Genomic DNA, 55,058 nt, shown 5'->3' on the forward strand with positions numbered 1-55,058 from the left:
AAACTGCCCCTGTTCGACGAGGCCGTGGTGCATGTGGATTTTGAGTGCGATGCCGAAGGCTGGCGCGCTGTTGAAGGGGACGTGGCGATTTTCCCCGACGATCTTGAGCAGGATTACCGCGTCATGGTCGAGGGCCTGCGCGATTATATGCGCAAGACCGGGTTCCAAAAGGTGTTGCTGGGCCTTTCGGGCGGGATCGACAGCGCGATTGTCGCAACCATCGCTGCGGATGCGCTGGGGTCGGAAAATGTGCGCTGTGTGATGCTGCCGTCGGAATATACCTCGCAATCCTCGCTGGATGATGCGGCCAAGGTCGCGGATGCGCTGGGCTGCAAATACGATACCGTGCCGATTGGACCGACCCGCGCGGCGGTGACAGAAACCCTCGCGCCGCTGTTTGCCGGGCTGGACGAAGGCCTGACCGAGGAGAATATCCAAAGCCGGATCAGGGGGTTGCTGCTCATGGCTCAGTCCAACAAGTTTGGTGAAATGCTGCTGACCACGGGCAATAAATCCGAGGTGGCCGTGGGCTATGCCACGATCTATGGCGATATGGCGGGCGGGTATAATCCGATCAAGGATATGTATAAAACACGCGTCTTTGATGCCTGTCGGTGGCGCAATGCCAACCACCGCCCGTGGATGAAAGCCCCGGCGGGCGAAATGATCCCCGCCAGCATCATCGACAAGCCCCCGTCAGCCGAATTGCGCGCCGATCAAAAGGACGAAGACAGCCTGCCGCCCTATGATGTGCTGGACGGGATCCTGACGATGCTGGTGGACGAGGAAGCATCAGTGTCCGATTGCGTGGCCGAAGGGTATGATCATGACACGGTGAAACGGGTCGAGCACCTGCTTTATATCAGCGAATACAAGCGGTTCCAGTCGGCCCCCGGCCCGCGCTTGTCAATGCGGGCGTTCTGGCTGGATCGCCGTTATCCGATCGTGAACCGCTGGCGCGACGAAGCGTAAGACCATCTTCAAACGAATGTCCAAATGACAGGCAATTTTTGCCATATTTGCCGCCTATTCAGGTCAAAACCCTGAAAGGCAAGCCCATGACATCGATCACCTTTTACGCCAGTGAAGCCAACCGCAACGCCGCCTTTACCAAGGCGAAATTGTGGATGTTTTTCAGCGTTGTGGTGTTTCTTTTCGCGCCCTATGGCCCTGTGCTTGCGATCCCGTTGTTTGCGATAGGGTTCTGGTTTGGTGGCCCCGAACTGGGTGCCCGTGCCGCGCAATGCCCGAGTTTCACAGCAGATACAGAAGGGTTTGTGACCGGACAGCGGTTTACCGTCACAGACCGGCACCGGTTGGGCTGGGACGAATTTCGCGGCGTTGAACTGCGCACCGAAGGATTTGAACCATTCTTTGCGCAGCGTGTTCTTGTGATCAAAACCGCCAATCACGGCGAGCAAAAGATCAGACAACAAATGATGAGCGGGACGCCTGAAGGCATGGCGCGAGAGATCAGTGATTACGCCCGCGCAGCCCAGATGGCCAAAGGGATGCGGGTGATCGTCGCTGAAATCGAACAAAGCGAACGGCGCGCAACGCAATCATCTGCTCCACTTGCGCAGGTTGCGCAGGCTTCTGCCCCTGTTGCAAAACCCGTTGCAGCCAGAACCGGCCCACGCCCCCAGCAACCTGTGAGGCAAGCACAAATCGGTGGTGACGCCAGCCCGATTACGTCAACGCCGCGCCTGAGCGAACGTTTGTTTGGTCGTCGCAAGGTAATCTGATAGTCTTACCCCGAAGGGGGAGGGCATCATGGCCAAAGCAGAGAACAAGACCCAAGTCACCGAAGTCAGCGTTGATGATTTCATTGCCGCGGTGGATCATCCGGTGCGGCGTGCCGATGCGATTGCGCTGAACGAGATGTTCATGCGCGTCACCGGCTGGCAACCGCGCATGTGGGGGCCGACGATGATTGGCTATGGGCAATACCACTACATCTATGACAGCGGGCGCGAGGGCGATTGTCTGGCGACCGGGTTCAGCCCGCGCAAGGCCAACCTCAGCGTCTATATCTTGCCCGGATATGGTGATTTCGGTGATCATCTTGCACGGTTGGGCAAGCACAAGATCGGCAAATCCTGCCTTTATATCAACAAATTGGCCGATGTGGACATGGGTGTGCTTGAAGAACTGGTGCGCGCAGGGCTGGATGATCTGGCCACCCGCTGGCCCGTCATCCCGACCTAAAGCGGGCTGACGATGCAGGCGTCAAGCAAGCGCAGATAATCGTCCTTGTGGCACAGCTGCGTGCCTTCGGTCATGACGGCGGCGCTGGCGGCTGCCGATCCGTGCTGCAATGCCGTTTCAATGTCTGCGTCACGCGCCAATGCCATTGTGAACCCACCGACAAAACTGTCGCCAGCGCCAACCTTGCTGCGGATGTCAACCTTGGGGGCGGCCACATGCAGGTGTTGCGTGCCATCGGCCAGCACCGACCCGTCCGCGCCGCGTGCCACGATCACCATCTGCCCCGCGCCGCGCCGCACAAGGCTGGCCGCGAAGGCGGCGCTGTCACGGCGCGATGCCAGCGGGCGGCGCGCCAGCCCTTCGGCCTCGTGCTGGTCCATACGCAAAACGAGCGGCGGGCGGATCTGACCAGCGGCAAGGTGGGACAGGATCGGGCCTGATGTATCAAGTATGACCCGCACATCGGTGTCGCTGAAATCCTGACAGATACGGGCATAAAGATCGGGTGCGGCCCCGTTTGGCCCGCTGCCTGACAGCACAAGGATACTGTCGGCCCGGGCCGCGTCACGAATGGCGGCGCGGGCGGCGTCAATGTCGGCGGCCTCCCAATCGGGGCCGGGCAGCATGAACCGATACTGATCCATGCTGTTCAGATCCGTCACCGCAAGACTTTGGCGCGTTTCACTGGGCGCGGGATGGACAACAGGGGTCAAACCTGCGGCCGTCAGCAAGTGCAGCAAGGCCTGTCCCGTATCGCCCCCCAGCGCCACAAAGCACCGCGCCTGTCCGCCTAGCTGATGGATCGCGCGCGCCACGTTCAGCCCGCCCCCACCCGGATCGGTGTCAGGGGGCGAACAGCGCAATTTCACATTTGCATGCACCTCGGACACCGAGGTCGCAAGATCAAGCGCGGGATTCAGTGTAACTGTTAGAATATCATGCATGGCAGCACCTTTCGGCCGTTATGGTGCCAAAGGGGTCGGGGCGCTGCAAGCGGAAATGATAGCGCTATCAGTGCACCTTTATTCCCACCATGGATCAATGCGTGCAATATCGGCGTCGGACCAGCCGAAATGATGGGCAAATTCGTGCACCGTGACATGGGCCACCAGCGCTTCGAGCGTTTCGCCCGCGCGATCGGCCAATTCATCCAAAATCGGCATGCGGAACAGCCAGACCGTATCGGGGCCATCGGGAATATCATCATCGCGTTTCAGGGTCAGGGGCACGCCGGTATAAAGGCCGGTGATGTCCCATTCGTCCTCGTCGTCTTCCAGCATTTCGGCAGGAATGAAATCCTCGACCCGGATCAGGACGGATTGCGCAGGCGTGCGAAATGCGGCGGGAAAACTGTCGACCGTTTGTGCGGCGATCGCGAACAGGTCTTCGGGGCTGGGGAATGCTTTGCTCATCCCCCTCATATGGACAATTGCGCGCCACTATGAAAGAGCCTCGCGACATATAGGAGACCATCATGACCACCACCCGTTTTGCCCCGTCGCCCACTGGTTATCTGCATATCGGCAACCTGCGTGCCGCGCTGTTCAACTATGCGATTGCGCGCCAGCAAGGTGGCGAATTCATCCTGCGGATTGATGACACCGACGGTGAGCGCTCGAAAGAGGAATATGTCGACGGGATCAAGGCCGATCTGGAATGGCTGGGCCTGACCTGGGACCGCATTGAGCGCCAGTCTGCGCGGATGGATCAATACGCGGCCGCCAAAGCCCGCCTGATCGAGATGGGGCGACTTTATGAGTGTTTCGAGACCCCGACCGAGTTGGACCTCAAGCGCAAGAAGCAGCTGAACATGGGCAAGCCGCCGGTCTATGACCGCGCAGCGCTGGCGCTAGGCGAGGCCGAGAAGGACGCCCTGCGTGCGGATCGCGGATCGCACTGGCGTTTCAAGCTGGACCTTGAGCGGATCAACTGGACGGACGGCATTTTAGGCGATCTGTCGATTGATGCGGCCTCGGTTTCCGACCCTGTGTTGTTCAAGAATGACGGGCAGATTTTATATACGCTGGCGTCCGTTGTAGATGATACGGAATTTGGCATCACCGATGTGGTGCGCGGATCGGATCATGTGACCAATACCGCGACGCAAATCCAGATGATCACCGCGCTGGGCGGCACTGTGCCCCGCTTTGCGCACCATTCCTTACTGACGGGGCCGCAGGGCGAGGCTTTGTCCAAACGTCTGGGCACGCTGGCCTTGCGCGATTTGCGCGCCAAGGGTGTTGCGCCGATGGCGATCCTGTCGCTGATGGCGCGGCTGGGCTCGTCTGATCCGGTAGAGTTGCGCGAAACCGTGGCCGAGGTGGTTGACGGGTTCGACATTGCCAAGTTCGGGTCCGCACCGACCAAGTTTGACGCGGATGATCTGGGACCGCTTAGCGCACGCTGGCTGGCCGCGCGCCCCTATGCGGACGTGGCGGATGATATTGCCGCGCTTGGCGTGCCTGCCGATCACGCCGAGGCGTTTTGGGCCGTGGTGCATGATAACATCGACACCGTCGATGATATGGCGCCGTGGTGGGACCTGTTCCAGAACGGCACGCCCGCCAAAGTGGCCGACGAGGACGCCGAATTTGTTGCGCAGGCGTTGGAATTGCTGGGTGAACCGCCCTACACTGCGACCACCTGGGCCGAGTGGACAGGCGCGGTGAAAGATGCCACGGGCCGCAAGGGCAAGGGGCTGTTCATGCCGCTGCGCCGCGCGGTGACGGGCCGTGATCGCGGGCCGGAAATGGCCGAAGTGATGCCGCTGTTGCAGGTCAAACCACGGATCTGAGGGGGGAACACGATGGGCGCTGACAAGACACCGGAAACTGCCGCGCCCTCGCTTGATCCTGTTGATTGGGATGGTTTTCGCGCCCGTGCCCATGCGATGCTGGACGCCGCCGTGGACAAGATGCAGGGCGCGCGCGATGGCCGCGTCTGGACGCCTGTTCCTGATGCCATGAAAGCGGCACTGCGCGCCGATTTGCCACCCCGAGGGCGCGGTCCGGACGCCACTGATGCACAGATCACCGCCCTGCTGCCCCACGGCGTTGGCAACACGCATCCGCGCTTTTTCGGCTGGGTGCACGGGGCGGGGACGCCATCCAACATGATCGCTGATATTGCCGCCGCCGCGATGAATGCCAATCTTGGCGGGCGTGACCACGGGGCGATGTATATCGAAAAGCAGGTTGTGGACTGGGTGCGTGACATCTTTGGGTTTCCGCCCGATTCCAGCGGTTTGGTCGTGTCGGGCACGTCCATCGCGACGATTATCGCGCTGAAATCCGCGCGCGACCGTGCGCTGGGATTTGACGTGCGCAAGACGGGTGTGCAGGCGGGGCAGCTGGTTGGCTATACTTCGGATCAATCGCATTCCTGTGTGGCACGGGCGTTCGATATGTTGGGGCTGGGATCGGATGCCTTGCGCCGGATTCCGGTAAGCGATGCCTTTGAGATGGACCTGGATGCTCTGCGATCTGCGATTGCGGCGGACCGCGCGGCGGGGCTGCATCCGTTTGCCGTGGTTGGCACGGCGGGCGCGGTGAACGTGGGCGCGATTGACGATCTGGACGCCATTGCAGATATCGCTGCGGCTGAAAAGCTGTGGTTCCATATCGACGGGGCGTTTGGCGCGCTGGGTGTGCTGAGTGACCGTTTGCGGGATCGTTTAAGCGGGATCAAACGGGCGGATTCGCTGGCGTTTGATTTCCACAAATGGGCGCATGTGAATTATGACGCCGGTTTCGTGTTGATCCGTGACGAAGACGCGCATCGGCGTGCCTTTTCCGACCGGCCCGATTACCTGTTGCCCGCGACCGAAGGGCTGGCGGCGGGCAATCCCTGGCCGGTGGATTATGGCCCCGAATTGTCACGCGGGTTTCGGGCGTTGAAAATCTGGGCGCACCTGAATGAACACGGCCCCGACAGGATTGGCGCGCTGATCACGCAGAATTGCGATCAGGCGGCCCATCTGGGGCGGATAGTTGACGGCGATCCGGGGTTTGAGCGCCTTGCCCCGGTGGCGATGAATATCTGCTGTTTTCGCGCGGTGCCCGCGGGGCTGGACGCGGCCGAACTGGATGCCCTTAACGACCGGATTGTCGTAGCCTTGCAGGTCAGCGGGATCGCCGCGCCCTCAACCACGCGGCTGGCTGGAAAAACCGCGATCCGCGTCAGCATCACCAACCACCGCACTGCATTTGCCGACATGGACCTGCTGCTGGATGCGATCCGCGATCTGGTCGCCAAAGGCGTCTGACGCGCCCAAGCTATCGCGCCGGACGCGGTTGTCAGCGGTGCTGCATGCGCACCGGCAGCTGTTCAAGGGTCCGGTCAACGATGCGGATTTCCTGCGCGCTTAGGGTCTGTGCACGGGGATAGATCGGCGCGGTGCGGTCGTTGAGGATTGGCCCCCAGTCATGGGTTGTGGCGATAAAATCATCGACGCCATCCTGCCCGTAAAGCTGCAGGAATCCCTGAATGACCACATCCAGATAGGACAGCAGGATCGGGTGGCCGACGGATGGATGCTGGGTCAGTTCGGGGCGCGCCTCGTAGACGGCGGTGGCGATTGGTGTGCTGATATGCGTGACCTGATGGGTCACGTCGCGGCGCGTATAAGCGTGTTCGCGTGCATCCAGCGCGGCCCAATCGCCGCCCGGAAGGTGGGCGATGACACCGGAAATGCTGCTGTTCGGGTCGGGTTCGACGGACAGAAAGGCAACCTGGCGTTGCGTTGAATGCCGCCAGATGCGCCGCCAGCCGGTTAGCCGTGCAGCGCGCGGTGCGGCAAAATCATGCGTCGCCAGATTGACGAGCGAGCCATAGCCGAAGACTGCTGGATCATCCGTCATTCGCGCGCGCGCAGCACACGCGCAGGGCGCGCCGCAAGGGGTCGCCAAGCAAAGGCAAGGTTGGCGGCCAGCACGGCGATGACCCCGCCGATGATGATCGCCCCTGCCGAAGCCCAGATCACGGAGTAATCCGTTTCCATGATGAAAGTGCTGACGGCCCAACCGCCAGCAATGCCGGCGGCCAGCGCAACGCAACCTGCCGCCGCGCCAAGGATCAGCGCGCGCAGGGCAAAGCTGCGCAGGATCAGCCCGCGCGTGGCCCCAAGGGTGCGCAGGATCGCGGCCTCTTGGGTGCGCGCACGCTCGCCTGCCGCTGCCGCGCCGATCAACACAAGAAAGCCGGTGATCAAGGTGGCCAAAGCGCCGTAACGGGTGGCGGTGGCGATGCCGCCCAGCAACTGGACGACCTGATCAATCGCGTCGCGGATGCGGATCGCGGTGATGTTGGGATAGGCGTTGCCAAACTCGCGCAGGATCGCCGCTTCGGCGGTTTCTTCGGCATAGACGGTGGAAATCCAGCTGTGCGGCGCGCCTGCCAATGCGGCGGGATTCATCGACATAACGAAACCGATACCGGCGGTGCCGAAATCAACCTCGCGGAAACTGGTGATCGTCGCGGTGATGTCGCGGCCAAGGATATTGACGGTAATCGTGTCGCCCAGCGACAGGCCCATTTCGGCAGCTTCCTCGGCGGAAAAGGACACAAGCGGTGGGCCGCTGTAATCAGCCGCCCACCATTCACCGGCGGTGATGGTTGTGCCGGTCCTGGCTTCGGCTGCATATGTCACGCCGCGGTCGCCCTGGGTCACCCAGTGATCGGTAAATTCGCGCGCCGGGGCGCCGTTGATCCGGGTGATCACGCCGCGCAACATTGGTGCGCTGTCGACGCGGCTGACTTGTGGGTCATCAGCAAGGCGGGCGCGGAACCCGTCGATCTGGCCGGGCTGGATGTCGACAAAGAAATACGAGGGCGCGACTTCGGGCAGTTCATTACTGATGGAATTGCGCAGGGTGCCGTCGATCTGGCCGACGGCGGCCAGCACCGCAAGACCAAGGCCAAGCGAGAGGACCACCGAAGTTGCTTCGCCCCGCTGCCCGCCGATGGCCGCCAGTGCCATGCGGGTCGCGGGAAAGCCGCGTGCGGCACGGCGCGTAGCGCGGGCGACCAGTTGCACGATAACTGCACTGACGGCCAGAAGGGCCAGCGCAAAGACGATCCCGCCTGCGGTCCAGAGGGTGAGGAAAGCCGTGCCGGACAGAGTGATGGCCGCGGCCAAAAGGGCAGCGATCAGGAACAGCGTGGCGATAACATAGCGTGCGGCGGGCAGGGCACGCCCGCCGGAAAACGCATCGCGGAACAGGGCGGCGGCGCGGGTTTCTTCGGCCCGCGCAAGGGGCCAGAGGGTAAAGATCAGGGCCGAAAGGACGCCGTAGAGAGCGGCTTCAAGAAGCGGTGCAGGGTAGATGGTGAAGGCGGCGGGGAAGGGCAGGCTTGCCTCGATCAGGGGCGCAAGCAGCAGCGGGACGCCGCCACCAAGGATCACGCCCAAGGTGACTCCAAGCAGGGTCAGCGCCCCGATTTGCAGGAAATAGGTCTGGAAAATCGTCGTGCGGGTCGCGCCGAGGGTCTTGAGAATCGCGATCACCTCGGATTTGCCGGACAGATAGGCGCGCACGGCGGCTGACACGCCCACACCGCCCACGGCAAGGCCCGACAAGCCGATCAGCACCAGAAATGCGCCGATCCGGTCGACGAAACGCGCAACACCGGGCGCGCCCGCGCGGGCGTCGCGCCAGCGTAGGCCGCTGTCGCGAAAACGGTCCTCGGCCTCGGTTTCAAGCGCAGCAAGGTCTGCATCGGCTGGTAGGGTCATGCGATATTGTGTGTCAAACAGCGTGCCCTCGGTGATGAGGCCGGAATTTGCCAGATCAACGGTGCGCACGATGGTGCGCGGCCCAAGGCCGAAACCCGCCGCGCCATTGTCGGGATAGCGGGTCAGGATTGCGCGCAGGGTGAAATCCTGGGTGCCAAGGCGGATGGTGTCGCCGACTTGCAGCGCAAGGCGATCGGCCAGCAGCCGTTCGATGACGGCACCATGATCGGCGAGCGCTTGCGATAAGGGAATGGGCGGATCAAGGGTGACAGCGCCGACCAGAGGATAGGCGTCATCCACCGCTTTGATCTGGGTCAGCCCCCGTTCAACGGGATCACGATCCACGACCAGCATCGAGCGGAAATCGACGGTTTCAGACACTTGTGTGGCGATGGTGTTCAGCCATTCCAGTTCGTCGTCGCGGGCAAACCGATAGGTAAACTGCGCTTCGGCGTCACCACCCAAAAGGGCAGCACCTTCGCGTTCCAACCCGGCCTCGATGGCGGCACGCACGGTGCCGACGGCCGCAATGGCCGCCACGCCAAGGGCAAGGCAGGCCAGAAAGATGCGAAAACCGCGCAATCCCCCGCGCAATTCACGGCGCGCAAAGCGGGAGGCGAGCGCGAGGCTCATGCAATGCGCCCGTCGCGCAGAGAAATCACGCGGTCACAGCGCGCGGCAAGATTGGGCGCATGGGTCACAAGGATCAGGGTTGCGCCGTGCCGGTCGCGCAGATCAAACAGCAGGTCGATGATCGCGGCCCCGTTGGTTTCATCCAGATTGCCGGTGGGTTCATCGGCCAGCAGCAGTTTCGGGCGGGGCGCGGCGGCGCGCGCCAGCGCCACGCGCTGTTGTTCGCCGCCTGACAATTGGTTGGGATAGTGGCCCGTGCGCCCGCCAAGACCGACTGCCAGCAGTTCAGCCTCGGCCCGCGCGAACGCATCGCGGTGGCCGGCCAGTTCCAGCGGGGTTGCGACATTTTCCAGCGCGGTCATTGTGGGAATAAGGTGGAAGGATTGGAACACCACCCCCATATTATCCCGACGCAGGCGCGCAAGGTCGTCTTCGCCCATGTGGGTCATATCGCGGCCCATCGCCTGAACCGAACCGCCGGTGGCCTGTTCCAGACCGCCCATGATCATGAGGAGTGACGATTTGCCAGACCCGCTTGGCCCGACCAGCCCCAAGGTTTCCCCCGCCTGCACGTCCAGCGAAATGCCGTGCAAGATGTCGACCATCCCCGCATTGCCGCGCAGGGACAGGGACACATCGGTCAGCGACAGGATCGGATCGGACATCAGCAAGGGCTTTCAATGGCTTCGCACCTTTGGATATGGGGCAGTGCGGGGGATGCGCAACCTTGGAATTGCTGCGATTTTTACATGTGGCGCTGTGGCGCAGGCTGAACCGGTGACGATCGCCGCCCTGGGCGACAGCCTGACGGCGGGATACGGGCTTGAGGCTGATGACGGTTTGGTGCCGCAACTTGAGGCATGGCTGAACGACAATGGTGCCGATGTTGTGCTGATCAACGCGGGCGTGTCGGGGGATACAACGGCGGGCGGGCTATCGCGCGTTGGCTGGACGCTGACGCCGGACGTGGACGGGATGATCGTGACACTGGGCGGCAACGATTTTTTGCGCGGGATTGATCCGGCGGTGAGCCGCGAAAACCTGCGCGGGATATTGCAGGCGGCAAAGAACGCGGATGTTGACGTTTTGTTGATCGGGATTGAAGCGTCCAACAACTATGGCCCCGACTACAAGGCAGCATTTGACAGTATGTATCCTGACCTTGCGGCGGAATTCGGTGTGCAACTGGTGCCACGCTTTTTTCAGGGCGTGCTGGATGCGGCAGGTGTGCAGGACAACGTGCGTAACTACATGCAGCGCGATCGCATCCATCCCAACCCGGCGGGGGTCAAGGTGATTGTCGAAACCCTAGGCCCCGAGGTGCTGGCGTTTGTCACGCGTGTTTCCGCGCAATGACGTGGACGTGGCGTGCAGCCCTGTTAAGCTGGGCGTCCAACGTATCATTTTAAGGAGAGTTCCATGTCTGTCGCAAAGGTAATCGAAATCATCGCCTCCTCCGGCAAGTCGTTTGACGATGCTGTCGAGGAAGGCATCAAAGAGGCCTGCAAGACGCTGAACAACGTGACCGGTGCCTGGGTCGCTGACCAGAAGGTCACGGTCAAGGATGGCAAGGTTGATGAATACCGCGTTGTTCTGCGCGTGACATTCGTTCTGAAAGACTAGGGCACGGACGCGCCGCGCCTAACGCATCGCGGCGCGTTTCTGCAAGCCGCGATAGGAATAGCTGGTGCGCACGGATCCATCCGCGGCGGCCAGAAATTCTGGGTCTTGGGGCAGGCAACCGATCCCGCAGATCTGGCTGACTGTCATCGTGTCGGTATCCACATACCACAGACGCCCACCGGGTGTGGCCACATAGCCGTCGATCCCTGCCGCTTCATCGGATTCAATATCTGTCACCGACGGCACCTCGGAATCATATTCGGGGCTGTAGGTGCTGTGGGTGTGAAATGACGCAACCACTGTCAGTTTGATTGGCCAGTTGGGCAGTTGGCAGGTTGCCTCGTCGCCTTCCATAATCCGTGTGGCGCGCAACTCGCCCAGACGGTTGTAGCCGATAAAGCCGCACAGCTCGCGGTTTTCGGTGATGGAACGGGGCTGAATCTGGGCAAAAATATCCATGATAAAGGCCAGCTCTTCGCCGTCACCGGTGGATTCGGCGGTGTTGTCTTGGGCGAATGCAGGGGCCGCGAGAAGCGCGAGTGGCAGCAGAAATCTGAACATGCGCAAGTATTCCCGCGGTTATGGCCAAAGGCAATGGTCCCTTGCCAAAAGGGCACGCACGACATATTTGATTTTTGGAATATATTTTAGGAGGCCAATCATGGCTGGCAAGAAAATCACCTGTCTGTCTTGCGGGCAAACCAACGCCGTGCCGTTTGACAAACTGGCAGCGGGGCCGAAATGCGGGAAATGCAAGGCGGCGCTGATGCCCGATGCGCCGGTGGATGTGGATCTGGCGACCCTGGTCAAGGCGGCGCAGACCGACGATGTGCCGCTGGTCGTGGATTTCTGGGCGCCGTGGTGCGGCCCTTGCAAGATGATGGGACCGGAATTTGCCAAGGCTGCTGGCGCGCTGAAAGGTCAGGCGCGACTGATCAAGGTTGATACGCAGAAACACCAGTCCGCAGGCCAGCGCTATGGCATTCGCGGCATCCCGACGATGGTGGCGTTTAAGGGCGGGCGCGAGGTCAAGCGCCAGTCAGGGGCTGTCAGTGCGGGCGCAATCACCGATTGGGCCAAAGGGCTTTGAATGCAAAAAGGGGCAGCGCGATGCTGCCCCTTTTCGTATCTTAGCGATCCCCGAGGGGGCGCGTGATTTAGGCCAGAGCCAGGTTCACGGCGCTTTCGCGGCCATCGCGGCCAGCTTCGATGTCGAAAGTAACTTTCGCGCCATCAGCCAGACCGGTCATGCCGGAACGCTCGACTGCGGAGATGTGGACGAATACGTCCTTGGATCCGCCTTCGGGCTCGATAAAGCCGAAACCTTTGGTAGAGTTGAACCATTTCACGGTGCCATTAGCCATCGTGTATTTCCTTACATAGACGCTGCCCGCGATAGTGCGGCAGCCTTGGCTTAGTCAGTGCTAGATCGAAGAACTGTAGCCTATGAAGGAAGACAGGGGTCGAGATAGAATAACGTTCGCGAGGCTCATATGGGGTGGTTTGGCGAAAAAAGCAAGGGTTTTTGAGTCTGATGCTGCACTTGCGCGGATTTGCGCCTTGCCCTTCGGCGCAGTGCAATGCGACATGCGCACAAGGGATTTTGGAAGGATTTGCAATGCGCTGGGATGAATTGATGGATCGCGCGGGCGGCGTTTGCGAGTTTTGCGGCGCGGCTGACGGGTTGGCGAGTGTCGATGTTACGGTCGAGGATCAGGTCCTGCTCTGCCCCGCCTGCCGTGGCGAGCGTGACGTGCCCGATGCACACTGGCGCTGTCTGGAGGGGGCCGCGTGGTCTGGCGAGGCGTCCGTGCAGGTGGCCGTTTGGCGCAAACTGGCCGAGATTGACGAGGTCTGGGCGACCGAAGCGCGTGAAGGCATGATGATGGAACCCGACGTGGCCGCGCGTGCGGCGGATACGGGTTCGGGCGACGTGGTGCATCTGGACAGCAACGGGATGCGGCTTGACCACGGCGACACGGTTGTTTTAATTAAGGATTTGCCCGTGAAGGGCGCGGGGTTTACCGCCAAACGCGGCACGGCTGTGCGCGGGATTTCATTGGTGCCGGATAACGCGGGACATATCGAAGGGCGCGTTGAAGGGCAGCGGATTGTGATCTTGACGGAATTTGTGAAGCGGAAGTAGCCATGGCGGGACAAGTCCCGCCCTATGGTTTATTAACCAATTTGATGTTGGGTAGGATCGTGCCCAATTATCGACGCCCCGATCAGCTGAATGTGCCTGTGTTTTTCACGGTTTGCCTTGCGGATCGAAAATCGAACGCACTGATTGATTACATTGATATTTTGCGCAACGCGGTGCGTGTTACTCGGCGCGACCGACCCTTTGATATTCTTGCCTGGGTGGTCCTGCCGGATCATATGCACGCGATTTGGTCGCTTCCGGCGATTGATCGCAACTATTCCCAACGCTGGGGGCGTATCAAAGCTCGATTTTCCCGTGACGCCTGTAGGGCGGGACTTGTCCCGCCGCCCCAATCAGAACGCGGAAATCTCGGCCCGCCACAGCGCGGCGAAAGCGGCATTTGGCAACGCCGTTTTTGGGAGCATCACATCCGTGACACGGCGGACTTGAACGCGCATATCCGGTATTGCCATGTGAATCCGGTAAAGCACGGGTTGGTGGCGCGGCCCGAGGATTGGGCGTTTTCGTCGGTGCATCGTGAGATTGCAGCGGGAAGGTGGGCGGCGTGAGGTGGTCAAGGGTAAGGCGGGACAAGTCCCGCCCTACGTTTTCTTACCGCACAAACTTCTTATGCTTCATCCGTTTCGGCTCCATCGCGTCGGCCCCTAACCGCCGCTTTTTGTCTTCTTCGTAGTCTTCGAAGTTGCCTTGGAACCATTCGACGTGGCCTTCGCCCTCGAATGCAAGGATGTGGGTGCAGATCCGGTCGAGGAAGAAGCGGTCGTGGGAGATGACGACTGCGCAGCCGGCGAAATCGACGAGTGCGTCTTCGAGGGCGCGCAGGGTTTCGACGTCGAGGTCGTTGGTCGGTTCGTCAAGCAGCAGCACGTTGCCGCCGGATTTCAGCAGTTTCGCCATGTGGACGCGGTTGCGTTCACCGCCCGACAGGATGCCAACTTTTTTCTGTTGGTCGCCGCCCTTGAAGTTGAAGGCGGAACAATAGGCGCGCGAGTTCATCTGCGCATCGCCCAGTTGGATAATCTCGCCACCGCTTGAGATTTCTTCCCAGACGGTCGCATTTGCATCCAAGGCATCGCGCGACTGATCAACGTAGGACAGCTGCACCGTATCGCCCAGTTCAATCGTGCCGGAATCCGGTTCGGACTGGCCAGTCAGCATCGAAAACAGCGTCGATTTACCCGCGCCGTTGGGGCCGATCACGCCGACGATCCCGCCGGGGGGCAGGTCAAACGACAGGTCCTCGATCAACAGCTTGTCACCCATGTGTTTGGAAATGCCGTTGACCTCGATCACCTTGTTGCCAAGGCGCTGGCCGTTGGGAATGATGATCTGGGCACGGCCCATTTTTTCCCGCTCGGACTGGTTGGCAAGGTCGTTATAGGCGGTGATCCGCGCCTTGGATTTCGCCTGACGGGCCTTGGCGCCCTGACGCATCCATTCCAGTTCGCGTTCCAGCGTTTTTTGTTTGGATTTGTCTTCTTTGGCTTCTTTCGCAAGGCGTTTTGCTTTGGCCTCGAGCCAGCTGGAATAGTTGCCCTCGTGCGGGATACCCGAGCCGCGATCAAGTTCCAGAATCCAGCCGGTGATGGCATCAAGGAAATAGCGATCGTGGGTGACGATCAGGATTGTGCCTTTGTAATCAATAAGGTGCTGTTGCAGCCACGCGATTGTTTCCGCGTCCAGGTGGTTGGTCGGTTCGTCAAGCAGCAGCATATCAGGCGCATCAAGCAGCAGTTTGCACAGCGCGACGCGGCGCTTCTCCCCGCCCGAAAGGGTGGTCACATCTGCATCATCAGGGGGGCAGCGCAGGGCCTCCATGCTGACATCAATCTGCGCGTCCAGATCCCAAAGGTTTTGCGCGTCGATTTCATCTTGCAGCTTGGCCATTTCATCGGCGGTTTCGTCGGAATAGTTCATCGCCAGTTCGTTATAGCGATCCAGAATAGCCTTTTTCGCGGCGACACCCAGCATCACGTTTTCGCGCACGGTCAGGGATGCATCAAGTTCCGGTTCCTGGGGCAGATAACCAACGGTTGCGCCCTCGGCCGCCCACGCCTCGCCCTGAAACTCCTTGTCCTGACCGGCCATAATCCGCATCAGCGTCGACTTACCCGTGCCGTTCACCCCGACCACGCCGATTTTCACGCCGGGCAGGAAGTTGAGGCGGATGTTTTCAAACACCTTCTTGCCGCCGGGGTAGGTCTTGGACACGCCGTCCATGAAATAGACGTATTGATAGCTGGCCATGGGATTCTCCGTCATTTCGGTTGGGTTGGCATCTAGCGATTCCAGCGGTGAGTAGCAATGAGCGCAAGCGATTTCACGTGCAAAATGCGGCAATGCCGCGATGGGAAAAAGAACTGAAAATTGGGCAATACTGGTCGTAATGCATCGGGAACGAAACCATTTGCAAACCGTTTGCGCTGCATTTGGGTGCAAAGACAACTTTATCGCGCATGGAGCCGGATTCGCGGTATGATGAAGGGGCCACAAGGCCACAGAAGCCTTGGGCATCTGATCGGAACCAACAGTGACAGGGAACAAAATGTCCAAAAACAAATTGGTGGTCGGCCTTGACGGGTCACCTTCCGGAGAAAAGGCGCTTGCCCATGCAAAGGCGCAGGCGAAACTGATCGGCGACTGTGAGATCATGATTTGCTTTGTGATCGAATGGTCGCCTTTCTCGTTCCAGACGCCGGAAGAAAACGAGATGCGCCACAAGCGGCGTGAGGAGGAAATCGCGACGGCGAAGGAACGGGTCATTGATCCTGCCGTGGCAGCGACGCAAAAGGATGGCCTTGCGGCGACGGGTCTTGTCCGTCACGGCGACGCGGCCGAAATTCTTGACGATCTGGCCGAGTCCAACGGCGCCTTGCAGATCATCGTTGGCCGCACCGGTGCGCGCGGTCTGAAGGAACGCATCTTTGGTGGCGTGTCGGGGCGGCTTGTTGCGACGTCGCGTGTGCCCGTCACAATCATCCCATAAACAGGAGCCGATCATGAAAAAGACCTCAATCGCTTTGGCGGCAACTGCTGCCATGCTTTCTCCGGTCGCCGCACTGGCACAAGAGACAGCTGTAAGTTTTGATCAACGCGTCAACGATGTTTTTGCATCGTCCACGGGTTGGTTTGTGAACCTTATCTTTGCGCCCCTGCCCTTTGACGTGGCGGGCGCATCATTTCCGTGGATCGTGATGTGGCTGGTTGTCGCGGCGTCGATCTTTACCGTTTATTTCGGTGCAATCCAGTTTCGCGCGTTCGGGCATGCGATCAGCCTGGTGAAGGGTGATTATGCCGATCCCGATGACGCGGGCGAAGTCAGCCACTTTCAGGCGCTGACAACGGCTCTGTCGGGCACGGTAGGCTTGGGGAACATCGCGGGCGTGGCCGTTGCCGTTGGCATCGGCGGGCCGGGCGCCACGTTCTGGATGATCCTGGCGGGTCTCTTGGGGATGGCGTCCAAGTTCACCGAGTGCACCTTGGGTGTGAAATACCGGAACGAATATGCCGATGGCAGCGTTTCGGGTGGTCCGATGTATTACATGACAAAGGGCTTCAAGGAGCGCGGCCTGCCCGGTGGCGCCGTTTTGGCGGTGATCTTTGCGATCTTTACGATCGGTGGCGCGCTGGGTGGCGGGAACATGTTCCAGGCCAATCAGGCGCACGCACAGATTTCCGGTATTGTCGGGGATTATCCCGGCTGGATCACAGGCGTCGTGTTTGCGGCCGTTGTGTTCATGGTGATCGTTGGTGGTATCAAATCCATCGCGCAGGTGACAGAAAAAGTCGTTCCCTTCATGGGGATCATGTATGTCGTTGCGGCGCTGGTCATCCTGTTGGTCAACTTCAATCAGATCGGTTGGGCGTTCGGGCAGATCTGGGCAGGTGCATTTACCGGTCTTGGCGTTGCGGGCGGCTTTGTCGGCGCGTTGATCCAGGGTTTCAAGCGGGCGGCGTTTTCAAACGAAGCCGGTGTTGGTTCTGCAGCCATCGCCCACTCGGCGGTGCGCACGAAAGAACCCGTGACCGAAGGTGTTGTGTCACTGCTTGAGCCGTTTATCGACACGGTTGTGATCTGCACCATGACGGCGCTTGTCATCACGATCTCGGTGTTCTGGTCGTTGACCCGGCCACGGGTCTTTATGTCTTGAACGAGGCTGGAAACTCGATCCAGACGGCTGACGGGTCTTCGGGCGTGCAACTGACATCGGCGGCGTTTGCGGCAGGCTTTGCATGGTTCCCCTATGTGCTGGCGATTGCCGTGGTGCTGTTTGCATTCTCGACGATGATCAGCTGGTCCTACTACGGCCTCAAGGCCTGGACCTATCTGGTGGGTGAAGGCAAGGCCAAAGAGAACGTGTTCAAGGTGATCTTCTGCATCTTTATCGTGATCGGTGCCGCCGCCCAACTTGGCGCTGTCATCGACTTCTCGGATGCGATGATCTTTGCGATGGCCGTGGTGAACATCACTGCGCTCTACTTCCTGATGCCTATCGTGAAGCGCGAGATGAACAGCTATTTCGACCGGCTCAAGTCGGGCGAGATCAAGAAGTTTGAACACTAAGTTCGCACCTGTTGCGTAACGAGTGAACGGGGCGTGTCAGGAAACTGGCGCGCCCCTTTTCATAGGTGTTTGACAATGTCCTGTCCGCGTGGCCCATTCATCGCAACTCATGAAAGGATGCCCGATGACCTATGTTGCCGCCGCCGACCGCTATGAAAAGATGCCCTACCGCCGTTGCGGCAATTCGGGGCTGAAACTGCCTGCTGTGTCGCTGGGGCTGTGGCACAACTTTGGCCACGATTTCCCCCATCAAACCAAGCGCGAGATTTGCCACGCCGCCTTTGATCACGGGATCACACATTTCGATCTGGCCAATAACTATGGCCCGCCTGCGGGGTCGGCGGAATACGCCTTTGGGTCGATCATGGCCGAGGATTTCAAGCCCTATCGTGACGAGTTGATCATCAGTTCCAAGGCTGGTTACGAAATGTGGGATGGCCCCTACGGCGAATGGGGCAGCCGCAAGTATCTGATCGCGTCCTGTGACCAGTCGCTGAAACGGATGGGGCTGGATTATGTCGATATTTTCTATTCACACCGCTTTGACCCCGATACGCCATTGGAAGAAACCATGGGTGCGCTGGATCATATCGTGCGGTCGGGCCGCGCGCTTTATGTGGGCATTTCGTCTTATAACTCGGAACGCACCCGCGAGGCTGTGGCAATTTTGCGTGACCTTGGCACGCCCTGCGTCATTCACCAGCCGTCTTACAACATGCTGAACCGTTGGGTTGAGCGAGACGGGCTGAAAGACACGCTGGCGGAACTGGGTGTCGGATCGATTGCGTTCACGCCCCTGGCCCAAGGGATGCTGACCAAGAAATACCTGGGTGGTGTGCCCGAAGATAGCCGTGCGGCGCAGGGAAAGTCACTGGATCAGGGGCTGCTGTCGGATCGTGCGATTGAAAACATTCGCAAGCTGAACGACATTGCAAAGGGGCGCGGCCAGACCCTTGCGCAGATGGCGATTGCCTGGGTGCTGCGGGGCGGCGGGATCACCAGCGCGCTGATTGGCGCAAGCAAGCCATCGCAGGTGATTGACTGCGCGGGCGCTGTCGCCAACCTTGATTTCAGCGCGCAAGAACTGGCGTTGATTGATGAATATGCCGATGAGGAAAAGATCAACCTTTGGGCCAGTTCTGCCGAGCTGGACGGATGATTTCAGAGCTGTGCACCTGTGATCTGGACGGCAATGTCACCGTTGTTCTGACCCATGACGGGCATATTGAAGCGCCCAACTGGCACCCTGACGGATATCTGATCGTCAACGGGGGCGGGCGGCTGTTTCGCGTTGATCTGGCCGCACCCGAGCTGGTGCAGATCGACACAGGTGCGGCGACGGATTGCAACAACGATCACGGGATTTCGCCCTGTGGCAAGATGCTGGTCGTTTCGGATGGGGCGCAAACGGACGGGTCGTGCCTTTATACGCTACCCGTGGGTGGTGGAGAACCAAAGCGCGTCGCGCAAGAAGTGCCGTGTTACTGGCATGGCTGGTCGCCCGACGGTGCGCGGCTGGCCTATGTCGGCACCCGCGGTGGCCCGTTCGGGGTTTACACGATCGGCGTTGATGGCGGTGCCGAGACCTTGCTGACCGAAGATTTCGACCATGTGGACGGGCCGGATTACACGCCGGACGGAAAATGGATCTGGTTCAATGGCGAACGGGACGGTGCGGTCGATTTGTGGCGGATTCCGGCTGATGGTGGAACGGCGGAACAGATGACCGATGACGGGCCGGTGAACTGGTTTCCGCATCCGTCACCGGACGGTGCACATATCGTCTATCTGGCTTATCCGACGGGCACGCGCGGGCATCCGGCGGGGCTGGATGTGGCATTGCGGATCATGCCGGCCAGTGGTGGGCCATCGCGAAAGCTGGTCGATCTGCACGGCGGGCAGGGTACGATCAACGTGCCAAGCTGGGCACCTGACAGTGGTGCCTTTGCCTTTGTGCGCTATCTGACCTAAGACGGATCAACCGAAACTGGGGGCCTTTGGTGGGTGATTTTCCGTATGCGCGTGCCGGTCAGGTGATTGGCCTGTTGGGGGGGTCTTTTGACCCTGCTCATCGCGGCCATGTGCACATCACCAAGGCGGCGCTGCACCGCTTTGGGCTGGATCGGGTGTGGTGGCTGGTCAGCCCTGGCAACCCGTTGAAACAGCGCGGACCCGCGCCGTTGCAGGACCGCCTGCAAGCGGCACGCGCAATGATGCAGCACCCGCGCGTGACAGTCACGGGAATCGAGGAAAGCCTTGGCACACGCTACACGGCGCAGACGATTGCAGCACTGCGCGCACGCTATCCCGGCGTGCGGTTCGTGTGGCTGATGGGCGCGGATAATCTGGCGCAGTTTCATCTGTGGCAGGACTGGGAAAGCATCATGGCGCAGGTGCCGGTCGGCGTTCTTGCCCGCCCCGGCGAGAGGATTTCGGCGCGCATGTCCAAGACAGCGCAAATTTACCGCGCGCGCCGGTTGCCGGGACGCGCGTCGCAATTGCTGGCTGACGCGGAGCCGCCAAAGTGGTGTTTTGTGAACCTTCCGATGAATGCGGCCTCGTCGAGTGCGATCCGTGCGCGGGGGGAATGGGGCGGATGATGAAACAAGTTTCAAGACGGGCGTTTTTGGGCGGGGCAATGTCTGCCGTGGCAGGTGTTGCGCTGGCTGACGCGCCGCTACGGTCCCTGCGCCCCGTCGCGCGCGACAATGTCGCGATCGAGGCCGCGAGCCGTGTATCGCCCCTTGCGCGCACCACCGCTGCTGAAATGATCGCCGAGGCGGACTTGGGTGGCACGGTCGGGTTTGTGGTGGCGGATGCGCGCACCGGTTCAATTCTAGAGAATACGGATGGCACAGTGCCGCTGCCCCCGGCCAGCGTCGCGAAGGCGGTTACAGCGCTTTACGCGCTGGACCGGTTGGGGCCGCAGCATCGGTTTGAAACACGCATAATTGCGGAAGGCGTAATTTCTGACGGAATCCTGGATGGTAATTTGATATTGGCCGGAGGGGGCGACCCGATCCTGACCACGGATCATCTAGCCGATATCGCCGCAAAACTGAAGGACACCGGCCTGCGCGAGGTGCGCGGCAAGTTTCAGGTCTGGGGTGGTGCGCTGCCCTATATCAATGAAATCGAACCGGGGCAGTTGGACCATCTGGGCTATAATCCCGCACTTTCGGGCCTGAACCTGAACTTTAACCGCGTGCATTTTGAATGGGCGCGGTCGGGTGGTGATTACCGCGTGACGATGGATGCCCGCAGCGAATTGCACCGCCCTGATGTGCGCATGGCGCGGATGCGTGTTGTCGGGCGCAACGTGCCGGTGTTCGCCTATGCGGATGGTGGCAGTTTTGACGATTGGAGCGTGGCGCGCGGCGCCTTGGCCAATGGCGGGTCGCGCTGGTTGCCGGTGCGCAAACCCGCGCTTTATGCTGGTGATGTGTTTACGACGATGGCGCGCGCGCAGGGGATTGTGCTGGGCACGACCGAATTGATTGACGATGTGCCTGACGGCGACGTTTTGGTCACGCACGGATCTGCCGATCTGCGCGAGGTGCTGCGCGATATGTTGAAGTATTCCACGAACCTCACGGCTGAAGTTGCGGGCCTTTCGGCCACGCGGGCGGCGGATGCTGACGTGGCAACCCATGTGGGATCGGCGCAGGCGATGGCGCGCTGGCTGGCGGAAAAACACGGGGTGCGGGCAGATTTCGCGGATCATTCCGGCCTGAGTGACGCGTCGCGGATCAGCGCGCTTGAGATGGTGCAGGTTCTTATGTCAGGCGCAGGCGGGCCATTGCGCCCGATGCTCAAGGATATTCCCATGGTTGACGACGAACGCAATGCGCTGCCAGACCATCCAGCGACTGTGGTGGCCAAGACCGGCACGCTGAATTTTGTCAGTTGCCTTGCGGGCTATGTGCGCACGGCGGGCGGGGTTGATCTGGCGTTCGCGATTTTTGCGGCCAATCTGGACAGGCGCGATGCAGCAAAGGCGCGCGGTGACGAAGTTCCCGAAGGGTCAATCGCTTGGAACGGGCGGGCCAAACGGTTGCAACAGCGGCTGTTGCAGCGCTGGGGGCTGGTTTACGCCGGATAAAGCGTCATGTGCCGTGCCCGCGAGCCGCGTTCGATTGCAGCGGCATGCAGCCGGTCGATGTTCAGCTCGTAGCGGATTTCTTCCAGCATGCGGCCTTCGGGTTCGGCAATCGCCCCGTCAGCGGCGGCCACATCACAGGCCAATGCATATGCGGTTTCATTCAGCCGTTCGGGGAGGGCATCGCGGATCAGGCCGAACAAGGCATCCAATCCGTCCTCTTGTTCAAACAGTTCAAACACCATTTGCGACATGCGCTTGACGTTATCCGCATCGTAATCGGCAAACACCGGCAAGTTGTTGATGATATTGGCGATTTTCACCAGTTCCGATGTGCGGATGTTCTCGTCCGAGGCGGACACGGCGATCATCAGTGCGGCAAGCGCGTCTTGCGGGGTCAGGGCGGCCGTGTCTGTCATGGGTTTGCTCCGTTTGTTACCCCTGACATTTATTGACGCTTGGCCGTTGCCGCAATAGGGAGTGCGCAATGTCGCACCATGGCGGGCGATATATGGAGAGTGAGAGAAATAATGTCCGATCTGCGCGACGCTGGAATGAAATCCAAGGCATGGCCCTTTGAAGAAGCGCGCAAGCTGTTGAAACGCTATGAAAAAGCGCCGCCGGAAAAGGGATATGTGTTGTTTGAAACGGGCTATGGCCCGTCCGGCCTGCCCCATATCGGCACCTTTGGCGAGGTCAGCCGCACGACGATGATCCGCCGCGCGTTTGAAGTGATTTCGGATATTCCCACCCGTCTGATCTGTTTTTCGGACGATGTGGACGGGATGCGCAAGGTGCCGGGCAATGTGCCCAATCCCGAAAAGCTGAAGGACTACCTGCAACTGCCGCTGACCAAAGTGCCTGATCCCTTTGGCGAATTCGAAAGCTTTGGCCATCATAATAACGCCATGTTGCGCCGGTTCCTTGATACTTTCGGGTTCGAATACGAATTTATCAGCGCGACCGAATACTACGCTTCGGGCCAGTTTGACGAGGTGCTGTTGCGCGCGGCGGAACGCTATGACGATGTCATGGCCGTGATGCTGAAATCGCTGCGCGAGGAACGCCGCGAGACCTATTCGATCTTTCTGCCGATCCATCCCGAAACCGGCCGTGTTCTGTATGTCCCGATGAAACATGTGGATGCGCAAAACGGCACGATCACCTTTGATGATGAAGACGGCCGCGAGTGGACCTTGCCTGTCACGGGTGGCCACGTGAAATTGCAGTGGAAGCCGGATTTTGGCGCGCGCTGGGCCGCGCTTGACGTTGACTTCGAGATGTATGGCAAGGACCACAGCACCAACACGCCGATCTATGACCGCATTTGCGAAATTCTGGGGGGTCGCAAGCCCGAGCATTTCACCTACGAGTTGTTTCTGGATGAAAACGGCCAGAAAATCTCCAAATCATCGGGCAATGGCGTGTCGATTGACGAGTGGCTGACCTATGCCAGCACCGAAAGCTTGTCGTATTTCATGTATCTCAAGCCCAAGACGGCCAAGCGGATGCATTTTGATGTGATCCCCAAGGCTGTGGATGAATATCACCAGCAGTTGCGTGCCTACGCCGATCAGGACACGGATGCGCGAGTGAACAACCCTGTGTTCCACATTCACGGACACAATGTTCCGGCCTCGACGATGGTTGTGCCGTTTTCGATGTTGTTGAACCTGGCGAGTGTGTCAGGGGCCGAAGACAAGGAAACCCTGTGGGGTTTCATTGCACGTTACGCGCCTGATGCGTCGCCCGACAAGAACCCCGATATGGACGCCGCGGCGGGTTTCGCCGTGCGCTATTACAACGACTTTGTGAAGCCCCATAAGGTGTTCCGCTTGGCCGAGGAACACGAGCGCGTGGCACTGCAAGACTTGCTGGCGCGCCTGAAGGCCTGGGATGGCGGGTTGGACGCCGAGGAACTGCAAAGCATGGTGTTTGCGGTTGGCAAGGAACACGGGTTTGACCCGCTGCGCGCATGGTTCGCTACCCTTTACGAAGTGCTGTTGGGGGCCACGCAAGGCCCGCGCTTTGGCGGTTTCATCGCGCTTTACGGGGTCGCTGAAACCATCGCGCTGATCGAGGATGCGCTGGCGGGAAAACTGGCCGCCTAAGGCTTTTTGAAACTAATCGGCCGCGTGATCCGTATCTTTTGGGTAACCAGAGGGAGGAATGGATCATGCGACGATTTCTTTTTGGGCTTGTGGTGGCCTTGGGCCTGCCATTCATGGCGCAGGCGCAGGGTGCCGAGATCGAGGATGTCATTGGCAGCCAGCTTGAGGCGTTCAATGACCGCAATGTCGAGGAAGCATGGCAATACGCCAGCCCGATGATCCAAGGCATGTTTGGCGATGCGGGCAATTTCGGGATGATGGTCCAGCAGGGCTATCCGATGGTCTGGGACAACCGCGATGTCCGGTTTCTGGAACTGCGCGAAATCGCCGGAGTCATGTATCAGAAAGTGATGCTGCGCGATGCCAGCGGCGGTTTGCACATTCTGGACTATGAGATGATCCAAACGCCGCAAGGCTGGCAAATTGATGGTGTTCAGATCCTGCCGGCACCTGACGTGGGCGCCTGAGCCATTGGCGAAGCCGCCTGCCTGAGCGTGGGGGTGTTGCCACCCTTCCCACCCCTGCGCGCGGTGGTCCAAGCGCGCGTTTACCCCTGATTGATACCTCTGCCAGCGGTTGATCTGCGTGATTTTGCGCGGGTTGCGGTCTGGATTTGAAGGCGTCTGGCGAAGTGAACCTTTGTCTGATTGGCCTGCGGAAAGGGGTTTTGATGAACAAGGCGATTACGGACGGGCTGGTGTTGATGCCGCCCGCGTTTGCGGATGGATTGGGCGTTTGGTCAAGCGGGGATGGCACCCCGGGGTCGGATACCTATGCGGGGTCTGGCACGGGTGTGTTGGTGCCGGCGGATCAGAATTTTGGCGGCTGTATCGAGATCCTGAAAAGCCAGTCAGTGACAAAACTGCGCTACATGGGTGAAACGACGATCCTGCCCGGTTGCTATTTGCGTATTTCAGCCAGGGTCAAGGCCGTTGGCGGGGCGTTGCCTTCGGTGCGGATTGCCGGTTGGGCAGGCGCGGGCGGTGGTGCGCATGTGAACGGTTTGGTTGAACATGGTCCGTCCGTGCAACTGACCACCTATGGCGAAGTTGTCGAGGTCAGCGCGATCCTTGGCACGGGGCAGCGCACCGGCGTGGACATGATCTGGGCCGATGCGATCTATGGCCATCTTGGCCTTGATCTGACGGGTCCGAATGGCGGCATCGTGCGCGTGGACGACATTGTCATCGAGGACATCACCAACGTCTTTATCCGCGATATGATGGGCGTGGTCGATGTGCGTGATTATGGCGCGATCGGCGATGGCATCGCCAATGACGCGGCCGCATTCGAGGCGGCTGATGCGGATGCGCAGGGCCGCGAGGTCTTGATTTCCGCCGGCACGTATTTCCTTAACAACAACGTCACGTTCCAGAACCAGGTGCACTTTGAAGGCAAGGTCACGATGCCTGCCGACAAGCGTCTGATTTTCCAAAAGAACTTTGACTATGCAACCTACCTTGATGCCTTTGGCAACGAGGAAGAAGCGTTCAAAAAGGCCTATCAGGCGCTGCTGAACTATACCGATCACGAAAGCCTTGATCTGGGCGGGCGTCGGATTGCGCTCTCGGAACCGGTGGACATGTTCGCAGCCGAAGGCACAAAGAACACCTTTGCGACCCGCCGCGTGATCCGCAATGGCCAGTTCCAGCCGATCACCGGCCCAAACTGGGACGACGATGTGGTGACATCGCAGGCGACCTATGCCGCATCATCGCCAAAGACCCTGACAGGTGTGTCCAACGTGGCCAATATCCAAAAGGGATCGCTGGTGACGGGCAATGGTGTTGGACGCGAGATTTACGTCAAGGACGTGAACGTGGGCGCGCAGACCGTGACCCTGTCCAACGCTTTGTTTGATGCCGAAGGGACGCAGAATTTCACGTTCACCCGCTTCAAATACCTGCTGGATTTCAGCGGCTATGATGATCTGAGCCAGTTTGTTCTGGATGACATCGAGTTTCAGTGCAACGGCAAGGCAAGCGCGATCATGCTGGCACCGCAGGGGCTGACATTCCATCTGCGTGACTGCTTTATCACCAAACCCAAGGATCGCGGGATCAGTTCGATCGGGGGTGGCTGTCAGGGGATGATGATTGACCGTTGCCAGTTCCTGTCAAATGAGCAAAGCCTGCTGGTCAGTCAGCGCACGTCCATCGCGTTCAACGTCAATGCCAATGACGTCAAGGTGCGCGACAACCGGATGATGATGTTTGAACACTTCTGCGTGCTGGGCGGCACCGGTGCCTTGATCACGGGCAACCACCTGTTTTCCGGCGACACCCAGGCCGAAGGCGTGCGCAAGGGCGGAATCATCTTTACGACGCCGAACGTGGCCTCGACGATTTCGGGCAACTACATCGACAACAACTTTGTCGAATGGACAAACGAACACGATGCGTCACCGGCACTGGGCGCGCAGTTTTCCTTTGGCGGACTGTCATTGACGGGCAACATTTTCCTGAGCATTGACGTGGCAGATTGGTTTAAATGGATCGTCATCAAACCGTATGGTGAAAACCACTTTATTCACGGTCTTTCGGTGGTCGGGAACGTGTTCCGTGCGATCAACGGGTATATTGATCGGGTTGAAGGCGTTGATACGACCTACGCCGACCTTGATTTCAACCGGATGCGCAATGTCGTGTTCAGCGCAAATACCTTCCACGGAATCCGGGATGAAACGCTGAACCCGCTAAGCATCGTGCACAATCAGGCCACGGCTGACCGTATCTGGATCGTCGACACGCAGCCATATCTTCCCTTTGGTGGCTGGGCGCGCACGGTCGAATCCTGTGTCACCGAGGGACGCGTTGCCGATGAAAGTGACGATGCCGTTTATGATGCACCGTGGATGTCACCGGCCTATGCGCCTGACAAGACCCAGTTCCGTGTGATCTGGAAGGTGCCTGTCACCGGCAAGGTGCGGTGTTCGGTGCGGATGGACAACCCGATCTAGGACCTGAAGGGGGCGTTGCAAGACGCCCCCTTATTTAATGCGCATTGCATAGGCGACATATGCGGGAACTTCACGCAGCATTGCCCGAATTTGCACTGCTGCCTTGGCCCCTCTCAGCGAAGGCGCAACTGATTTCGCGCGCAGCCCGTTCCGGCGCGCAACCAGCCGCGCGCGCGGCCCGTGATACCAATCCGTAACGATCACCACATCGCGTGTTTTCAGCAAGGGCACAGCCATCGCGATGTTTTCGCCCGTGGTTGTCGATTGATCCTCAAGCGTGATCGCACCGGCCGGAACGCCCGCGCTGACCAGCAGATCATACATTGCCGCGGCTTCGCTTGGGGGATGTTTGCCAAGCCCGCCACAGGCGATCAGCTGGTCCACTTCCCCGTCATGATATAGCTGCGCCGCACGCAGGGTGCGCCGCCGCAAGGTGGGCGAGGGGCCATCGGCCCAGACAGCCGCCCCAAGGATCAGTACCGTTTTCATCGGCCAAGCTTGGGCCAGTTCCCGCTTGCTTGAAAGGCCTATGACGCAGATCAATCCCAACCTGCGAATTTGCCGTTAAACTGGCGGCAACCAAAGGAGGATTCCCATGTATCGCAACGTCCTTGTTCCCATTGCCTATGACGCCGACCACGATCCCAAGGCCGCGATTGCGCTGGCCCAGGTTCTGGCCGCCAAGGATGGCAAGATAACCTTGCTGCACGTCATGGACGAGGTGCCATCTTATGCCTTGTCCTATATGCCTGCCGGATTCCGCGATGAAACCCGTGTGGCGCTGTCGCGCGATCTGGCCGAAAAAGCGTCCCTGTTGAAAAATGCCACCGGCCTTGTGATTGAGGGGCATTCAGGGCGCACAATCCTTGAGTGGGCCGAGGAACACGACGTGGATTGCATCGTCATGGCCTCGCACCGGCCCGGCATTTCCGACTATTTCCTTGGCTCGACAGCGGCACGTGTTGTGCGTCACGCGCCTTGTGCTGTGCATGTGATGCGCTAGGCTGGCCCGAAAGGAGGACGCCATGCTAACGATTGAAAAAGGGGCCGCGGGCCAGACCGTGCTCACCACATTCGAGGTGACGCCGGGCACCTGCGAGGACCTTCTTGAGGCGCTCACTGATGCCTATGAGGCGTGCATTTCCAAACAACCCGGCTTTATCGCCGCCGGTCTCCATGTGAACGACGCCCAGACCCGCATCGCCAACTATTCCAAGTGGGAAAGGCGCGAGGATTTTCAGGCCATGCTGCGCACACCGGAAATGCGCAAACGCAACCGCGCGATCAGCGAGTTGTGCAAAGGGTTCGAGCCGGTGATGTACGAAGTCGCGGCGGTGTTTTAGGTTTCGGGCGGCAGGTCACGCTGGCAAAACCGGCACACAACCGCCGCCTGTTTGATGGTTTCGGCGCAAAACGGGCATTCCTTGGTCGCGACGGGCAGCGCAGGTGGCGCGGCAGGGGGTTGCGGGATGGCGGGCGGCGCGGGCTGTTGGATGTAGTGCACGGTTTGCTGTGGCACCACGTCATCGGTAAAAATCTCGATGAAGGCCCAGATGACCCAAACGGGAAACAAGAAGATCAGCAGCAAGAGGGCGGCCACCCAAGACCGTTGAAAGGTCTTAATCGCGCCGCCAAACATCGCGATGATGATCGCGATGACAATGATCGCGCCGATAATTTCGCCCATTGTCACGTTTCCCCCAGCTTTGCCGCAAGATCATGCGAAGAAAAGGCAAGGGGGTCAATGTCTTGCGGGTGTTTTTGTCGGGTGTCCTAGGATGTGGCAGGGGTATCTGAAGGGCAGTCCCGAAACGCGCGCACGGCCGGGGCGGCGTCCGTCAGGATCATCGGCACTGTTGTTGGGCCGCTGGCGGCCAAGGCGCCTGCATTAAACTCCAACCCGTCGAGCACATTGCCAAAGCCGCGATCACGCACCGTCAGCGTGGCACCGTCTGTCACATGCCTGTCGGTGCCGATGGCCAAGGGGCGCGGGCCGATGAACTCCATGCCAAAGACCGGTGCGTCGGGCCATGTGCCGTCTTTCAACGTGATCGACAGCGCGTATTCCGGCAGGGTCGCATCATAGGTGATCACGATTGCGGCGGTGTCGGTGTCGTGGGCCAGTGTGCAAATCGGGTCGGGCGAGAACTCCCACGCGAAGGCAGGGAACGGGAGGGCAGCGAGGATGACGGCGAGGCGCATGAAGGGAAGATAGCGCAGTTTACGGCGGCGGGTAGGGCGGGATTTATCCCGCCGAGTGTGGCGGGTTTAACCCCGCCCTACGAGGTGCAAAGTGACCATGTAGAGCAATTGTACTTTGGCACGAAGCGTTTGTATCACGGTGAGGTGGGTCTCTCCCCACACCACGAATTGCTTAGAACCGACCTTGGTTACAATCGCCAAGGGCCTGCAAAGCTGCTGACGATCCTGAAAGTGAAAAATCTCCCATTGGCGCTCCGTTGGCATTCAATACTCGAAGCCTGTTTGCTTCCATGATTACACCAATAAGCAACAATGTGTTTCGCTCATCAACAAAGTCGTGCGTCACACTGTTTGACCATGACTGACCGCGCAAATCTAGACGATAATCGTCGGCCAACAAACTGAAACGGGCCGCGCCGCTTCGCAATCGCCAGCTTGGGTTAAACACTTCGAGAAATGCATCGCCATCACGGTAGAAGTTTAATCTGAAAATTGTGCCGTCACGGTTTGTTGTTTCAGCAGCGCAGAAAAGTCTGCCGCCATTCCTGTTGCGCAAGAGAGCGGTGTTCCAATCTCGGTAGTCGACGCTTCGCACTTGTTCAAAGGTTTGTGCAAAGCCAACACTTGGTAAGTACGTTAGCAAGATCAGCGCGAGTACAAAGCTTTTCATGTTCCGTTCCAATAATTAACAAGTTTAACCGTCCAGCAGGCCTGCGGAAGACTACCGCTTCCCCCCATACCGCGACTTCCCACCCCTTTGCCCCGGCCGTCCCGCCGTGCTGCGCCCAGCCATCTTGGTTGCGTCATCCACGGCCTTGTCCACGGCCTGTTGCCGCGCGAGCGGATCGTCTGCGATCGTCAGTTCTACGGTCTCTAGCCGCTTTACCTCGTCGCGCAGGCGTGCAGCCTCTTCAAACTCTAGGTTCTCGGCGGCCTTGCGCATGTCCGTCCGCAACCCGTCCAGCACCGCTTGCAGGTTCGCACCAGCCAGCGGCTTGTCGACCTTGGCGGTGACGCGGTTCATGTCCACATCACCTTTGTAGAGGCCCGCCAGAATATCCTCGACGTTCTTTTTCACAGTCGCGGGGGTAATCCCGTGTTCCGTGTTATAGGCGATCTGTTTGGCGCGGCGGCGGTCGGTTTCGCCCAGTGCGCGTTCCATTGAACCTGTCACCCGATCCGCATACATGATCACGCGACCATCGGCGTTACGCGCGGCCCGCCCGATGGTCTGGATCAGCGAGGTTTCCGAGCGCAGGAAGCCTTCCTTGTCGGCGTCCAGAATGGCGACCAGCCCGCATTCGGGGATGTCCAACCCCTCGCGCAACAGGTTGATCCCGATCAGCACATCGAACGCCCCAAGCCGCAGATCACGCAGGATTTCGATCCGTTCAATCGTGTCGATATCGCTGTGCATATAGCGCACCTTGATGCCGTTTTCGTGCAGGTATTCTGTCAGGTCTTCGGCCATCCGTTTCGTCAGGGTCGTGACCAGCGTGCGATAGCCCGCCGCCGTGACACGCCGGATTTCGTCCATGACATCATCGACTTGCGTATCAACAGGGCGGATCTCAACAAGCGGGTCCAACAGGCCCGTGGGGCGGATCACCTGTTCGGCAAACACGCCGCCCGATTGTTCCAGCTCCCATTTGGACGGGGTGGCCGAGACGAACACCGATTGCGGGCGCATGGCGTCCCATTCCTCGAATTTCAACGGCCGGTTATCCATGCAGGAGGGCAGGCGGAACCCGTGTTCGGACAGCGTCATCTTGCGGCGGAAATCGCCCTTATACATCCCGCCGATCTGCGGCACCGACACGTGGGATTCATCAGCAAAAACGATGGCATTGTCGGGGATGAATTCGAACAGGGTGGGGGGCGGTTCACCGGGTGCGCGCCCCGTCAGATAGCGCGAGTAGTTCTCGATGCCATTGCACACACCTGTGGCTTCCAGCATTTCCAGATCGAAATTCGTGCGCTGTTCAAGGCGCTGCGCTTCAAGGAGCTTGCCCTCGGCCACCAGTTGATCAAGGCGCGTGCGCAGTTCCTTTTTGATCTGGATAATCGCCTGCTGCATCGTCGGTTTGGGCGTGACGTAGTGCGAGTTGGCGTAGATGCGCACCTTGTCAAAGGTGTCGGTCTTTTCGCCGGTCAGCGGGTCAAATTCGGTGATGTTTTCCAGTTCTTCGCCAAAGAAAGACAGCTTCCATGCGCGATCATCAAGGTGGGCGGGCCAGACTTCCAAACTGTCACCACGCACGCGGAAGGTGCCGCGCTGGAACGCCGCATCGTTGCGTTTATAGGCCTGCGCGATCAGATCAGCCATGATTTGTCGCTGGTCGTAGTCCTGCCCCGCGTGCAAATCCTGCGTCATTGCGCCGTAGGTTTCCACCGACCCGATCCCGTAAATGCACGACACCGAGGCGATGATGATCACATCATCCCGTTCCAGCAAAGCGCGGGTGGCCGAGTGGCGCATCCGGTCGATCTGTTCGTTGATCTGGCTTTCTTTCTCGATATAGGTGTCGCTGCGCGCCACATAGGCTTCGGGCTGGTAGTAGTCGTAAAAGCTGACGAAATATTCCACGGCGTTGTCGGGAAAGAACCCTTTGAATTCACCATATAGCTGGGCCGCCAGCGTCTTGTTCGGGGCAAGGATGATGGCGGGGCGCTGGGTCGCTTCAATCACCTTGGCCATGGTGAATGTCTTGCCCGTGCCGGTTGCGCCCAGCAGCACCTGATTGCGTTCACCATCATTGATGGCGCCGGTCAGTTCGGCAATCGCCGTGGGTTGGTCGCCCGCGGGTTCAAATTCGGTGTGCAGCACAAGGCGCCTGCCACCCTCAAGCTTGTCACGTGCGCGCACATCGGGTGCAGGGTTGGACAGCACGGCGCTGGTTTCATCGGAATGGGCAAAGGGCATGGGCGTTTCCTGTGGCAGACCCGCTATAATTGATCCCTTTTTGTTCACGTTCAACCCCGCCACTGGCCCCAAGTCGTTCTTGCTGACACTATAGCTGACACAACGCTGTCAGGAGGGCGGGATGAAACTTGGGCTGATCGGTGTATGTCTTGCATGGGTTGCGTCAGGCGCGTTTGCTGATGTGCATCCGCCCCGTCCGGTCGCGGCTGCTGCAGCCGGGATGGGCGTCATGGTCACTGGCCCGCTGGAGGTCGTCTTTGACTGGAGCGCGGACCGTTGCGAGCGCTACAACATCCCCGACCTGCCTGCGCGCGCCTTTCGCGATGATGCCGGGCAGGTAAACCTAATCATCAGCCACAACACCACCTACCGGATGACAGGGCCGGACTTTGACACGCTCGCGATGGATTGCGCGCCTGTCATGCAAAGCACCTACGACAGTGACCCCGCACAATACGCCCATTACGAGTGGCTTGCGGCAGTTTATGCGGTGGGGGGCGGTGTAGTGCACGGGTTGGTGCACAACGAACACCACGGGAATGAACTGGTATCGGCGCAATGCCCGTCGGCAAGGTATGACCGCTGCTGGTATAACACCGTCACGGCCGTGCGATCCGATGATGGTGGTGCACAATTTACCCACCTGCGCGCGGCACCGGCCCATCGCGTTGCGGGGATCGAAAAGCCCTATGTGCCCGATGCGGGTATTTTTGGTGCGTTCAGCCCGTCCAATATCATTGCGCGGGATGGATATTACTATGCGTTCATCAAATTGCAGACCTACCCGCTGGGGTTTCAGCACGTTTGCCTGATGCGCACTGATGATCTGGGCGATCCGACGGCGTGGCGGTTCTGGGACCGGCTGGGATTTGAGGGCGTTTTTGTTGATCCCTACCGGTCAGATGACGCGCGTGCCCTTGGTGCATCTGTCTGCCCCGCCGTTGCCCTGGACCAGATCGCCGAGATGTACGAAGGGATCAGCTGGAACACCGCGTTGCAGAAATACGTGTTGGTCGGCACCAGCAACGATCCGGCACGCGACCCGAATGTCTATGGTTTTTATGTCGCCTTTTCCGACGATCTGGTGACATGGACCCGCCGCACGCCCGTGGTCGAGGCGCGCTTGCCCTGGCGCACCGATGACCCGACCGCGCCCGTTTACCTTTATCCAACGTTGATTGACCACGACAGCCCGTCGCGCAATTTCGAGACAACGGGTGCCACGGCATATCTTTACTTTACGCGCCTGAACGAAGGGCCAACCGGGCTTGACCGTGATCTTGTGCGCTTTCCGGTGGCGTTTCAGGCCGGCGATTAGGACGCCTTGCGCCACGGGGCGATTTGCCGGATAACAGCGTCACGTCAAAACCACCGGGGCCAGTCATGCGCGCACGAATTTACAAGCCAGCCAAAACCGCGATGTCATCGGGCACCGCCAAGACCCACAATTGGGTTCTGGAATTTGCGCCTGCGTCGGCACGCAGCGTTGATCCGCTGATGGGCTGGACATCGTCCAGCGACACCCAGGCCCAGGTGCGCATGTCGTTTGAAACCAAAGAGGCAGCGCTGGAATATGCCGCCGAAAACGGCATCGACGCGACCGTCCAAGAGCCAAAAACCCGCAAGGCCAACATCCGCGCGGGCGGCTACGGCGAGAATTTCGCCACCAACCGGCGCGGGGCATGGACCCACTAAGGGTCTTGCTGCAACGGTTTCGCCCCGCCATAAGGTGCGCCATGCGCTCCCTTAGCTCAGCTGGATAGAGCAGCCGACTTCTAATCGGCAGGTCGAGGGTTCGAATCCTTCAGGGAGCGCCATTTCAACTGAAATAACGCAATCGAAGTCGTGGATTACCGGAATTGGGATGCATCGGCGCGCTACGTGTGCCGGAAACGCTGTGGCATAAGTGCCTGACAGCGCCAGGCCTGCCGCAATGGGCCCAGCGAGGCACGACTGCGCCCCCCGCTAGACCCTGTTGCTTAGAATGGGCTGTCTGGATAGTAGAATTCAGCCGCATTTTCCTGGGTGATCAGAACCGACCCGATCACAAATGTGCCCGATACCGGCGCTGTAGATGTCAGGCCAACGGCGGTCATTTCGATGGCCGTAGCGATCATTGACGGTGGATAGGTCACGTTCGCAGGGATCATTTCATCGCCGTCACGTGTGCGGGCGATCATTTCCTTCATGCCGGCACCGCCCAGAACAAACTGGATATCGTCGCGGCCGGACTCTTCGATTGCGGCAAGAACGCCGATGGCCATATCGTCGTCCGAGGCCCAGACAGCATCAATGTTGTCATACTTGGACAGGAAATCCTGCATGACGGCAAAGCTGTCATCGCGGTTCCAGTTGCCGTGCTCCATTGCCAGCACATTGATGCCCGAACCGTCGATTGCGGCCTCAAAGCCCGCGACGCGTTCGTTGTCGATGGTGGTCGGGATGCCGCGGAACACGACGATGTCGCCGCCATCAGGCATGGCCGATACCATGTATTCACCCGAAACCGTGCCAAAGCCGGGGTTGTCGCCGGCAACATAAAGGTCTTCGATACCCGCAATCGCAAGGCCGCGGTCAACGACCGTCACCCATGCACCGCTGTCGGCCACGGCCTGAACAGGGCTGGTCAGCGGCTCGGATTCAAAGGGAAGCACGACCAGTGCTGAAATGTTGCGTGTGGCAAGCATGTCCTCGATATCGTCCACCTGCTTGGCAGGGTCCGAGGCCGTTGCCAGCACAAAGTCCAGTTCGGGATAGACCTCCTCCAGCCGGTCCACGGCCTCTTGCGCGTGGAAATTCATGCCACCGGCCCAGCCGTGTGTGGCCGCCGGGATCGACACGCCGATCACCTTGGTGTCTTGCGCCATCACGGGCGCGGCAAGCGTCGCGACCAGTGCAGCTGCGGTTACTGTCGTAAGTTTCATGGTTTTTCTCCTCTGTTGACCATGGTGGTGCAAGGGGCTGTCCTTAGCCCTCTGCTTTCTTGTCACGCTGTAGAATGACGGCCAGAATGATGATCACACCTTGGATCGCCCCGTTCAGATAGGGCGACACGCCGTCCGTCAGGTTCAGGATATTGTCGATAAGCGACAGGATCAGAACACCGATCACCGTGCCCCAGACGCGGCCGAAACCACCCTTGAGCATGGTCCCGCCGATGATCACTGCCGCGATAGCCTCGAGTTCCCACAAAACGCCCGTGCTGGGCGAGGCCGAGCCAAGACGCGGCACATACATGATGGTCGCCACACCAACCAGCACCCCCAGAAAGACGTAAGTGAGCATGCGCACGCGGTTCACGTTGACCGATGAATACCGCGCCACCTGATCATTCGATCCGACCGCCGCCGCGTGCCGTCCAAATGCCGCGCGGCGCATGACCAGCTCGCCGATGATCGCGACAATGGCAAAGACGATGATCGGCCAGCTGATCCCCAGAATGCCGTCAAAATAGATCGGCCGGATGATCGCGCGCATTCCGAAATCAAGCGAAAGGGTGCCGCCATCGGACAGCCATGTCACAAGGCTGCGATAGATGCCCATCGTGCCCAGTGTGACGATAAACGCCTCGATCCGCATGTTCGTAATCAGGAACCCGTTCACGAACCCCGCCGCGGTGCCCGCGACAAGTGCCGTGAGCATCCCCATCATGACAAGGGGCCATCCCGCCCCCATCGTCGGAAGCAGACCGTTCATCACAAGGATCATCAGACCGGCAATAAACGCGGCCATCGACCCCACTGACAGATCCAGCCCCCCGGCGGTGATCACGAAGGTCATGCCCACGGCGATGATGCCGATAAAGGCCGAGCGCGACAGAACATTGCTGATGTTCCCCGCGCTGAGGAAATTCCCGTTCAGCGCGGCGCCAACAATAACCAGCACAACAAGCGCAAGGATCGGACCAAGGACCTTGAGGTCCGGGAACATGTTGGATTTCAGAGATTTTTCTGCCGTGGCCATTATTGCGCCTTTTCCTTTTGCGTTTCCAACCCCATGGCAAGCCGCACGATCTTGTCTTCGGTCATGTCCGCGCCTGACACATCGCCCGCGATCGCCCCGGCACGCATCACAAGAATCCGGTCGGCAAGGCCGATGACCTCTTGCATCTCGGAACTGATGACGATGATGGATTTGCCCTGCGCAGAAAGCGCGTGGATGAATTCGTAGATTTGCTGCTTGGTGCCGATATCAATGCCGCGTGTCGGCTCGTCGATGATCACGATGTCAGGATCGGCCAGCATGACTTTGGCTATCAACAGCTTTTGCTGGTTGCCGCCCGACAGGTTGCCAACGGCCACATGGCGCGTCGGTGCGCGAATGTCGAAATCCGCGATCGCCTTGGTCAGGGCGGCGTCTTCTTGATCCTGGTCCACAAGCCAATTGGTGAAGTCGGGCAAGCACTGGAGCGTCAGGTTTTCGCGCATCCCCTTGTTCAGGAGGAGGCCGCGGCTCTTGCGGTCTTCGGTCAGATAGCACAGCCCCGCATCCTGCGCCTGTCGTGGTGATTTTATCGCAACAGGCTTGCCATCAATGCGCACTGTTCCACTGGCAGAGCGCAGGCCGATAAGACCTTCCATCGTTTCCGTGCGCCCCGATCCGATCAGGCCGGAAATGCCCAGTATTTCGCCTTTGCGCAAGTTGAACGAGATGTCGCGCGCAAACCCCGGCACCGATAGCCCCGTGACCTCGAGCGCCAGATCGGACCCGACCGAAACGGCACGGGCCGGATAGAGTGACGACACATCGCGCCCCACCATTGCTTCGGCCATTTGATCCTCGTTGTAATCACTGGCCGGACCTTGAGACACCACATGCCCGTCGCGCAGGATCGTGATCTTGTCCGAAATGCGCTTTACTTCGTCAAGCTTGTGCGAGGTGAACAGAATGGCGACACCCGCGGCTTTCAGGTGTTCGACCTGTTCAAACAAAACTTCGGCTTCGCGTTCGGTGAGCACGGCTGTCGGCTCGTCCATGATCAACACTTTGGCCTTGCGCGACAGGGCTTTGGCGATTTCGACCATTTGCTTGTCGGCGTTGGCGATATCACACACCCGCGCGGACGGGTCGACCGTGCAATTCAACCGGGCCAGCAACGCGCGGGTCTCGGCCTGCATCGCTGCCTTGTCCAGAAACAGGCCACGCTTTTTCTCGTGCCCAAGGAAGATGTTTTGTTCAACGCTCAGCAGATCGGCAAGGTTGAATTCCTGATGGATCAGAACCACACCCTGTTCTTCGGCATCTTGTGAATTTGCAAAAGACACAGACGCGCCGTTCAATGTCACCGCGCCTGCGGTCGGCGTCAGATAGCCCGACATGATTTTCATCGCCGTGGATTTGCCCGCCCCGTTTTCACCGATCAGCGCATGCACCTCACCGGGGACCAGCGCGATGTCGATGTCGTGCAGCACCTGGACAGGTCCGAAACTGCGACAAATCTTGGTCAGCGCCAAAGTCAAATGCGGGGCGGGCGTTTTGGTCATACCTTGACCCATGCCGCGTTGCGCGCCGAAGACCGCACGCAAGCGTCGATAAACGCCACACCATCCAGCCCGTCATGAACCGTCGGCAACAGGTGATCCGGCGTTGCACCATCGCGGGCGGCAATGATCAAATCCGCGGCTTCGTTATAGATGTTGGCGAACCCTTCAAGGTATCCTTCGGGATGACCGGGCGGGATGCGCGACGTCGCAAGATTTGCGTCATGTGCGCCCGCACCATTGCGCGTCAGCAGCCGCTTGGGTTCACCATGGGCGGTAAACCACAGATAATTCGGGTCTTCCTGCGCCCATTCCAAGCCGCCCTTTTCGCCGTAAACCCGCAGCTTCAGGCCATTTTCGTTGCCCGGCGCGACCTGGGATGACCAAAGCATGCCCTTGGCGCCGCCGACGTAGCGCAGCATCACGTGCACGTTGTCATCCAGGCGGCGACCCTCGACAAAACTGGTCAGATCGGCCGCGAGGCTTTCCAACCTCAGCCCCGTCACGAAACCGGCAAGGTTATAGGCATGCGTGCCGATATCACCGACACATCCACCCGCACCCGAACGCGCGGGATCGGTGCGCCATTCGGCCTGCTTCAACCCTTCGCCTTCCATCGGCGTTGTCAGCCAGTCCTGCGGATATTCCACCTGCACCACGCGAATTTTTCCCAAAGCCCCTTCGGCGACCATCGCGCGCGCCTGACGCACCATCGGGTAGCCCGTGTAGTTGTGGGTCAGGATGAAATGCGCCTTTGACTTTTGCGCCGCCGCAACCAGTTTTCTGGCGTCCGCAAGCGTCGATGTCAGCGGCTTGTCACAAATGACATGGATGCCGCGTTTGAGAAACTCGCGCGCGGCGGGGTAATGCACGTGGTTCGGGGTGACGATGGCCACCGCTTCGACGCCGTTTTTCAAACGGGCCTCGCGCTTGGCCATTTCCGTGAAATCGCCATAGCAACGATCCTCATCCAACCCCAGTGCCGCGCCCGAGGCCTTGGATTTTTCTGCCGTCGAGGACAGCGCCCCCGCGACCAATTGAAACCGCCCGTCAATGCGCGATGCGATCCGGTGAACGCCGCCGATAAAGGCGTCATTGCCGCCCCCTACCATGCCAAGCCGAATTGGTGCCATCAGTCGATCCCCATCATTTTTGCGTTGAGAGCTGTATCCGCGCCGCCATCGGCAAAATCATCAAACGCGCGTTCCGTGACGCGGATGATGTGATCCTTGACGAATTGCGCGCCTTCGCGTGCGCCATCTTCGGGGTGCTTGAGCGCACATTCCCATTCGACCACGGCCCAGCCGTCAAAGTCGTTGGCGGCCATCTTGGAAAAGATCGCGCCGAAATCGACTTGCCCGTCACCCAGCGACCGGAAGCGTCCGGCGCGGTTGACCCATGACTGGTAGCCGCCATAGACGCCCTGACGTCCGGTCGGATTGAACTCGGCATCCTTGACGTGGAACATGCGGATGCGGTCCTTGTAGATGTCGATATTGTCGATGTAATCCAGACATTGCAGGACATAGTGGGACGGATCGTAAAGCATGTTGGCGCGCGCGTGGTTGCCCGTGCGCTCAAGGAACATCTCGTAGGTGATCCCGTCATGCAGGTCTTCGCCGGGGTGGATTTCATAACAGACATCAACGCCGCACTCCTCGGCGTGATCCAGTATCGGCAGCCACCGCTTGGCCAATTCGTCAAATGCCTGTTCGACCAGACCGGCGGGGCGTTGTGGCCATGGGTAAACATAGGGCCACGCCAAAGCGCCGGAAAAGGTTGCATGTGCGCCGATCCCAAGGTGTTTGGACGCCGACAGCGCCTTTTTGACCTGATCAACGGCCCAGTCCTGACGCGCCTTGGGATTGCCACGCACCTCGGGCGCTGCGAACCCGTCAAAAACATCGTCATACGCGGGATGCACGGCAACAAGCTGACCCTGCAGGTGGGTTGAAAGTTCGGTCACTTCAACGCCGTTCGCGCGGGCCTGTCCGGCCCAGTCCTCGCAATAGCCTTTGGATGTCGCGGCCTTGTCCAGATCTATCAGGCGCGCATCCCAACTGGGAACCTGCACACCCTTGTAGCCGCAATCGGCTGCCCATTTGGTGATGGAATCCCACGAATTGAACGGCGCCTCATCGCCTGCGAATTGCGCCAGAAACAGCGCCGGACCTTTGATCGTTTTCATAGCTTCCTCCTTGTCGTCACACGTAGCGGTTGACGATATTCTTCGAGTTTCTCTTGTTGTCCTGAAACGGGCTGCGGGCGGATCGCGCGCGCCTCGGCATCTGCTGCAATGCCGTCCAATGTCGCACCTTCGGTCAGCATCGCCTTTGCCGTGTCGCTTTCCCAACCGGCATAACGTGCGCGGCGCGGCCCCTCCAACGCGTCATCGGTGATCATCGCATGGGCGGCCTTCAGCCCCCGCGCGCAGACATCCATGCCACCCACGTGGGCCGCGATCAAATCACTGGGGTCCAGAGACTGACGGCGCAGCTTGGCGTCGAAATTCGTGCCGCCGGTCGTAAAGCCACCTGCCTTGAGAACTTCGTAGTAGGCAAGTGCTGCCTCGGACGGGGAATTGGGAAACTGGTCCGTATCCCAGCCCGACTGATAGTCATTGCGGTTCATGTCGATCGAACCGAAAATTCCCAAAGTGCGCGCCATCGCCAGTTCGTGTTCAAACGAATGGCCCGCAAGGATCGCATGGCCTTGTTCGACATTGACCTGAACCTCGTGTTCAAGACCGAACCGTTTCAGGAAACCGTAAACCGTGGCGACATCGTAGTCGTATTGATGCTTGGTCGGTTCCTGCGGCTTCGGCTCGATCAGGATTGCGCCCTTGAAACCGATCTTGTGCTTGTAATCGACGACCATGCTGACAAACCGGCCCATCTGTTCCAGCTCGCGGTCCAGATCCGTATTCAGCAGTGTTTCGTAACCCTCGCGGCCACCCCACAGCACATAGTTCTCGCCCTTCAGGCGGTGTGTCACATCCATCGCCGCCTTCACGGTCGAGGCGCAATAGGCAAAGACATCAGGGTCGGGGTTGGTCGCGGCACCCGACATGTAGCGCCGGTTTGAAAACATGTTCGCCGTGCCCCAAAGCAGCTTTGGCCCGCCCTGCGACATTTTTTGCGCGAAATAATCCGCCATCTCGTTCAGGCGTTTGTGGCTTTCTTGCAGGCTGTCGCCCTCGGGGCGCACATCATGGTCGTGAAAGCAGAAATAGGGGACACCAAGAATGCGAAACATGTCAAAGGCCGCATCGGCCTTTTGTTTCGCCAGTTCCATCGTGTCTGCGGGGAACCAGGGGCGCGTGAATGTCTGGCCGCCAAAGGGGTCGTTTCCGTCCCACACAAAGTTGTGCCAGTAACACACGGCAAAGCGCAGATGCGCGGCCATCGTCTTGTCGCCAAGCACCTCATCAGGATCGTAGTGCCGGAACGCCAGCGGGTTTGTGCTGTTTGGTCCACCGTATTTTACGGGCTCGATATCGGCAAAGTAGCTGCGCATTAGATGTTCTCTCGGCTGTAGATGTTGAATGGGATTTTTCCGATTCCGATGGGAATATCGCGCCCTTCGGTCAGGTCGCGCATGATGGAAACCGCGGTCACGACTGCGGTCGAGGTGTCCTGGTCCAGGACCAGATCAATTGTGCCGTCGCGCAAAGCCTGGCGCGAGACCGACGTCAGTTCATGGACGATCGTGACGGGCTTTGGGTCCATGCCCTGTAGCGCGCGCACCAATCCCTTGTTGCCAGCCCCGATGGCATAGATGCCAACCACGGGCTGGGCTTTTGTCGCTTGGGATACCAAATGTTCGACAGTTTGCGCGTCATCATTGCCTTCAACAGCCGGCAAGAGCGTCAGATGCTGGAACCGTTCCTGCATGACCCCGCGAAACCCCATGAAGCGTTCGTTGTGATCGCGCGCCGACAATGAACCGGCGATCATCAGGATCGACCCGGACCCGCCCAGGAACCGTCCCATGAACTCGGCAGCCGTGCGACCGGCGGCCACGTTATCAAGCCCCACATAGGCTGCGCGATTGGATTGCGGAAGATCAGCCACAAGGGTCAGGACCCGCACACCCGACGCCAACAGGCGATCCACTTCCTCGTGGATTTCGGGCGACTGACTGACCATGATCGCAACCGCGTCACAATCAAGATCGCGCAAGACTGCGACTTGCCCCGCCACATCAAAGGCCTGTGTCGGAATGATCTGGATAAGGATCTGATCTTCGACCAATCTGGCACGCTCGCGCTCCAGCGCGGCATGCAACTGCGCAACGAAACCGGTGTCCCCGGAAGGGACAACAAAACAGAACCTGTAAACGCGACGGCGCGACAGGTTCGCAGCAGCCAGATTGCGCACATATCCGGTTTGGGCGACGGCGGCTTTGACCCGTGCCTCGGCCTTTGCCGACACGCCCCCGCGATTGTTCAGGACGCGATCAACCGTTGCAAGGCTGACGCGGGCGGTCTTTGCGACATCATAAATCGTCGGTCCGTTCATCACCCCTCCCAAGGTCCTGATTGGTAGGGCGAGTCTTGAGGGGCGTCAATCAGATTCCTGATGGTAACACGTCAATACGCGAAATGTCGCGCGTATGGGTGCCCGGTGGAACGGGCGCTTGGCGGGATCGGCTTGGGGGGAAACGCCTGTGGCTGCGTGCGCGTCTAGGTGCGCAGTCCGGCTTTCATCCGGCCCAGCACATCTAGACCTTGGGTGTTCAGATAATGCAGCACGTCGATAAAGACCCAGTTTTCGGCCAGCTTGTCCCCATCCCGGCGGTAAATGTCGATGACGCGAAATTCACCCGGCTTACCGGTTGCCGGCAGCCCCATGAACCCGCCCGTGGCGACCGCGGTGAAATTCGGCCAGCCGAAGAATCCGCCAAAGTGCCCCTCGGCCATGCGGCACAGGTGGCGGGTTTTCGAGCGCTCGGTAAAGCCGGCGCGAAACGGGCCGGAATGCTGTTTGGCGTAGCGTTCAATCGTATAGGTCGCGCCGATACCGGCCGGTCCCCACCAGATCATGTCGTCGTTCCATGTGCGTGCCAGTTCGTCCTCAAGCGGCAATCCAAGACCCCACGTGCCAAGGTCGCTGATCATCGCATTGATCGCGGCCAGCGTTGCGGCACCTGTCGCCGGATCGTTGGCATCATAAAGCAACCCGTCGTGGCCGATCGGGCCAGGCTGCACCAGATGCGCGGCCGTTTGCGGTGGAAACGGGTCTTGCCCGGCCTGAATCATAAGATGCGGGATGTCGCAAAACAGCGCGGTTTCAACAATCTTGCCACCGGCTACCCTGTGAAACTCGCAATAGCGCAGGAACACCATCTTGCCGGTCGGCGGGATGCCAAGCCAGGGCGCATCAAAAAGCCCTGCCAGATGCCCCATCGACACGACCCAGGTGCTGGTTTCGCCGTCGATTTCGTTCAGTCCGGCAAAAAATATATCCTCGCGCCGTTGCAGACGGGTCAGCGATGTCAGCAGCGGCGCCCAAAAAACCCGCGCCACATCAGCCGCCCCCGATTGCTGATCAAACGGGTGCATGCCGCGCCAAACATAGTCGGCACCGGTGACCTGACCAAGCACATCCGCAACCGTATCTGGGGTTGCTGTGGCAAGTGCGGCGTGAAATCCGCGCACGATATTTTTGGCGTTCTGAAGGTCGGTCATGGCGGTCCTGTTCGGGCGTTTCGCGGACTATCCGCCGCACAGCTACCCTGTTCAAGCGCAAATGCGGCCATTGACGATCTGCCCCCGCCCCCTAATCTGGAGCGATTGCAAACAGGAGCGCGCGTGGCCCAATCCCTTGACCTTGTGATCTTTGACTGTGATGGCGTGCTGATCGACAGCGAGGGTATCAGCGCGCGTGTTTTGATCGACGCCTTGGCCGACCTGGGTGTGGTGGTGGACCTTGCGCATTTCTCAAGCCATTTTGTCGGGCGCAGCTTTCCGACAGTGGCAAAAACCATCCGCGAGGCATTTTCCGTCACGCTGCCTGATGATTTTGAAGCGCAGTATCGCGCGCGCCTGCTTGATGCGTTCGGCAAGGAACTGACAGTGACACAGGGTGTTTGCGACGTATTGGACGCGATCAGGCATCCGATCTGTGTGGCAACCTCCAGCAGCCCCCCGCGTGTGAAATGGTCGCTCGAACTTGCCGGGCTGACCAGCTATTTTGGCGGCGCGGTCTTTACGGCCTCCGAGGTCAGGAACGGCAAACCCGCCCCTGATCTGTTCCTGCACACGGCGGCAAAGATGGGTGTTGAACCGTCCCGCTGTCTGGTTATCGAGGATAGCTTGCCTGGGGTGAATGCGGGGCTTGCCGCCGGAATGCCTGTGATCCGCTATATCGGTGGCACCCACCTGAAAGGCCGTGATCTGGCCGATCTCAAGACCCCGCCACAGGTGCCGGTCTTTGACAATTGGCAACAATTCTTTCACATGATGCCCGAACTGCGCAGAAACGAGGGCTGACATGGCCGCGAATGGCAAACCATCGGGCGATCCGGGGCGGCTGGACGATGCGGCGCGCGCAGGGTGGCTGTATTATGTCGCCGGCAACACCCAGGACGACATTGCGCGCAAGCTGGGCGTGTCGCGCCAGTCGGCGCAGCGGCTTGTGTCATTGGCGGTATCGGAACGGTTGATCAAGGTGCGGCTGGATCACCCCATTGGTCGCTGCATGGATCTGGCGCAGGACCTGAAGCAGAAATTCGACCTGCGCATGTGCGAAATCGTGCCATCGGACCCGGCCGCGCCCGACCTGCTGACAGGTGTCGCCATCGCCGCCGCCGCCGAAATGGAGCGTGTGCTGAAATCGCCCGACGAAAAGATCATTGCCCTTGGCACGGGCCGTGCGCTCAAGGCCTGCGTTGAACAACTGCCACAGATGTCGTGTCCGCAGCACCGGATTGTCTCGCGTCTTGGCAACATGATGTCGGACGGGTCGGCCACGCCCTATAACGCGGTCATCCGCATGGCCGACCGCGTGGGCGCGCAACACTATCCGTTTCCCTTGCCGGTTCTGGCACGGGATGCAGCGGAATTGAACGTGCTGCACGAACAAGAGGCCGTCAAAAACACGATTGCCCTTTGTGCCCGCGCGGACCTGACCCTTGTCGGGATCGGCCAGATCACCGAGACCGCGCCGATGGTTCTGGACGGGTTCTTGCCGTTGGACGAACTGGGCGCGCTTGAAAAGGCAGGCGCGGCGGGCGAGATAACCAGTTGGATATATGACGAGACCGGCGCGCTTGTGGATTGCCCCCACAACAGGCGCGTGGCCTCGGCGCCGCTGTCGGTCGCCCAAGGAAAACTGATGGTGGCAGTCGCGGTCGGGCAGGCCAAACTGCGCGCACTGACGGCGGCCTTGCAGGGTGGATTGATCAACGGCGTGATCACAAACGAGGGCATGGCGCAGGCATTGCTGCGCCGCGGCTAAAAGAAAATCTCAAGTGACAGCAATCCGTTATCCGCTTTTTGCGGGAACTTCCGGCTTGCCCATTGACTCGAATCGAGCGGTGAGTGAGTATTTGCCCACGCTATAAGCAAATGCCCAGATAGGGCATATGGGAGGACTACAATGAAAACGACTATGCGTGCCCTTATGGGTGCATCCGCATTGCTGTCGGTTGCGTCGCTCGCGACGGCCGAAAGCCATGCAACCGAACTGACCATCGCGATCGTGAACAACGGTCACATGATCAACATGCAAACAGTTGCCGAAGCCTACACCGAAGAAACTGGCGTCATCCTGAACTGGGTATCGCTGGAAGAAGGCGTCCTGCGCGAGCAGGTCACCTCCGACACAGCCACCGGTGGCGGCCAGTATGACATCATCAACATCGGCATGCAGGAAGCACCCATCTGGGGCGCTGCTGGCTGGATCGAGCCACTGGAACTGGGCGACGACTATGACGTCGGCGATCTGCTGCCCGCAATGGCAAACGGCCTGTCCCATGACGGCACGCTCTATGCTGCACCCTTCTACGGTGAATCCTCGATGGTCATGTACCGCAAGGACCTGACAGACGCTGCCGGCGTCACCATCGCTGACAATGACAGCTGGGACAACGTCATGGCAGCAGCAGCTGCAATGCACGACCCCGACAACGGCGTTTACGGCGCATGTCTGCGCGGCAAGCCGGGCTGGGGCGACAACATGGCGTTCATCACGACTGTCGTGAACTCCTACGGTGGCGCATGGTTCGACGCAGACTTCCGCCCACAGCTCGACTCTGACGAGTGGGCAGCTGCGATCAACATGTATGTTGAACTGCTGGGCTCCTACGGCCCTCCCGGATCCGAAGGCAACTCCTTCAACGAGATCCTCGCGCTTTACAACGAAGGCAAATGTGGCCTGTGGATCGATGCTACGATCGCTGCCTCCTTCCTTGAAGTTGACGGTGTGGCTTACGCCCAGTCGCCAAACGCCGGTAACGCCGTTGGCGCAAACTGGCTGTGGGCATGGGCAATGGCTGTTCCAACAGGCTCGCCAAACTCCGAAGCCGCACATGACTTCATCGAGTGGGCAACCTCCAAGGAGTATATCCAGGCCGTTGGTAACCACCCCGAGTTCGGTTGGGGTTCTGTTCCGACAGGCACACGCGCCTCCACCTACGAAATCGCTGAATTCCAGGCCGCTGCACCTTTCGCAGCTGCTGAAATGGCCGCGATTGAATCCGCTGCACCCGAAGCAACAGACCTGAAGCCTTACGTTGGTGTTCAGTTCGCTTCGATCCCCGAATTCCCCGAAGTCGGTTCCGCAGTGGCACAGGAAATGGCGGCAGCATTGTCCGGCGCCAAGACCGTTGAAGAGGCACTTGCAGACGCACAAGCGGCTGCAGACGCCATCATGCAGGAAGCTGGCTACTACTAAGTAGGTCCTTCCAGAGAGACCCGGGTGCGCCTCGGCCTTTCCACACCACCCCCAAGTTTTTCGTCGTTTGACTGGCCCAAGCACTTCGCTACGCTCGCCGCCTACGACGCCCGCACATCGAAACCCGCACTGCGTCGATTACTTTCACTTAGCTGAGAGGCTTTAGCCATGGCCAATCGTACCATCCCACGTCTGCTCCAGACCCCAGCCGTTTTGCTCTTGCTGTTCTGGATGCTTGTCCCGCTAAGCATGACGCTGTTTTTCTCGTTCATCCGTTATGTTCTGGCCAGCACCCGCCGCCCCGAATGGACATCACCCTCGATCGAAAACTGGCGCGGTTTCGGAAACTATCAGTATATCTGGAACCAGGACGGGTTCTGGCTCGCCATTCAGAACTCGCTGATCATCGTGACCAGCATTCTGTTTCTGACGGTGATCCTTGGCGTTCTGATCGCTGTGCTGATCAACCGCACCTTTGTGGGCCTTGGCATTGTGCGCGTGCTTCTGATTTCGCCCTTTTTCGTGATGCCTGCCGTGAACGCTGTGCTCTGGATCAACATGATCCTCGATCCGGTTCTGGGCCTGCAGGGCGCTGCCGTCGCCAGCATCAACGACCTGATCACCGGCCTGCACGACGCGCCGCTGATTGGCGGGTTCTTCCAGCTCTGGCCGCAGTTCGAACCGATCTCGTTCCGTGCCACCCAAACCTCCGCCATCGCCGTGATCATGATGGTCACATGGCAGTGGACGCCCTTCGCCGTCCTGATCTTCATGACCGCCCTGCAATCCGAAGACCAGCAGCAGAAAGAAGCCGCCATTCTGGACGGGGCCAGCGTGTTCTCTCAGTTCCGCTTCCTGACCCTGCCCCACCTTGGCCGCCCTATCGCGATCGTGGTGATGATCCAGGCGATCTTCCACCTTTCGCTTTACGCCGAGATCGAGATCGTCAGCCGCGGCAACGGCAACAAGAACCTGCCCTATTACATCGGTGAGTTGGTCAACAACAACATCGGCGCGGCCTCGGCCACGGGCATCTTTGCAGTCATTCTCGCCAACATCGTAGCCATCTTCCTGCTGCGCATGGTTGGCAAGACATTGATGGAGTGAAGGACGTCCTGCCATGATCCAGATAGCATCAGTTTCAGTCCCAATTCCGTCAGCACAAGGATTTGACGTGATGACAGGGTGGCCCCCTTTCGAACGTCAAAGACGCCGGGCTGGCGGAATTGAGCGAAACCCCTTCGGGGCGCGGCGGATTTTGTCCCTGCCCGCGTCATCCGAACCTAACGATCAACCAGATCGCCACGGTTCAAATTCCTTGTCAGAAACAAAATCCGACACGCGCTGCTGCTGTCTGGATCATGGAAGGACGTCCTAACATGGCCATCGTCGCACAACACACGAAGTTCTCGAAAATTGCCTGGCCGGTTCTGGCCTGGGTCGTGGCCCTGATCTTCTTTTTCCCGATTGCCTACATGGTCCTGACCAGCTTCAAGACCGATGCAGACGCCGTGAAGCCGGAATTCCTGTTCTTCTTCACCCCGACCTTGGAAAACTACGCCAACATGACGGACAACTATGATTACTGGCGCTTTGCGCGCAACTCGGTGATCACTTCGGTGTCCGCTACCATCTTTTCGCTCTTTGTGGCCGTGCCCTGCGCCTATGCCATGGCGTTCAACCCGTCGCGCGGCACCAAGGACATCCTGATGTGGATGCTCTCGACCAAGATGTTGCCGGCGGCGGCCGTTCTCTATCCGATGATCTTTATGACCAAGGCGGCGGGTCTCTATGACACGCATTTCCTTGTCATCATGGTCCTGTCGCTGATCAACCTGCCCATCGCCATCTGGATGCTGTTCACCTACTTCAAGGACATCCCCAAGGACATCATCGAGGCCGGTCAAATGGACGGCCTGACCACATGGGGCGAAGTGCGCGAAATCCTGATCCCGCTGGCCTGGGGCGGCATCGCTTCGACCGCGCTGCTGATCTTCATCTTCTGCTGGAACGAAGCCTATTGGACGGTCCGCCTGACCACGACCGAGGCCGCAACCCTGTCCAAACTGATCGAAGGCAACCGCGCGCCGGAGGGGCTGTTCTTTGGCCGCCTGTCGGCAGTGTCCACCGCCGCAGTCGGCCCGATCGTCGTGCTGGGCTGGTTCTGTCAGAAACAACTGGTCCAGGGTCTTACCTTCGGCGCCGTGAAATAAGCGTTCGCGCATCAAGACAAACGCGCTGCGGCGCACGAGGAGAATATCATGGGACGGATCGTACTTGATAAAGTGAAAAAGCAATTCGGCGACGTGGAAGTCATCCCGCCGCTGGACCTTGAAATCGAAGACGGCGAGTTTGTCGTCTTTGTCGGCCCCTCGGGGTGTGGCAAGTCCACGCTGCTGCGTATGATTGCGGGTCTGGAAGACCTCACCGCGGGCGACATCAATATCGACGGCGACGTTGTGACCGAAGTGCCCCCCTCCAAGCGTGGCCTTGCGATGGTGTTCCAGTCCTATGCGCTTTATCCGCATATGACTGTGCGCAAGAACATCGCCTTCCCCTTGCGGATGGAAGGGGTTGATCAGGCCACACAGGACGCCAAAGTCGCCGCTGCCGCGAAATCCCTGAACCTTGGTGACTATCTGGATCGCAAACCGGGCCAGTTGTCGGGTGGTCAGCGCCAGCGTGTGGCCATTGGCCGTGCGATTGTGCGTGAACCGGCGGCATTCCTCTTTGATGAACCGCTTTCCAACCTCGACGCCGCACTGCGGGTCGGCATGCGCCTCGAGATCATGGAACTTCACGAGAAGCTGAAAACCACCATGATCTATGTGACCCACGATCAGGTTGAGGCCATGACAATGGCTGACAAGATCGTCGTGTTGCAGGCCGGTGTGATCGAACAGGTTGGTTCCCCGCTTGATCTGTATCATGCACCGCGCAACGTCTTTGTGGCCGGTTTCATTGGTTCGCCCAAGATGAATCTGATCGAAGGACCCGAAGCCGCCAAACATGACGCCAAAACCATCGGCATCCGCCCCGAACACTTGTCGGTGTCCAAGGAAAGCGGCACCTGGAAAGGGACCGTTGGCGTGGCCGAACACCTGGGTTCGGATACATTTATTCACGTCCACGACACGGGCCTGGGCGACATGATCACTGTGCGCATCACAGGCGATATCGAAGCCCGCCATGGCGACACGATCTACCTGACGCCTGATCTGGAAAGATTGCATCGTTTTGGTGCGGACGGACTGCGGATTGCATGACACGGCTTGCTGGAAAAACCGCGCTGATCACGGGCGCTGCCCGCGGGATCGGGCTGGCGTTTGCGCAGGCTTACGTCGCCCAGGGCGCGCGCGTTGCGATTGCCGACATCAATATTGATGCGGCGCGCAAGGCGGCGGATGATATCGGCAAAAGTGCCATCGCCGTGGCGCTGGACGTCACCGATCAAGCAAGTATCGACGCCTGCGTCAAAGCCGTGGAAACCGAATTTGGCGCGATTGACATCCTGATCAACAACGCCGCCTTGTTCGAGGCCGCAGAGCTGGTCGACATCACCCGCGCGAGTTACGACAAGCTGTTTGCGGTCAATGTCCAAGGCACCTTGTTCATGATGCAGGCGGTCGCGAAATCCATGATTGCGCGCGGGCAGGGTGGCAAGATCATCAACATGGCCAGTCAGGCCGGGCGGCGCGGTGAGGCCTTGGTCGCGGTTTACTGCGCAACCAAGGCGGCCGTGATCAGCCTGACACAATCCGCGGGCCTGAACCTGATCAAGCACGGGATCAACGTGAATGCCATCGCGCCCGGCGTAGTTGACGGCGACCACTGGATCGGCGTGGACGCCTATTTCGCCAAACTGGAAGGCCTGCAACCGGGCGAGAAAAAGAAACAGGTTGGCGCGGCTGTTCCGTTCGGGCGCATGGGCACTGCCGATGATCTCACCGGGATGGCCGTGTTTCTGGCCACACCGGACGCCGACTATATCGTCGCGCAAACCTATAACGTCGATGGCGGGAACTGGATGAGCTGATGGCACAAAAACTAACCCTCGCGAACCTGCCCAAACTGGCCGAAACCGTGGCCCGCCCGTCCTACGGGCGTGCCGACCTTAGTGCTGGCATCCTGCATATTGGTGTCGGCAATTTTCACCGCGCGCATCAGGCCGTCTATCTGGACCGGTTGTTTGATATGGGCGAAAGCCGTGACTGGGCCATTGTCGGTGCAGGCGTCAAGCATTTCGATCAGGCCACCCGTGACCGGCTTGAGGGGCAGGACTGGCTGTCGACGATCGTCGAACTTGATCCCGACCAGCTGGGTGCGCGGGTCAACGGCGCAATGATTGATTTCCTGCCGGTCGATCCGGCGGCGATTGTCGCAAAACTGGCCGATCCGGCGATCCGTATCGTGTCACTGACCGTGACCGAAGGCGGCTATTACGTTGACGCGCTGACAGGTGGTTTTGATACCAGACATCCCGAAGTGCAGGCCGATGCCGGTGCACCTGCCAGCCCCAAGACCGTGTTCGGGATGATCATCGCCGGCCTGCGCGCGCGCCGTGACGCGGGGCAGGTGCCCTTTACCGTGATGTCTTGCGACAACCTGCCCGAAAACGGCCATGTGGCCCGCAACTCGGTCCTTGGAATGGCCCGGCTGGTTGATGCTGATCTGGCCGATTGGATCGCCGACAACGTGGCCTTTCCCAACGGCATGGTTGATTGCATCACCCCCGCCACCACCGACCGCGAACGTGCCCTTGTGCGCGACCGGTTCGGGATCGAGGATGCGGCCCCGGTGATCTGCGAACCCTTTCACCAGTGGGTGCTTGAGGATCACTTTACCGCCGGTCGCCCCGCCCTTGAAAAGGTCGGTGTCGAATTTGTGGACAACGTCACCCCCTATGAATTGATGAAGCTGCGTATCCTGAACGGGGGCCACGCCGCGATTGCATATGTGGGTGCGTTGTTGGGGCACACCTATTCCTACGAGGCGATGAACGATCCTGATATTGCCGCGTGGTATGCGCATCTGGGCCGGACCGAAATCATTCCGACGCTTGATCCGATCGCGGGCGTCGATTTTGATGCCTATCTGACTACCTGCATTGCGCGATTTGGCAATACGGCTGTGGCCGACACCGTGGCGCGGCTGTGTCTGGACGGGTCGAACCGCCAGCCAAAGTTTATCCTGCCCACGCTGCGCGATGCGCTGGCGCAAAAGGGTGCCATTGACGGGCTGGCGCTGGAAATCGCACTGTGGTGCCGGTTTTGTGCCGCAACGGCTGACGCGGGATCGGAACTTGCGCTTGAGGACGAGCGCGCGCGCGCCCTGTCCAAGGCCGCCCTTGCAACCCGTGATACCCCTGATGCCTTCCTTGGGATCACGGATGTTTTCGGCGATCTGCAAAGAAACGCGCGCCTTTGCGCGGCCTTTTCCGACTGGATGCAGATGCTGTGGGCACACGATCCGCGCACCGTTTTGCGCGCCTATGTTGCTGGCCCCGAAGCCATGCGCAAACTGGCCTAAGCGCCCCAGAAATACAGCGTCAGGTGATAGAAAATCGGCGCGGCAAAAACGACGCTGTCAAGCTGGTCGGCCACGCCGCCCTGACCGGGGATCAAGTGCGACCAGTCCTTGATCCCACGGTCGCGCTTGATCGCGGCAAAGACGATGTTGCCAAACATTCCCACCAGTGATGCAACCCCGGCCATGGCCATCGCACCGATGATGCCAAAGGGTGTGATCCAGGCCAGCAAGGCACCGATCAACATGGCCGACCCGACGCCGCAGATCAGCCCTTCATAGGTCTTGGGTGAAATGCCGGCAGCGATTTTCGTACGTCCGATCCGGCGGCCAAAGAAGAAATCCAGCAGGTCGCCGAACTGCACTACCAACACCAAAAAGGCGATCAGCAGTAGCGCGCGTTCAGGCGGGTAGCCCTCGATTTTCACAGTCATCAACGCAGGCACATGGCTGGCACAAAACACCGCGATCATCAGCCCCCATTGGGTTTCGGCCACCCGCACAAGAAAACGGTTCGCATCGCCGCGCAACGCGCTGACGATAGGCAACAGCAGGAACGCATAGACGGGGATGAACACCGAAAACAGCCCCGACCAGCCCAGCCAGATCAGCAGGTATTGCACCGGCATCACGACATAAAACGCCACCGCCAGTGACATGTGATCGGCCTGCGACTTGCTGGTCATTGTCAGCAATTCGCGCAAGGCCGCAAAGGAGGCAAAGGCAAACAGCACCACGATCCCGATCCGCCCGATCAGCAGCGCAAGCGACAGCAGGATCACCATCGCCCACCACGAATGCACGCGGGTCATGAATGTTTCGACGACGGGGTTCGTGCCGTCGGGCGCGACCTTGGCGCGCAGGACTTCACCAAAAAAGGTCAGCGCCATCAGGATGCCGGCAACGCCCAGAAACAACAGCAGGATATCGGATGTTGTATCGGTCATGTGCGCACCTCGGGGGCAAGGCCGACCAAGGCATCAGAGGCACGGGTCAGGAAATCATCCTTGCCCTCGCCCGATGCCACATGGACGGGCGCGCCAAACGTGACGGTGCAGATCAGGGGCAGGGGGATCACCTCGCCCTTGGGCATGATTTCATTGACGTTGGCGATCCATGTAGGGACCAGATCAACATCGGGAAAGGCCTTGCCGATGTTATAGAGCCCCGCCTTGAAGGGCAGTAGCGGATCCTCGGTCATATTGCGGTTGCCTTCTGGGAAAATGATCAGGCTCGATCCGTCCTCAAGGGCTTGCAGGATGGCCGCCATCGGATCTTCACCAGCGGCGCGGGCCTCGGGGCGACGATCGACCAGCACACAGTTGAAAACTTCGGGGCCGACAAAGGCGCGCAGCTTGTTCTTGAGCCAGTAATCCGCCGCCGCCACGGGGCGCACGCTGCGCCGCATGGCAGGCGGTAGGCAGGACCAGATCATCGGCATATCGCCGTTGCTGACGTGGTTGGCATAGTAAACGCGCTGGCGTGGCACAGGTTCGATCCCGCGCCAGTCGGGGCGCACCGCCGTCACAAAGCGTGCGAACATCGCGATGGCATGACCAACGATATTGGCAGCGAAACGGCGCAAAAGGATCAAAGGGTTCACCATTGTGTCAGAGTGGCGCAGGCGTGCGGATTTGAAAAGCGTTTAGACGCGAAAAACCCCGCCCCCCGTGATCAGGGGGCGGGGCAGGGGTGGTGGGATCAGTCCTCGTTGGCACCCACATATTCGCTCAGGATCTTTTCGTTGCGGGCCTCTTCAAGGCGCTGCAAACGGTCTTCGCTCAGGCGGTCGTCAAAGCGGTATTTGACGAAATTCACAAGGCTGAGCGTCAGCAACAGGATACCGATGCCCCAATAGCCCTTGGTCGAAAGCGGCACATCGGGCGACATGTAAAGCGACAGCGCCAGCATCCCGTAGGCGATCAACACGCCAGCCGCGTTAAAGGTCATGATCAGGCCGTTGTCATTGCGATTGAAGTTGTTCATTTTTCTATTCCTTTTCCGTGTGTTACGTTACTTGGATTTCTTTTTCAGCCGGGCCAGAACATCGTCTGCCGTGGTCCGTGTCGCGGGACCAAAACCTTGATCGGCCATGCGGTCGGCCAGTGTTTCATGGCCCAGATCGCGGTCGATCTCGCGCAGGATTTCCGATTGTTCAAAGGGGTCGTCGCGGCCCATGACACGGGCGATCAGTTCTTCGGCTTCTTCGACGTTGGACGTGCGCCCGATGGTCGTGTTGAGGCGCGACTGGATCGCCTGTTCGTTGCGCACGGCCTTGGCCTGAATAGCGCCCTGTTTCAGGTCGATGATGCGGCGGTGGCCTGCTTCGATGCTTGCGCGCAAACGCACGGTTTTCTGGTCAAGTCGCGTCAGGGTCTCGCGCCGGATCACCAGTTCGTTCTCCATCTGGGCGATGGCATGGGCGGCCTCGGTCGCCATGTCGTCGCGACCGTTTTCGATCGCCTGTTCGGCGCGCTTGGTCATGTCCTTGATGCGGGTATCAAGGTTTTGTTTCTGGCGCTCCTCGCTGCGCTGACGCTGGATCAGACTGGCCAGCGTGGCCTTGGCGGCTTTGATGCCGGCCTCGGCCTCGCGGATTTTCTGATCGATCAGTTCAATCGCAAAAGCGTCACGCACCCGATCTTCCGAGCGTGCATTCACACCCGCGATCAGGGTTGAGAGTGTCTTGAACATCGTCGTTCCTTTCATGTTGTGGCGCTCGTTTGATTTCGTGAACACCGTTCATGAATTGAACCTAGCAATTGAGTGAACATTGTTCAAGGCATTTTGTGAACATTGTTCAGGAAATATCGCCTGCGGCCGTCAACTGCCGTAAAACAAGGGAAATCATGCGGTCGATTTCGTCCGTTGGCACGCCTGATGCGGCCTCATCCAGCGCCAAAAGCACGATTCCATGGACCGAGGAAAACAGC

The 55,058-nt window shown here is 59.6% G+C and carries 57 protein-coding genes, 1 tRNA gene and 1 pseudogene (2 of these 59 only partly in view); 32 read left to right on the forward strand and 27 right to left on the reverse strand.

Annotated elements, in window-relative coordinates:
• From SJY21_RS13615 to SJY21_RS13625, 3 genes are all read left to right on the forward strand, one after another.
• On the forward strand, positions 1 to 972 hold the 3' portion of the coding sequence (locus tag SJY21_RS13615; protein WP_377511734.1) for an NAD+ synthase. 687 nt of this gene lie to the left of the window's left edge; 972 of the gene's 1,659 nt are visible here — the last part of the coding sequence; the start codon falls outside the window, past its left edge; the stop codon is at positions 970 to 972.
• Positions 973 to 1,058: 86 nt separating this feature from the next.
• Positions 1,059 to 1,745: a hypothetical protein gene (locus tag SJY21_RS13620; protein WP_377511737.1), complete on the forward strand. Its 687-nt coding sequence runs from the start codon at positions 1,059 to 1,061 to the stop codon at positions 1,743 to 1,745.
• Positions 1,746 to 1,773: 28 nt separating this feature from the next.
• Positions 1,774 to 2,208, forward strand: a complete 435-nt coding sequence (locus SJY21_RS13625; protein ID WP_377511740.1) for a DUF1801 domain-containing protein — start codon at positions 1,774 to 1,776, stop codon at positions 2,206 to 2,208.
• Here SJY21_RS13625 and SJY21_RS13630 read toward each other — a convergent pair.
• Together SJY21_RS13630 and SJY21_RS13635 are read right to left on the reverse strand one after the other, a co-directional pair.
• Positions 2,205 to 3,152, reverse strand: coding sequence for a 1-phosphofructokinase family hexose kinase (locus SJY21_RS13630; protein ID WP_377511743.1), 948 nt, complete (start codon positions 3,150 to 3,152; stop codon positions 2,205 to 2,207). The genes SJY21_RS13625 and SJY21_RS13630 overlap by 4 nt on opposite strands.
• Before the next feature lie 78 nt (positions 3,153 to 3,230).
• Positions 3,231 to 3,620 carry a metallopeptidase family protein gene (locus SJY21_RS13635; protein ID WP_377511745.1) on the reverse strand — a complete coding sequence of 130 codons (390 nt, stop codon included), beginning with the start codon at positions 3,618 to 3,620 and terminating at the stop codon, positions 3,231 to 3,233.
• Positions 3,621 to 3,682: 62 nt separating this feature from the next.
• Here SJY21_RS13635 and gltX point away from each other — a divergent pair, with 62 nt between their 5' ends.
• Together gltX and SJY21_RS13645 are read left to right on the forward strand one after the other, a co-directional pair.
• Complete coding sequence (gltX, locus tag SJY21_RS13640; protein ID WP_377511748.1) at positions 3,683 to 5,002, forward strand: glutamate--tRNA ligase; 1,320 nt, start codon at positions 3,683 to 3,685, stop codon at positions 5,000 to 5,002.
• A 12-nt stretch (positions 5,003 to 5,014) separates the two neighbouring features.
• Positions 5,015 to 6,472 carry a pyridoxal phosphate-dependent decarboxylase family protein gene (locus tag SJY21_RS13645; RefSeq protein ID WP_377511751.1) on the forward strand — a complete coding sequence of 486 codons (1,458 nt, stop codon included), beginning with the start codon at positions 5,015 to 5,017 and terminating at the stop codon, positions 6,470 to 6,472.
• A 31-nt stretch (positions 6,473 to 6,503) separates the two neighbouring features.
• Here the strand turns inward: SJY21_RS13645 and SJY21_RS13650 are convergent, their stop codons facing one another.
• From SJY21_RS13650 to SJY21_RS13660, 3 genes are read right to left on the reverse strand one after another with little or no spacing between them, the layout of a single operon-like run.
• On the reverse strand, positions 6,504 to 7,067 hold the full coding sequence (locus SJY21_RS13650) for a gamma-glutamylcyclotransferase family protein (protein ID WP_377511754.1): 564 nt from the start codon (positions 7,065 to 7,067) through the stop codon (positions 6,504 to 6,506).
• Positions 7,064 to 9,574 (reverse strand): ABC transporter permease, encoded by a 2,511-nt coding sequence (locus SJY21_RS13655; RefSeq protein ID WP_377511757.1) that lies wholly within the window; start codon positions 9,572 to 9,574, stop codon positions 7,064 to 7,066. The genes SJY21_RS13650 and SJY21_RS13655 overlap by 4 nt, the downstream gene beginning before the upstream one ends.
• Positions 9,571 to 10,239, reverse strand: coding sequence for an ABC transporter ATP-binding protein (locus SJY21_RS13660; RefSeq protein ID WP_377511760.1), 669 nt, complete (start codon positions 10,237 to 10,239; stop codon positions 9,571 to 9,573). The genes SJY21_RS13655 and SJY21_RS13660 overlap by 4 nt, the downstream gene beginning before the upstream one ends.
• A gap of 52 nt (positions 10,240 to 10,291) precedes the next feature.
• Between SJY21_RS13660 and SJY21_RS13665 the strand changes: the two genes are divergently transcribed.
• On the forward strand, positions 10,292 to 10,930 hold the full coding sequence (locus tag SJY21_RS13665; protein WP_377511763.1) for an arylesterase: 639 nt from the start codon (positions 10,292 to 10,294) through the stop codon (positions 10,928 to 10,930).
• 63 nt (positions 10,931 to 10,993) lie between these two features.
• Entirely contained in the window at positions 10,994 to 11,197 is a 204-nt protein-coding gene (locus SJY21_RS13670) for a dodecin family protein (protein ID WP_377511766.1), read from the forward strand.
• A gap of 18 nt (positions 11,198 to 11,215) precedes the next feature.
• Here the strand turns inward: SJY21_RS13670 and SJY21_RS13675 are convergent, their stop codons facing one another.
• Positions 11,216 to 11,758, reverse strand: a complete 543-nt coding sequence (locus SJY21_RS13675; protein ID WP_377511769.1) for a DUF4329 domain-containing protein — start codon at positions 11,756 to 11,758, stop codon at positions 11,216 to 11,218.
• 100 nt (positions 11,759 to 11,858) lie between these two features.
• Here SJY21_RS13675 and SJY21_RS13680 point away from each other — a divergent pair, with 100 nt between their 5' ends.
• Positions 11,859 to 12,287 (forward strand): thioredoxin family protein, encoded by a 429-nt coding sequence (locus SJY21_RS13680; protein ID WP_377511772.1) that lies wholly within the window; start codon positions 11,859 to 11,861, stop codon positions 12,285 to 12,287.
• A gap of 67 nt (positions 12,288 to 12,354) precedes the next feature.
• Here SJY21_RS13680 and SJY21_RS13685 read toward each other — a convergent pair whose 3' ends face one another.
• A complete protein-coding gene (locus SJY21_RS13685) occupies positions 12,355 to 12,561 on the reverse strand; it encodes a cold-shock protein (RefSeq protein ID WP_148054651.1) in 207 nt (68 codons plus the stop codon).
• 254 nt (positions 12,562 to 12,815) lie between these two features.
• Here SJY21_RS13685 and SJY21_RS13690 point away from each other — a divergent pair, with 254 nt between their 5' ends.
• Positions 12,816 to 13,343 (forward strand): PhnA domain-containing protein, encoded by a 528-nt coding sequence (locus SJY21_RS13690; RefSeq protein WP_377511775.1) that lies wholly within the window; start codon positions 12,816 to 12,818, stop codon positions 13,341 to 13,343.
• Between the two features lie 2 nt (positions 13,344 to 13,345).
• A complete protein-coding gene (locus SJY21_RS13695; RefSeq protein WP_377511777.1) occupies positions 13,346 to 13,912 on the forward strand; it encodes a transposase in 567 nt (188 codons plus the stop codon).
• Between the two features lie 43 nt (positions 13,913 to 13,955).
• On the opposite strand, the gene ettA is transcribed toward SJY21_RS13695, so the two are convergent.
• Positions 13,956 to 15,611 (reverse strand): energy-dependent translational throttle protein EttA, encoded by a 1,656-nt coding sequence (gene ettA, locus SJY21_RS13700; protein WP_377511780.1) that lies wholly within the window; start codon positions 15,609 to 15,611, stop codon positions 13,956 to 13,958.
• 298 nt (positions 15,612 to 15,909) lie between these two features.
• Here ettA and SJY21_RS13705 point away from each other — a divergent pair, with 298 nt between their 5' ends.
• From SJY21_RS13705 to SJY21_RS13730, 6 genes and pseudogenes are all read left to right on the forward strand, one after another.
• Positions 15,910 to 16,350, forward strand: a complete 441-nt coding sequence (locus SJY21_RS13705) for a universal stress protein (protein ID WP_377511783.1) — start codon at positions 15,910 to 15,912, stop codon at positions 16,348 to 16,350.
• A 52-nt stretch (positions 16,351 to 16,402) separates the two neighbouring features.
• Positions 16,403 to 17,928: pseudogene (locus SJY21_RS13710) on the forward strand (alanine/glycine:cation symporter family protein).
• 124 nt (positions 17,929 to 18,052) lie between these two features.
• Positions 18,053 to 19,087 (forward strand): L-glyceraldehyde 3-phosphate reductase, encoded by a 1,035-nt coding sequence (mgrA, locus tag SJY21_RS13715; RefSeq protein WP_377511786.1) that lies wholly within the window; start codon positions 18,053 to 18,055, stop codon positions 19,085 to 19,087.
• Entirely contained in the window at positions 19,084 to 19,899 is an 816-nt protein-coding gene (locus SJY21_RS13720) for a TolB family protein (protein WP_377511789.1), read from the forward strand. Before mgrA ends, SJY21_RS13720 begins: the two co-directional genes overlap by 4 nt.
• 26 nt (positions 19,900 to 19,925) lie before the next feature.
• Positions 19,926 to 20,528, forward strand: a complete 603-nt coding sequence (locus SJY21_RS13725) for a nicotinate-nucleotide adenylyltransferase (RefSeq protein ID WP_377511792.1) — start codon at positions 19,926 to 19,928, stop codon at positions 20,526 to 20,528.
• Positions 20,529 to 20,566: 38 nt separating this feature from the next.
• Positions 20,567 to 22,030, forward strand: coding sequence for a D-alanyl-D-alanine carboxypeptidase/D-alanyl-D-alanine-endopeptidase (locus SJY21_RS13730; protein ID WP_377511795.1), 1,464 nt, complete (start codon positions 20,567 to 20,569; stop codon positions 22,028 to 22,030).
• Here SJY21_RS13730 and SJY21_RS13735 read toward each other — a convergent pair.
• The gene (locus tag SJY21_RS13735; protein ID WP_377511798.1) at positions 22,018 to 22,446 is read right to left on the reverse strand and encodes a tellurite resistance TerB family protein; all 429 of its coding nucleotides are present in this window, start codon (positions 22,444 to 22,446) and stop codon (positions 22,018 to 22,020) included. The two genes, SJY21_RS13730 and SJY21_RS13735, sit on opposite strands and share 13 nt — an antisense overlap.
• A gap of 111 nt (positions 22,447 to 22,557) precedes the next feature.
• Here SJY21_RS13735 and SJY21_RS13740 point away from each other — a divergent pair, with 111 nt between their 5' ends.
• From SJY21_RS13740 to SJY21_RS13750, 3 genes are all read left to right on the forward strand, one after another.
• Positions 22,558 to 24,138, forward strand: coding sequence for a lysine--tRNA ligase (locus SJY21_RS13740; protein ID WP_377511801.1), 1,581 nt, complete (start codon positions 22,558 to 22,560; stop codon positions 24,136 to 24,138).
• A gap of 65 nt (positions 24,139 to 24,203) precedes the next feature.
• The gene (locus SJY21_RS13745; RefSeq protein WP_377511804.1) at positions 24,204 to 24,605 is read left to right on the forward strand and encodes a DUF4864 domain-containing protein; all 402 of its coding nucleotides are present in this window, start codon (positions 24,204 to 24,206) and stop codon (positions 24,603 to 24,605) included.
• Between the two features lie 203 nt (positions 24,606 to 24,808).
• Positions 24,809 to 27,097, forward strand: a complete 2,289-nt coding sequence (locus SJY21_RS13750; RefSeq protein WP_377511808.1) for a glycosyl hydrolase family 28-related protein — start codon at positions 24,809 to 24,811, stop codon at positions 27,095 to 27,097.
• Positions 27,098 to 27,127: 30 nt separating this feature from the next.
• Here the strand turns inward: SJY21_RS13750 and SJY21_RS13755 are convergent, their stop codons facing one another.
• Positions 27,128 to 27,586: a YdcF family protein gene (locus SJY21_RS13755; RefSeq protein WP_377511810.1), complete on the reverse strand. Its 459-nt coding sequence runs from the start codon at positions 27,584 to 27,586 to the stop codon at positions 27,128 to 27,130.
• A gap of 106 nt (positions 27,587 to 27,692) precedes the next feature.
• Here SJY21_RS13755 and SJY21_RS13760 point away from each other — a divergent pair, with 106 nt between their 5' ends.
• Positions 27,693 to 28,100: a universal stress protein gene (locus SJY21_RS13760; RefSeq protein ID WP_377511813.1), complete on the forward strand. Its 408-nt coding sequence runs from the start codon at positions 27,693 to 27,695 to the stop codon at positions 28,098 to 28,100.
• 22 nt (positions 28,101 to 28,122) lie between these two features.
• Complete coding sequence (locus tag SJY21_RS13765; RefSeq protein WP_377511816.1) at positions 28,123 to 28,440, forward strand: antibiotic biosynthesis monooxygenase family protein; 318 nt, start codon at positions 28,123 to 28,125, stop codon at positions 28,438 to 28,440.
• Here SJY21_RS13765 and SJY21_RS13770 read toward each other — a convergent pair.
• The 4 genes from SJY21_RS13770 to uvrB all read right to left on the reverse strand — a co-directional run bounded on the left by SJY21_RS13770 (position 28,437) and on the right by uvrB (position 32,222).
• Positions 28,437 to 28,784 (reverse strand): hypothetical protein, encoded by a 348-nt coding sequence (locus SJY21_RS13770; protein WP_377511819.1) that lies wholly within the window; start codon positions 28,782 to 28,784, stop codon positions 28,437 to 28,439. The two genes, SJY21_RS13765 and SJY21_RS13770, sit on opposite strands and share 4 nt — an antisense overlap.
• Positions 28,785 to 28,870: 86 nt before the next feature.
• The gene (locus SJY21_RS13775; protein ID WP_377511821.1) at positions 28,871 to 29,299 is read right to left on the reverse strand and encodes an excinuclease ABC subunit B; all 429 of its coding nucleotides are present in this window, start codon (positions 29,297 to 29,299) and stop codon (positions 28,871 to 28,873) included.
• A gap of 172 nt (positions 29,300 to 29,471) precedes the next feature.
• Positions 29,472 to 29,969, reverse strand: coding sequence for a hypothetical protein (locus tag SJY21_RS13780; RefSeq protein WP_377511824.1), 498 nt, complete (start codon positions 29,967 to 29,969; stop codon positions 29,472 to 29,474).
• Between the two features lie 51 nt (positions 29,970 to 30,020).
• Positions 30,021 to 32,222, reverse strand: coding sequence for an excinuclease ABC subunit UvrB (gene uvrB / locus SJY21_RS13785; RefSeq protein WP_377511827.1), 2,202 nt, complete (start codon positions 32,220 to 32,222; stop codon positions 30,021 to 30,023).
• Positions 32,223 to 32,343: 121 nt separating this feature from the next.
• Between uvrB and SJY21_RS13790 the strand changes: the two genes are divergently transcribed.
• The 3 genes from SJY21_RS13790 to SJY21_RS13800 all read left to right on the forward strand — a co-directional run bounded on the left by SJY21_RS13790 (position 32,344) and on the right by SJY21_RS13800 (position 34,039).
• Positions 32,344 to 33,540 (forward strand): hypothetical protein, encoded by a 1,197-nt coding sequence (locus SJY21_RS13790; RefSeq protein WP_377511829.1) that lies wholly within the window; start codon positions 32,344 to 32,346, stop codon positions 33,538 to 33,540.
• Between the two features lie 65 nt (positions 33,541 to 33,605).
• Positions 33,606 to 33,917, forward strand: a complete 312-nt coding sequence (locus tag SJY21_RS13795; protein WP_377511832.1) for an ETC complex I subunit — start codon at positions 33,606 to 33,608, stop codon at positions 33,915 to 33,917.
• Positions 33,918 to 33,962: 45 nt separating this feature from the next.
• A tRNA-Arg gene (locus SJY21_RS13800) sits at positions 33,963 to 34,039 on the forward strand.
• Between the two features lie 162 nt (positions 34,040 to 34,201).
• Here SJY21_RS13800 and SJY21_RS13805 read toward each other — a convergent pair.
• From SJY21_RS13805 to SJY21_RS13840, 8 genes are all read right to left on the reverse strand, one after another.
• Positions 34,202 to 35,146: an ABC transporter substrate-binding protein gene (locus SJY21_RS13805; protein WP_377511835.1), complete on the reverse strand. Its 945-nt coding sequence runs from the start codon at positions 35,144 to 35,146 to the stop codon at positions 34,202 to 34,204.
• A gap of 43 nt (positions 35,147 to 35,189) precedes the next feature.
• Positions 35,190 to 36,185, reverse strand: coding sequence for an ABC transporter permease (locus tag SJY21_RS13810; protein WP_377511838.1), 996 nt, complete (start codon positions 36,183 to 36,185; stop codon positions 35,190 to 35,192).
• Complete coding sequence (locus tag SJY21_RS13815; protein ID WP_377511842.1) at positions 36,185 to 37,705, reverse strand: sugar ABC transporter ATP-binding protein; 1,521 nt, start codon at positions 37,703 to 37,705, stop codon at positions 36,185 to 36,187. Before SJY21_RS13815 ends, SJY21_RS13810 begins: the two co-directional genes overlap by 1 nt.
• Positions 37,702 to 38,835: a Gfo/Idh/MocA family protein gene (locus SJY21_RS13820; protein WP_377511845.1), complete on the reverse strand. Its 1,134-nt coding sequence runs from the start codon at positions 38,833 to 38,835 to the stop codon at positions 37,702 to 37,704. The genes SJY21_RS13815 and SJY21_RS13820 overlap by 4 nt, the downstream gene beginning before the upstream one ends.
• Entirely contained in the window at positions 38,835 to 39,890 is a 1,056-nt protein-coding gene (locus SJY21_RS13825; protein ID WP_377511848.1) for a sugar phosphate isomerase/epimerase family protein, read from the reverse strand. The genes SJY21_RS13820 and SJY21_RS13825 overlap by 1 nt, the downstream gene beginning before the upstream one ends.
• The gene (gene xylA, locus SJY21_RS13830) at positions 39,887 to 41,218 is read right to left on the reverse strand and encodes a xylose isomerase (protein ID WP_377511851.1); all 1,332 of its coding nucleotides are present in this window, start codon (positions 41,216 to 41,218) and stop codon (positions 39,887 to 39,889) included. Before xylA ends, SJY21_RS13825 begins: the two co-directional genes overlap by 4 nt.
• Positions 41,218 to 42,222: a LacI family DNA-binding transcriptional regulator gene (locus tag SJY21_RS13835; protein ID WP_377511854.1), complete on the reverse strand. Its 1,005-nt coding sequence runs from the start codon at positions 42,220 to 42,222 to the stop codon at positions 41,218 to 41,220. Before SJY21_RS13835 ends, xylA begins: the two co-directional genes overlap by 1 nt.
• Before the next feature lie 164 nt (positions 42,223 to 42,386).
• Complete coding sequence (locus tag SJY21_RS13840; RefSeq protein ID WP_377511857.1) at positions 42,387 to 43,391, reverse strand: ester cyclase; 1,005 nt, start codon at positions 43,389 to 43,391, stop codon at positions 42,387 to 42,389.
• A gap of 123 nt (positions 43,392 to 43,514) precedes the next feature.
• On the opposite strand from SJY21_RS13840, the gene SJY21_RS13845 reads away from it, so the two are divergent.
• The 8 genes from SJY21_RS13845 (at position 43,515) to SJY21_RS13880 (ending at position 52,128) form a co-directional block, all read left to right on the forward strand.
• The gene (locus SJY21_RS13845; RefSeq protein ID WP_377511860.1) at positions 43,515 to 44,195 is read left to right on the forward strand and encodes an HAD family hydrolase; all 681 of its coding nucleotides are present in this window, start codon (positions 43,515 to 43,517) and stop codon (positions 44,193 to 44,195) included.
• Position 44,196: 1 nt separating this feature from the next.
• Positions 44,197 to 45,162: a sugar-binding transcriptional regulator gene (locus tag SJY21_RS13850; RefSeq protein ID WP_377511863.1), complete on the forward strand. Its 966-nt coding sequence runs from the start codon at positions 44,197 to 44,199 to the stop codon at positions 45,160 to 45,162.
• A 165-nt stretch (positions 45,163 to 45,327) separates the two neighbouring features.
• Positions 45,328 to 46,599 carry an ABC transporter substrate-binding protein gene (locus tag SJY21_RS13855; RefSeq protein WP_377513252.1) on the forward strand — a complete coding sequence of 424 codons (1,272 nt, stop codon included), beginning with the start codon at positions 45,328 to 45,330 and terminating at the stop codon, positions 46,597 to 46,599.
• A gap of 168 nt (positions 46,600 to 46,767) precedes the next feature.
• Entirely contained in the window at positions 46,768 to 47,706 is a 939-nt protein-coding gene (locus SJY21_RS13860) for a carbohydrate ABC transporter permease (protein ID WP_377511866.1), read from the forward strand.
• Between the two features lie 272 nt (positions 47,707 to 47,978).
• Positions 47,979 to 48,812: a carbohydrate ABC transporter permease gene (locus SJY21_RS13865; protein ID WP_377511869.1), complete on the forward strand. Its 834-nt coding sequence runs from the start codon at positions 47,979 to 47,981 to the stop codon at positions 48,810 to 48,812.
• Positions 48,813 to 48,860: 48 nt separating this feature from the next.
• Positions 48,861 to 49,865 carry an ABC transporter ATP-binding protein gene (locus SJY21_RS13870; protein ID WP_377511872.1) on the forward strand — a complete coding sequence of 335 codons (1,005 nt, stop codon included), beginning with the start codon at positions 48,861 to 48,863 and terminating at the stop codon, positions 49,863 to 49,865.
• A complete protein-coding gene (locus SJY21_RS13875; RefSeq protein WP_377511875.1) occupies positions 49,862 to 50,635 on the forward strand; it encodes an L-iditol 2-dehydrogenase in 774 nt (257 codons plus the stop codon). The genes SJY21_RS13870 and SJY21_RS13875 overlap by 4 nt, the downstream gene beginning before the upstream one ends.
• Complete coding sequence (locus SJY21_RS13880) at positions 50,635 to 52,128, forward strand: mannitol dehydrogenase family protein (protein WP_377511878.1); 1,494 nt, start codon at positions 50,635 to 50,637, stop codon at positions 52,126 to 52,128. The genes SJY21_RS13875 and SJY21_RS13880 overlap by 1 nt, the downstream gene beginning before the upstream one ends.
• On the opposite strand, the gene SJY21_RS13885 is transcribed toward SJY21_RS13880, so the two are convergent.
• The 5 genes from SJY21_RS13885 to SJY21_RS13905 all read right to left on the reverse strand — a co-directional run.
• Positions 52,125 to 53,072: a phosphatidate cytidylyltransferase gene (locus tag SJY21_RS13885; RefSeq protein ID WP_377511881.1), complete on the reverse strand. Its 948-nt coding sequence runs from the start codon at positions 53,070 to 53,072 to the stop codon at positions 52,125 to 52,127. The genes SJY21_RS13880 and SJY21_RS13885 overlap by 4 nt on opposite strands.
• Positions 53,069 to 53,731, reverse strand: a complete 663-nt coding sequence (locus SJY21_RS13890) for a lysophospholipid acyltransferase family protein (protein ID WP_377511884.1) — start codon at positions 53,729 to 53,731, stop codon at positions 53,069 to 53,071. The genes SJY21_RS13885 and SJY21_RS13890 overlap by 4 nt, the downstream gene beginning before the upstream one ends.
• A gap of 95 nt (positions 53,732 to 53,826) precedes the next feature.
• Entirely contained in the window at positions 53,827 to 54,111 is a 285-nt protein-coding gene (locus tag SJY21_RS13895) for a hypothetical protein (protein ID WP_377511887.1), read from the reverse strand.
• Positions 54,112 to 54,138: 27 nt separating this feature from the next.
• Positions 54,139 to 54,819 (reverse strand): PspA/IM30 family protein, encoded by a 681-nt coding sequence (locus tag SJY21_RS13900; RefSeq protein WP_377511890.1) that lies wholly within the window; start codon positions 54,817 to 54,819, stop codon positions 54,139 to 54,141.
• Between the two features lie 106 nt (positions 54,820 to 54,925).
• A protein-coding gene (locus SJY21_RS13905) for a TetR/AcrR family transcriptional regulator (protein WP_377511893.1) crosses the window boundary here: on the reverse strand, positions 54,926 to 55,058 show its end. 473 nt of this gene lie beyond the right edge of the window; 133 of the gene's 606 nt are visible here — the last part of the coding sequence; the start codon falls outside the window, past its right edge; the stop codon is at positions 54,926 to 54,928.

It is taken from the genome of Octadecabacter sp. R77987 (assembly GCF_042466115.1).
In the GTDB taxonomy this organism is placed as follows: Bacteria; Pseudomonadota; Alphaproteobacteria; order Rhodobacterales; family Rhodobacteraceae; genus SW4.

What these genes read in the sequence shown, in the direction of transcription:
- SJY21_RS13690 (WP_377511775.1), top strand. Translation starts at nt 12,816, where the DNA reads ATGCGCTGGGATGAATTGATGGATCGCGCGGGCGGCGTTTGCGAGTTT.
- SJY21_RS13865 (WP_377511869.1), top strand. Translation starts at nt 47,979, where the DNA reads ATGGCCATCGTCGCACAACACACGAAGTTCTCGAAAATTGCCTGGCCG.
- SJY21_RS13750 (WP_377511808.1), top strand. Translation starts at nt 24,809, where the DNA reads ATGAACAAGGCGATTACGGACGGGCTGGTGTTGATGCCGCCCGCGTTT.
- SJY21_RS13745 (WP_377511804.1), top strand. Translation starts at nt 24,204, where the DNA reads ATGCGACGATTTCTTTTTGGGCTTGTGGTGGCCTTGGGCCTGCCATTC.
- SJY21_RS13660 (WP_377511760.1), bottom strand. Translation starts at nt 10,239, where the DNA reads ATGTCCGATCCGATCCTGTCGCTGACCGATGTGTCCCTGTCCCTGCGC.
- SJY21_RS13840 (WP_377511857.1), bottom strand. Translation starts at nt 43,391, where the DNA reads ATGACCGACCTTCAGAACGCCAAAAATATCGTGCGCGGATTTCACGCC.
- SJY21_RS13810 (WP_377511838.1), bottom strand. Translation starts at nt 36,185, where the DNA reads ATGGCCACGGCAGAAAAATCTCTGAAATCCAACATGTTCCCGGACCTC.
- SJY21_RS13675 (WP_377511769.1), bottom strand. Translation starts at nt 11,758, where the DNA reads ATGTTCAGATTTCTGCTGCCACTCGCGCTTCTCGCGGCCCCTGCATTC.
- SJY21_RS13705 (WP_377511783.1), top strand. Translation starts at nt 15,910, where the DNA reads ATGTCCAAAAACAAATTGGTGGTCGGCCTTGACGGGTCACCTTCCGGA.
- SJY21_RS13850 (WP_377511863.1), top strand. Translation starts at nt 44,197, where the DNA reads ATGGCCGCGAATGGCAAACCATCGGGCGATCCGGGGCGGCTGGACGAT.
- SJY21_RS13895 (WP_377511887.1), bottom strand. Translation starts at nt 54,111, where the DNA reads ATGAACAACTTCAATCGCAATGACAACGGCCTGATCATGACCTTTAAC.
- SJY21_RS13620 (WP_377511737.1), top strand. Translation starts at nt 1,059, where the DNA reads ATGACATCGATCACCTTTTACGCCAGTGAAGCCAACCGCAACGCCGCC.
- SJY21_RS13855 (WP_377513252.1), top strand. Translation starts at nt 45,328, where the DNA reads ATGGGTGCATCCGCATTGCTGTCGGTTGCGTCGCTCGCGACGGCCGAA.
- uvrB (WP_377511827.1), bottom strand. Translation starts at nt 32,222, where the DNA reads ATGCCCTTTGCCCATTCCGATGAAACCAGCGCCGTGCTGTCCAACCCT.
- SJY21_RS13670 (WP_377511766.1), top strand. Translation starts at nt 10,994, where the DNA reads ATGTCTGTCGCAAAGGTAATCGAAATCATCGCCTCCTCCGGCAAGTCG.
- SJY21_RS13770 (WP_377511819.1), bottom strand. Translation starts at nt 28,784, where the DNA reads ATGGGCGAAATTATCGGCGCGATCATTGTCATCGCGATCATCATCGCG.
- SJY21_RS13790 (WP_377511829.1), top strand. Translation starts at nt 32,344, where the DNA reads ATGAAACTTGGGCTGATCGGTGTATGTCTTGCATGGGTTGCGTCAGGC.
- SJY21_RS13740 (WP_377511801.1), top strand. Translation starts at nt 22,558, where the DNA reads ATGTCCGATCTGCGCGACGCTGGAATGAAATCCAAGGCATGGCCCTTT.
- SJY21_RS13650 (WP_377511754.1), bottom strand. Translation starts at nt 7,067, where the DNA reads ATGACGGATGATCCAGCAGTCTTCGGCTATGGCTCGCTCGTCAATCTG.
- SJY21_RS13825 (WP_377511848.1), bottom strand. Translation starts at nt 39,890, where the DNA reads ATGAAAACGATCAAAGGTCCGGCGCTGTTTCTGGCGCAATTCGCAGGC.
- SJY21_RS13870 (WP_377511872.1), top strand. Translation starts at nt 48,861, where the DNA reads ATGGGACGGATCGTACTTGATAAAGTGAAAAAGCAATTCGGCGACGTG.
- SJY21_RS13835 (WP_377511854.1), bottom strand. Translation starts at nt 42,222, where the DNA reads ATGAACGGACCGACGATTTATGATGTCGCAAAGACCGCCCGCGTCAGC.
- SJY21_RS13730 (WP_377511795.1), top strand. Translation starts at nt 20,567, where the DNA reads ATGTCTGCCGTGGCAGGTGTTGCGCTGGCTGACGCGCCGCTACGGTCC.
- SJY21_RS13765 (WP_377511816.1), top strand. Translation starts at nt 28,123, where the DNA reads ATGCTAACGATTGAAAAAGGGGCCGCGGGCCAGACCGTGCTCACCACA.
- SJY21_RS13780 (WP_377511824.1), bottom strand. Translation starts at nt 29,969, where the DNA reads ATGAAAAGCTTTGTACTCGCGCTGATCTTGCTAACGTACTTACCAAGT.
- SJY21_RS13820 (WP_377511845.1), bottom strand. Translation starts at nt 38,835, where the DNA reads ATGGCACCAATTCGGCTTGGCATGGTAGGGGGCGGCAATGACGCCTTT.
- SJY21_RS13760 (WP_377511813.1), top strand. Translation starts at nt 27,693, where the DNA reads ATGTATCGCAACGTCCTTGTTCCCATTGCCTATGACGCCGACCACGAT.
- SJY21_RS13630 (WP_377511743.1), bottom strand. Translation starts at nt 3,152, where the DNA reads ATGCATGATATTCTAACAGTTACACTGAATCCCGCGCTTGATCTTGCG.
- SJY21_RS13815 (WP_377511842.1), bottom strand. Translation starts at nt 37,705, where the DNA reads ATGACCAAAACGCCCGCCCCGCATTTGACTTTGGCGCTGACCAAGATT.
- SJY21_RS13755 (WP_377511810.1), bottom strand. Translation starts at nt 27,586, where the DNA reads ATGAAAACGGTACTGATCCTTGGGGCGGCTGTCTGGGCCGATGGCCCC.
- SJY21_RS13735 (WP_377511798.1), bottom strand. Translation starts at nt 22,446, where the DNA reads ATGACAGACACGGCCGCCCTGACCCCGCAAGACGCGCTTGCCGCACTG.
- gltX (WP_377511748.1), top strand. Translation starts at nt 3,683, where the DNA reads ATGACCACCACCCGTTTTGCCCCGTCGCCCACTGGTTATCTGCATATC.
- SJY21_RS13805 (WP_377511835.1), bottom strand. Translation starts at nt 35,146, where the DNA reads ATGAAACTTACGACAGTAACCGCAGCTGCACTGGTCGCGACGCTTGCC.
- SJY21_RS13625 (WP_377511740.1), top strand. Translation starts at nt 1,774, where the DNA reads ATGGCCAAAGCAGAGAACAAGACCCAAGTCACCGAAGTCAGCGTTGAT.
- xylA (WP_377511851.1), bottom strand. Translation starts at nt 41,218, where the DNA reads ATGCGCAGCTACTTTGCCGATATCGAGCCCGTAAAATACGGTGGACCA.
- SJY21_RS13880 (WP_377511878.1), top strand. Translation starts at nt 50,635, where the DNA reads ATGGCACAAAAACTAACCCTCGCGAACCTGCCCAAACTGGCCGAAACC.
- SJY21_RS13695 (WP_377511777.1), top strand. Translation starts at nt 13,346, where the DNA reads ATGGCGGGACAAGTCCCGCCCTATGGTTTATTAACCAATTTGATGTTG.
- SJY21_RS13795 (WP_377511832.1), top strand. Translation starts at nt 33,606, where the DNA reads ATGCGCGCACGAATTTACAAGCCAGCCAAAACCGCGATGTCATCGGGC.
- SJY21_RS13665 (WP_377511763.1), top strand. Translation starts at nt 10,292, where the DNA reads ATGCGCAACCTTGGAATTGCTGCGATTTTTACATGTGGCGCTGTGGCG.
- SJY21_RS13680 (WP_377511772.1), top strand. Translation starts at nt 11,859, where the DNA reads ATGGCTGGCAAGAAAATCACCTGTCTGTCTTGCGGGCAAACCAACGCC.
- mgrA (WP_377511786.1), top strand. Translation starts at nt 18,053, where the DNA reads ATGACCTATGTTGCCGCCGCCGACCGCTATGAAAAGATGCCCTACCGC.
- SJY21_RS13860 (WP_377511866.1), top strand. Translation starts at nt 46,768, where the DNA reads ATGGCCAATCGTACCATCCCACGTCTGCTCCAGACCCCAGCCGTTTTG.
- ettA (WP_377511780.1), bottom strand. Translation starts at nt 15,611, where the DNA reads ATGGCCAGCTATCAATACGTCTATTTCATGGACGGCGTGTCCAAGACC.
- SJY21_RS13655 (WP_377511757.1), bottom strand. Translation starts at nt 9,574, where the DNA reads ATGAGCCTCGCGCTCGCCTCCCGCTTTGCGCGCCGTGAATTGCGCGGG.
- SJY21_RS13885 (WP_377511881.1), bottom strand. Translation starts at nt 53,072, where the DNA reads ATGACCGATACAACATCCGATATCCTGCTGTTGTTTCTGGGCGTTGCC.
- SJY21_RS13635 (WP_377511745.1), bottom strand. Translation starts at nt 3,620, where the DNA reads ATGAGCAAAGCATTCCCCAGCCCCGAAGACCTGTTCGCGATCGCCGCA.
- SJY21_RS13875 (WP_377511875.1), top strand. Translation starts at nt 49,862, where the DNA reads ATGACACGGCTTGCTGGAAAAACCGCGCTGATCACGGGCGCTGCCCGC.
- SJY21_RS13645 (WP_377511751.1), top strand. Translation starts at nt 5,015, where the DNA reads ATGGGCGCTGACAAGACACCGGAAACTGCCGCGCCCTCGCTTGATCCT.
- SJY21_RS13890 (WP_377511884.1), bottom strand. Translation starts at nt 53,731, where the DNA reads ATGGTGAACCCTTTGATCCTTTTGCGCCGTTTCGCTGCCAATATCGTT.
- SJY21_RS13775 (WP_377511821.1), bottom strand. Translation starts at nt 29,299, where the DNA reads ATGCGCCTCGCCGTCATCCTCGCTGCCCTCCCGTTCCCTGCCTTCGCG.
- SJY21_RS13900 (WP_377511890.1), bottom strand. Translation starts at nt 54,819, where the DNA reads ATGTTCAAGACACTCTCAACCCTGATCGCGGGTGTGAATGCACGCTCG.
- SJY21_RS13720 (WP_377511789.1), top strand. Translation starts at nt 19,084, where the DNA reads ATGATTTCAGAGCTGTGCACCTGTGATCTGGACGGCAATGTCACCGTT.
- SJY21_RS13685 (WP_148054651.1), bottom strand. Translation starts at nt 12,561, where the DNA reads ATGGCTAATGGCACCGTGAAATGGTTCAACTCTACCAAAGGTTTCGGC.